Raw genomic sequence first — 56,174 nt, forward strand, 5'->3', positions numbered from 1 at the left:
AATCAATAGTGTTTCGGCGGCCATAGCGAGAGGGAAACGCCCGGTTACATTCCGAACCCGGAAGCTAAGACTCTCTGCGCCGATGGTACTGCAAGGGGGACCTTGTGGGAGAGTAGGACACCGCCGGACTTAAATTGTAAAATAGCCACACCCTTCGGGGTGTGGCTATCTTGCGTTAACCACCCACCCCACACGCCTCACCATACGTGGCCTGCAACACAGCGTTAGGCGCCGGGCTCCGCGTCGATCCACTCAGTGCCGGCAGGCTCGAGCCTGCCGGAGCCAGCCGTGATACCCGCGACAAGCGCGGTCAACTCTGGCCTGCACGCAGGCTCCCCAGCAAGTGTCATGACTGCTGATGTTCCGTACTCCGTGCCCACAACCAAGACTCCGTTGTGGCGTAGTTCTGCCTCAACGCGCCCAGCATCGGCGTGAGGGAGGGAGAGGCGGTAAAGCTCGCGCCGTTGTCGGCTCACGAGTCGGTGACTTGCTGTTACGTGTTCGATAGCCTTCGTCGCCGCGTGGGAATAGGCGCGGATGAGACCGCCAGTGCCTAATAGTGTGCCCCCGAAATACCGTGACACGACAGCGACGCAGTCAATGAGGTCTCGCCCGCCGAGGGCATCAAGGATCGGCCGGCCGCCGGTGCCTGACGGCTCACCATCATCATTGGAACGGCGCACCTGATCTGGCGCTGAGCCAGATCCGAGAACGAAAGCTGAACAGTGGTGACGGGCATTCCAGTGCGTTTTGCGGGCAACTTCAATGACCTCACGCGCAGCGTGTTCGGAATCCACCCGCACTAACCGGCAAATGAAGCGCGAACGCTTCACCTCGATCTCGGTCTCGGCCCACGAACCGACGCCGCCCCGCACTGTGAATTCGAGCATCCACCCATTGTCTCGTAGGCTGAAAGCACTATGGAGCTGTTTGCCGCAATCGTCCTCTTTCTCAGTGCGCTCTTCAATGTCATTGCTTGGCCACGGTTCTTCGCCAGAGTCAGCTCAGACCCACGAGCGCGCGACGCAGCAGGCGCCACGACAGCGTTCTATCGCGTGCATGCCGTGTTGCTGGCGGTGGCGTTAGTGCTTGCGGCCGCTGCTGTGATCGCAGGGCTACTTCTCGTTATCGTCTAGGCGCTGCGCTCCCTGAGGTAGCTGGTGAGAACCACTGCATGGTTGATGGCGGGGTCTTTCGCGCCGTAGAGAAGCGTGACGTGCCGGTGAGACTTGAGCCCTGCAAGGATCTCCGGGAGCAACTCGTTTTCGTCGAGTTCAGCATGGTAGCGGGCCGCGAACTCATCGAAAGAGGACGGATCATGGTTCCACCATTTGCGCAGTTCGGAGCTGGGCGCGAGGTCTTTGCACCAGTCATCGAGTGCGGCGTCTTCCTTGCTGACACCGCGCGGCCACAGCCGGTCAACCAGAACACGGTACGTTTTGGCGACGCGTGGGGGCTCGTAAATTCGGCTACTGATGAACGTCGTCATTTGTTGGCACGCCCCACTTTCCGCCGGATTGCAATGCAGCTGTCAGCATTGTCGCCCAGTATAGGGAGTATGAGTTTTACGCTGCCGCCGCTCCGGCATCCGCGTCGCATGATTGGCGACCGCACCTTCGACTTTTCACGCCAGGTCGCGGTGATGGCTATCGTGAATCGTACTCCGGATTCCTTTTACGATGAGGGTGCGAACTTTGCGCTTGAGGATGCTGTGGCTGCCGCACTGCGGGCCGTGAAGCAAGGAGCGGACTGGGTCGATATCGGGGGCGTTCCATTTGCCCCGGGAGAGCCACTGAGCGTTGCGGAAGAGACAGCACGCGTAGTGCCGGTAGTTGAAGCGTTGCGGGCAGACTCCGATGTGGTCATCTCAGTCGACACTTTTCACGCCGAAGTTGCGCGACGGAGCATCGAGGCCGGTGCGACCGTAATCAACGATACGACCGGCCTGAGCGACCCCGACCTTGCGGGAGTGGTGGCGCAGAGTGCTGCATCGCTCGTCATAGTGCATTCGCGTGCCCAACCACGAACCCCGTTTGCGCGCCCGCACTATGACGACGTCGCCGCAGAAGTGCGCGACTTTCTTGCTGCCAGAGTCGAGACCGCACGTTCGGCGGGCATCCCTGACGATCGGTTGTTTGTCGACCCTGGCCATGACCTCAACAAAAACACTCTTCACAGCTTGGAACTCATCCGCAACCTCGATGTCATTACCGCCCTGGGGCTCCCGACTCTTGTTGCGCTTTCTAACAAGGACTTCATCGGCGAAGTGCTTGACGTGCCCAAATCGCGTCGTCTGGAAGGCTCGCTTGCATCCGCGGTTGCCTGCGTGCTGAATGGCGCACGCGTTGTGCGGGTACATGAGGTCGCAGAAAGTGTCGCGGCGATCCGCATGGCCGAAGCAATCCTGGGGCTCCGCGAGCCTGCGCTGCTGAAGCACAATATGTCTGACGCAAACGAAAGGTAGGTTGCGATGGCCACGGCATCTGAAATCCGAACGCTCGCTGCAGGGGCAAAGCTCAGTGATGAACAACTGCTCGCCAGTTACGCAATCGCTGATCGCTCCGTGCCGTGGCTTCGCGCCAATTTCGTCTCGAGCATCGATGGGGCCGCAACTCACGAAGGAACATCGGGAGGGCTCGGTACTGATTCTGACGGTCGCGTGTTTGCTCTCCTGCGCAGGCTCGCCGATGTGATTGTCGTCGGTGCCGGAACAGTGCGGCAGGAAGGCTACCGAAACCTCGCTATTGATGATGAGGGAGTGGCCTGGCGAACAGCGAACGGATTGTCGGAACAACCGCCGTTCGCTATTGTGAGCGCCTCGTTGAGGCTCGAACCGAGTGACCTTGCCGGCTATGCCACTCGACCGTTTGTCGTCACCACCGAGAGGGCATCGCCGCAGGCCCGCGCTCGACTGGAAGATGTTGCCGAAGTAATCGTTGCGGGAGATTCGAATGTCGATACCGTTGAGCTAAAGCATGCGCTTGCGGAGCGCGGCTACCCTCAGCTGCACAGCGAAGGCGGGCCAACACTGTTCGCCACAATGATCGCGCAAGGCGTCGTCGACGAACTCTGCCTCACCATTAGCCCACGGCTGGAAGGGGGGCTCGGCTCGTCGAATCGTTGATGCTGCGGAAGCGACACCACAAGATATGGCCTTAGCCCACGCGCTGGGCGGGGACGACGGGACGCTTCTGTTGCGCTACGTGCGGGCTTCGCGGTAGCGATTGCGTATGTTGGCGGAGTGAGCTAGCGCTCGAACGCGAGCGGCTTGCTAGCACTCCACGACGTTGACCGCGAGGCCGCCCATCGACGTTTCCTTGTAGCGCGAACTCATGTCTTTGCCGGTCTCAGCCATCGTGATGATGACCTCGTCGAGAGAAACCCGGTGCGTTCCGTCGCCCCAGAGAGCCATCTTCGCCGCGTTGATCGCCTTGGCGGCAGCAATAGCGTTTCGTTCGATACAGGGAATTTGCACCAGACCACCAATGGGGTCGCATGTGAGCCCAAGGTTGTGTTCCATCGCAATTTCGGCGGCGTTCTCAACCTGCTCGGGCGTTCCTCCCAAGATTTCAGCCAAGCCGGCAGCCGCCATCGACGACGCTGAGCCGACCTCACCCTGGCACCCGACCTCAGCCCCAGAAATGGACGCCATGCGCTTGTAGAGCACGCCCACGGCTGCGCTGGCCAGCAAGAAACGCACTGTGGCGTCGTCCTTCGTGGCCTGGTCGGCGTCCCTCATGCCCGGAGCGTAGTGCGTGGCGTAAAACAACACCGCCGGGATGATGCCGGCAGCACCGTTGGTGGGAGCCGTAACGACCCGACCGCCGGAAGCATTCTCTTCGTTGACGGCGAGAGCGACCAAGTTCACCCACTCTTGCCAAAACGCAGGATCGCGGTCGACGTCTTCTTTGCGCAGCCGCGCGTGCCAATCGGGAGCGCGACGACGCACGTTGAGGTTTCCCGGGAGGTTGCCGGTGCGCTCAAGGCTGTTGTTTTTGCACTCGTCCATGACATCGCGGATGTGCAGGAGTCCTGCAGTGACCTCCGCCTCGCTTCGGCGTGCGAGCTCGTTGCGCAACATCACGCCGCTAAAGCTGAGACCCTCTGCGCGGCAGTGGGCAAGCAACTGAGCAGCAGTACGAAAGGGGAGCGGATCCGCGACCGTGGGGGCCCCGGTCGACGAGCTACCGTCTCGGTTATCTCCCTCGCGGTAGATAAATCCGCCGCCGATCGAGAAATACGTTGCTTCGAGAACGGGGGCGCCGTCTGCATCGAAGGCGGCAAACCGCATACCATTCGGATGCCCATCGAGCACCGTGAGCGGGTGCAAAGCAATCGCAGACTCAGTGAACGCAATCTCGCGGCCACCGGCAAGCTGCAGCATCCCGGAGCTTTCAATACGCTCTAGAATGATTTCCATTTCGGCCGGCAGTACCTGATCGGGAAGCTTGCCCTCTAACCCGATGAGAACGGCGCTCATGGTGCCGTGGCCGGCGCCTGTCGCAGCAAGAGACCCGTACAGCCGCACACTCAGCGATGCAACAGAATCGAGCATCCCGTGATCAGCAAGATCGGCGGCAAATGATGCGGCCGCGCGCATTGGGCCGACCGTGTGCGAACTGGAAGGGCCAATGCCGACCGTGAACAAGTCAAAACTGCTGAGGGGGACCTCCTCGAGCGAGGGGGTAGGCACTTCAGTTCGGGGCGTCAGATTGCGAATTGGCACGGTGACTCCATTTCTTCACCACACATCTTCGTGCGGGCGTCGTTGAGTCCTCTCCGCTCTGTATCGAGCCTGAGAGTTTCCGCACGCTTGTGGCGTTGCGTTGCCCCGTCGGCGAGCCGGACAGGGCCGACTACTTTTCAGAGTTGCCTATCCACTGCGGTACTGGGGCCTGAGAGATTCCCGGAGAGGGTTTGCTCCTACGGCGCCAACCATCGATCGGAAGGACTCTCCCGCAGCGGAATGACGGCTGTTCATTTGTGCCCTCAGCATACACTTTCGGCCGCGAACGGTGCCGAACAGCGGGGGCTAATCCTCAGGATCGGTGGGGTCAATTGGTTCGTGGTGGTCGGCGTTCGTGACCCCGCGGCGCCAGTAGCCCTCAGCAGTTACTTGTTGCTTCGACAAGCCAAGTTCGCGGCGCAGGTAGCGGCGCAGGGGAGCCAGAGTGCTCGCTTCGCCGGCAAGGAAGATGAAGGTCGATTCGCCGATCTCACCAAGGGCACGCAGGGCAGCATCCAATTGACCGAGGCCGTCGCGGCGGTAGAACCATTCGGCCGACATGCGCGCCTTCTGTGCAGCGCTGAAATAGCTTTCTACGCTCTCGTCGGCGACGTCGAATAGGGCGGTGATGTGCACCGAAGTGGGGAGCATATTGATCCATCGTGAGCTGGCCGGAAGTGCTGTTTCGTCGGCAACCAGGATGACATGTGTTGCTCCGCTGGGAAGCAGTTTCGACCCGCGCGGGCCCGCTACCACCAGCGAATCACCGACTGTGGCGTGGCCGGCCCACGCCGAGGCGGGGCCCTCGTCGCCGTGCACGACGAAATCAATGTCGAGTTCGTACTGACCGCCAGCGCTGCGGAAACCGAGAGGCGTGTAATCGCGAGAGATTACAGCACCGCCTTTGGGCTTAGTCATGCCAGCCTCCGTCAGAGCGGGGGCGGCGATTTCGCCGGTGGCAGGGTCGGGAAAGAACAGCTTGACGTGGTCGGTGGGGCCGCTGCTGATGAAACCTTCGAGCTCGCTACCGCTAAGCGTGATGCGAGCGATGTGTGGCGTTGGACGGCTCACTGCGCTGACCGTGACGTTGCGGATCGCGAGCGGATGTCTAGTTGAATCGCGTTCAATGGTCATAGGGGATTGGCGCGAACGCCAGCTCATTTCACTAAGAAGTTAGGGTTACCTAACAACCCTAGCTGGTGTGGGCCGAGAGGGCTAGGACGAGTGCTGAGCGTTCGGTGTCGGATTGCTCCGGATTCGACTCGGCGCTAGGCGCTTGCGGGGGAGAGGCTCGTAGTCACGGAGATTTCTCCCTCAAGCGTGCGATGCACCGGGCACTTATCCGCGATGACCAGCAGAGAGTCACGTTGTTCGTTGGAAAGCTCGCCAGAGAAAGTGAGCTCACGGCTGATGTGCTCTACCATTCCCTCAGTCGACGTGCAGTGATCGCACTCTGCAGCATCAATTCGTTCTCGCGTCAGACGCACGCTCACGCCCGTCAACGGCATCTTCTTGCGATCGGCATACATGCGAATCGTGATTGAGGTGCAACTGCCGAGACCCGCAAGAATGAAGTCGTAAGGACCAGGGCCGTGGTTCTCGCTGAGCGGCGCAGGCTCGTCGGAGACGAACTCGTGCCCAGAGGCAAACACCCGCTGTTCATAACGCGCCGGGCCACTTTCGCTGACGATCACGGAGCTTCCGTCTTGTGTCACGGAGACATTCGGATTTGCAGTTGAGGGTTCATTCTTGGGAGGCTCCGAAGCTGACGTCGACGTCGTAGCCGTAGCCGAGACCGGAGCCGACTCCTTCGGGGAGGTGCTGCTGTCGAACGCATAGCGCGCAGCCCACGCCGCGATGATACTGGCGGCAAAGGCCGCGTCATCGCGCTTGCTGAGGAGATGATCCGCGCCGTCGAGAGCTACGAAGGACTTGGGGTGCCGTGCGGCCTCGAAAATCTCGCGCGCATTATCGATCCCGACCGTTTGGTCGATGGGGGAATGAACGACGAGGAGTGCGGCATCCAAATCACGCAATCGAGCGAACTGGGGTTGGGCCCCGATGTCGTCAAGAAGCTGCTTGCGAATGCGGAATTCGCGCCCACCGAGCTGAACTGTCGCCTCGCCCGCACTTTCAATCTCGTCATTAGCGCCCGCAAACAAGTTGGTGATGTGCGAGGGATCGCTGGGGCTTCCGATAGTGACCAGCGCTTTAGCCGAGGGGACTCGGTGCGCGGCAGCCAGCACAGCAGCCCCGCCCAATGAGTGCCCGATCATTAATGTCGGTGCGCGGTAGTTGTCGCGCAAGTACTCCGTCGCGGCCACAACGTCGTCGATATTCGAGCTGAAGTTCGTGTTCGCGAAATCTCCGTCTGATCCTCCGAGCCCAGTGAAATCGAAGCGCAAGACGGCGATGCCGTAATCAACAAGAGCTTTGGAAATGCGCGATGCCGCGAACGAATCCTTCGAACACGTAAAACAGTGGGCAAAGAGAGCAAACGCAGCGGGAGTGCCTTCAGGCAGTTCGAGTCGAGCCGCAAGCATGTTGTTGTCTGATCCAGGAAACTCGATCTTCATTGTTGCTACCACCTTGTGTTCGAAGCACGTCCAGCGTTTCTCATCCAGCTACTGGATGCAACACCCACAGCGGCACGAATTGTTCCCTTAACGAGCAGAGCGGCCGAACAGAAACCTCAGTCTCTGTACGGCCGCTCAGTGAAAAAGCTCTACAGCGCTGCTCCAGCAAGCGAGCCGGTGATCGACTCCCCGCCATCGTGGTAAACGATGCAGAGGATTTCGCGGTCGCCATCAGCCCAGCTGGACTCGGTGGGGAAGTACCAAGAGAAGTTGTAGATCGAGTCGTCCCAGCTGATGCCTACGAATGACTCAAACGCGGTATAGCAATCGGCCTCTGCTTGTTCTCCGATGGCAGCATCGCCGGGGAAGTCACCATCTGGAACCATCGAAGCGGCGTAAATTTCACCCTGATGAGGCTCGGCACAATCGATAGTCTTCGTGTCTTCGACCTCGCCCTCTTCGGGAGCTGCCGCTTCGCAGTCACCCACTTCGAGGCTGAAGATATCTTGAGTGGTGCCGGGGCTGTCGTCGACGGCATCTGAAATTCCGTTGGTCACCTCACTGATGATGCTGCAACCGCTGAGCGCAACAGCTGCTGCAGCTACCGTGGCAATGGCAAGGGTCCGGCGCCAGAAGTTCTCTGTCGTCATAAGTCTGGGTCTCTTTCGTGGGAACGGAATCTCGCTTATTACCCGTCAAGTCTAGTGAACTCAGCGTATTCACAGGTAACCCAACCGGGTGAAACCCTAGTGAGCTCGCAAAAATGCGAGCACTTCATCATGAATTAGCCCGTTGGTTGCGAGCGCGCTGCCGTGCCACGGGCCCGGCTCGCCGGCAACGGAGGAGAACTGCCCTCCTGCCTCCAGCACGATCGGAATCAGAGCAGCCATATCGTACGGCTGCAAATCGAACTCGGCCACGACATCCAGTGCACCTTCGGCAAGCAACATATACGCCCACATGTCACCGATAGCTCGCGAACGCCACGTTGCACGCGTCAGAGCGACCGCGGCATCGAGTCGACCCGACTGGTCCCACCCCGCCAAGCTGTTGTAACTAATGGATGCTGCCTCGAGCGAAACAACTTTGCTCACTGCGAGCTGCTGCGGTTCTCCGCCGTGTGCCTGAGCAAAGGCACCATGACCGGTTGCCGCCCACCACCGTTTGCCGAGGGCCGGTGAACTGACGACTCCAACCTGGGGCACGCCATCGATCACTAAAGAAATGAGAGTGCCCCAAATGGGGACACCCCGCAAGAAGTTGGAGGTGCCGTCAATGGGGTCGATGATCCACTGGCGATTGGAGTCACCAGCTTCGCCATACTCTTCGCCCAGAATCGAGTCGCCGGGGCGAGCCGCAGCGATGCCAGCGCGGATACTGCGCTCGACGGCTTTGTCGGCATCCGTCACCGGTGTGCGGTCGGGCTTAGTGGTGACCTCAAGATCCAGTGCCGTGAACCGGTCGAGCGATATAAGGTCGGCGTCTGCCGCTAGTGCGAGCGCGAGAGAAAGATCATCGGCGAGAGTGTAGTCATTCACCCTTACACGCTAGTGGAACCCAGCGTCGTGATGAGCCGCTGGAAGGAATCCAGTCGCAGTTTTCCGACCTCACCGAGGGCGCCAGCCGTAACCGCTTCGGCGATTGCGCAATCAGGGGCATCTGGCAGGTGGGTGCACCCGCGCGGGCATTCTTCTGCGAGGGTCGCCAAGTCAGTAAACGATGCCAGAATTTTACTAGGGTCGATGTGTCCGAGACCGAAGGACCGAACTCCCGGGGTATCGACAACCCAGCCAGAACCTACTCGGTACGAAATCGTCGACGATGAGGTGTGACGACCTCGACCCGTAACGGCGTTGACGTGACCAACGGCACGATTCGCATCCGGAACCAGTGCGTTCACCAGCGTCGATTTGCCCACGCCTGAATGGCCTACCGCCACGGTCGTGTGCCCGTCTATAACTCACGAAGTTCGTCAAGCGGAACTTCATCGGACCGGCTGGCGATGACCCGAAACTCGAGCCCTGCAAAGTTCTCCAAGAACTCGGCCGGGTCTTGAAGATCAGTCTTGGTGATACACAGGATGGGGGTGATTCCCGCATCATAGGCGGCTACCAGATAGCGATCGACAAGTCGCGGTCGGGGCTCGGGATCAGCCGCAGCAACAACAATGAGCATCTGGTCGGCGTTCGCCACAATGATGCGTTCGACGGCATCCGTGTCGTCAGCGCTTCGACGGAGCAGGGTTGCGCGCTCTCGGATGCGAACGATGCGGGCCAAGGTGCCCTCGGTGCCGCTGGTATCACCGACGAGGTCGACCCAGTCTCCGGTGACGACCGAAACTTTGCCCTGCTGATTGCGACCCAGCTCACGGGCGCGTGCGGCGATAATCTGTCGTTCGTCAGCGGTGCCTTCGGCAACCCAGATGCCGTAACGCCCACGGTCGACGCTGAAGACTCGCCCCTCAATGGCATCGGAATGCTCAGGACGAATCTTGCTCCGCGGCTTGTTCGCTTTGGGATTCGGCCGCATGCGAATCGAGCTCTCGTCGTATTCGCTGTATTTGCGGTCGTCATCATCGTCGTCGCCCGTGAGCCAGCTCATGGTTACAGCAACCCGAGAGAACTTGTCGTCAGCGGGGCATCGCCGACGAGCGTTGCCCAGAGCTGAGGAAACTGGGGAAGAGTTTTGGCCGTGGCGTCAATGCCTTCGATCTCTACGCCCTCAACAGCGAGGCCGATGATTGCGCCCGCGGTCGACATCCGGTGATCCTCGTAGCTGTGCCAGACACCACCATGGAGTTGTCGCGGTTCGATGTGGAGCCCATCTTCAAGCTCGGTTACGGCTCCACCGAGGGCATTGATTTCGGTGCTGAGTGCGGCAAGCCGGTCGGTTTCGTGCCCACGCAAATGGCCGATGCCGGTGATCGTGCTTGGTGAGGAGGCGAGGGCAGCCAGAGCGACTATCGCCGGTGCAAGTTCGCCGCCAGCGCTGAGGTCAAGCTCGATGCCAGGGTAGCTGTTGCCGCCGATCACTCCGGCGCCGCCATCGATCGTGAGTGCGCCATCGGCGCGAGTTGCGGTTGCGCCAAAGAGAGGAAGCAATTGTTCAAGGTCGGCACCCACTTGTGTCGTGGATGCTGGCCAGCCCTCAATCGTGACCGTTCCACCCGCGACAACGGCAGCGGCCAAGAACGGGGCGGCGTTAGACAGGTCAGGCTCGAGGGAGATATCAATCGCCTGAATCGCACCGGCAGGCACAATCCACACGCCGGGTTCTGGGCTCTGTACCACGACGCCTCGCGCAGCGAGGCACGCGATGGTCATCTCGATGTGGGGCATGCTGGGAAGCTTCTCTCCGGTGTGGCGAAGCGTGAGGCCATTCTCGAAACGAGCAGCAGCCAGTAGCAAGCCCGAGACGAACTGGCTCGACGCTGAGGCGTCGATGCTGATCTCGCCTCCGGCCACCGAGCCCATGCCGTAAAGGCTGAACGGGAGCGTTCCGCGGCCGTCGTCTGAAACATCCACTCCCAGGGCGCGAAGAGAGTCAATAGTGGTTCGCATCGGGCGACGAAGGGCCGCTTCATCCCCATCGAAAGCGACGGGACCTAGTGCGAGGGCGGCCACCGGGGGCAAAAACCGCATGACGGTGCCGGCGAGGCCGCAGTCGATTGAGCTACCGCCCTCGAGCTCTCCGGGAGTTACCGCGAGGTCTGGGCCGAAGACATTGCCTGTTGGCACCTCGACAATTGACACTCCGAGAGCCCGCAAGGCCTCAATCATGAGTGCGCTATCGCGCGAGTGCAACGGCGAATGCAGCACTGAAGGGCCATCGGCTAGGGCGGCCAGCACCAACTCACGGTTGGTCAGGCTCTTGCTGCCGGGAAGGCTCAGCGATGCTGATAGCCCGTGCGAGACCGTCGGTGCCGGCCAGTTTCCTGGCACCGTTGACTCTGGCACAGAGTCATCGTCGTAAGGGCTGAACTCTGGATTGGAATACTTGGATACGAACATTAGTTACTAAGAGTATCGGCGTTTTACACACCACGGAGGAGGCGCCAGCATGACTGCATTACTGAGCACTCAGCAGGACTCTGTCATCAGCGAACTAGAATTGTCCCTGATGACTACTGACAGAGTTGAGCCGAGCGCCACCGAGACCGCCGCAGCTGACAAAAAGCGGCAATTTGAAGAGCAAGCACTGCCCTTTATGGACCAACTCTTTGGTGCCGCAATGCGCATGACGCGTAACCCCAGCGATGCTGCTGACCTCGTGCAAGAGACCTTCGTTAAAGCGTTTCAGGCATTTGGCCAGTTTCAGCAGGGCACGAACCTGAAGGCTTGGTTGTACCGCATCCAGACCAACACGTTCATCAATATTTATCGTAAAAATCAGCGCAGCCCGTACCAGGGAACGATCGATGAACTCGAAGATTGGCAGTTGGGTGGCGCTGAGTCGATAACTCAGTCCGTCTCAACCCGTTCTGCAGAAGCCGAAGCCATCGATCACCTGCCCGATAGCGCCGTAAAAGACGCGCTTCAGTCGATTCCCGAAGATTTTCGCCTCGCGGTGTACTTTGCCGACGTTGAAGGCTTCTCGTATCAAGAGATCGCCGACATTATGAAGACCCCCGTAGGGACCGTGATGAGTCGACTGCACCGTGGCCGTCGCATGTTGCGTGAACTACTGGCCGACTATGCGCGTGACCGCACCCCCGCCACGCCCGCATCATCTAGGAGCAAGAAATGACCGACTGCGGTTGCGAAAAAGCAAAGGCCGAACTCGAGGAATACCTCGACCGTGAACTCAACGAAGCAGACTTCAAGGATGTTTCTGATCACCTCGACAATTGCGAGTCTTGCACAAGCGAACACCTTGTTGCACTCGCGTTGAAGCTCAAGGTGAAGCAGGCCTGTCGCGAGACAGCTCCCGAAGATCTTCGAAACGCAATCCTGTCGAAGCTGGCTGACGCCTAACTCTTACTGGCGGGAGCCGCGTCGCGAAGACGTGGTTCCTACCAGTCAACACTGTTCATCAACGAAATAGCGGGCATCCTCCTAAGAGGATGCCCGCTAGTTCGTTAACGCAGTGTCGCGACCCTACGGTTGCGTGATTGCGTGATCGATCAATTCTGCTTGCTCGAGAGCGCTGCGCTTCGACGAACCCGTGGCCGGTGATGCCGCTGCAGCCCGTGAAGCCAGCTTGATTTCCCCTGACCTGAGGTGGCGAGCGAGCTCCAAGCTGATGAACGGCCAAGCACCCTGGTTCTCAGGCTCATCCTGAGTCCACACGACATCGGCGTTCGGGTACTGTGCGAGCACCTCGGTCATGTCGGCAACGGGCAGCGGATAGAACTGCTCCATGCGGACCACAGCAATGTGATGAATCTCGCGCTTGTCGAGCTCAGCAACGATGTCGTAGTAAGTCTTGCCCGAAGTGACAATCACGCGGGTAACGCCTGACTTGTCTTCGAGGCGAACATCGTCAATGACCGGCTCGAAACGACCACTCGTGAAGTCAGCAACGTCGCTGGTGGCGCCGCGCAGGCGAAGCATCGCCTTCGGGGTGAACACGATCAGCGGACGGCGCGGACGCGAGTAGGCCTGGCGACGCAGCAAGTGGAAATACGACGCCGGCGTCGATGGGCGTGCCACGATCATGTTGTTCTCGGCACACATCTGCAGGTAGCGCTCGATGCGGGCTGAGGAATGATCGGGCCCCTGGCCTTCGTAGCCGTGCGGCAACAGCATGACAACGCTGGAGCGCTGAGCCCACTTCTGTTCAGCGCTGGAAATGAACTCGTCAATGACGATCTGGGCGCCATTGGCGAAGTCACCGAACTGGGCCTCCCACAGCACAAGAGCGTCAGCCCGTTCTACCGAGTAGCCGTATTCGAATCCCAGAGCCGCGTACTCGCTGAGCAGAGAATCGTAGATCCAGAAACGAGACTGGTTCTCTGACAGGTTCTGTAGCGGCAGCCACTCTTGGCCGTTCTCTCGGTCGTGAAGAACAGCGTGACGCTGAACGAAGGTGCCGCGACGAGCATCCTGACCAGCCATACGAACCGGAGTGCCTTCGAGAAGAACTGAACCGATTGCGAGCAACTCGGCGAAAGCCCAGTCGATGCCTCCGTTACGGCTCATATCGGTGCGCTTCTTCAGCAGAGCCTGAAGCTTCTTGTGCACGGTGAAGTTTGCCGGTGGGTTAGCGTGCGCGTCGCCGATGAGCTGAACAATGCTCTCGTCGATACCCGTCGTGATGGGCTCTCCGATAGCGTCATCACGCTGGGAACCAGGACGCTCAAGGTCAGAAACCCCGTTGCCATCCTTAGTGAGGATCGGCATCGAACCGGTCTGGGCGGCATGAGTTTCGGCAAATGCGCGCTCGAGACGATCCTGGAAGTCCTGGTGGCTGGCCTCGTACTCTTCTTGAGTGATGTCGCCACGACCGACGAGACCCTCGGTGTACAAGGTGCGAACCGAGCGCTTGGCCTCGATCAGGTTGTACATGAGCGGCTGCGTCATCGATGGGTCGTCGCCCTCGTTGTGACCGCGGCGGCGGTAGCAAATCAGGTCGATAACGACATCGCGGTGGAATTTCTGACGGTACGCAAACGCGAGCTCAGAAACACGAACGACAGCCTCAGGGTCGTCGCCGTTGACGTGGAAGATCGGTGCCTGAACCGTCTTAGCGACATCGCTGGAGTACTGCGAGGTGCGCGCCTCACCGGGAGGGGTCGTAAAGCCAACCTGGTTGTTGATGTTCACGTGGATGGTTCCACCGGTGCGGTACGCGCGAAGCTGCGACATCTGCAAGATCTCAACAACGATTCCCTGGCCTGCCATAGCGGCATCGCCGTGAACCATCACCGGAAGAACAGCGTAGGAACCAATCGGGCGACGATCCTGCTTGGCGCGGACAATGCCCTCGAGAACGCCATCGACTGCTTCGAGGTGTGAAGGGTTGGCGGCAAGGTAGACAGGAATCTGTCGACCGTCGGCAGCGGTAAAGGTGCCTTCGGTGCCGAGGTGATACTTAACGTCACCCGAGCCCTGGACCGTGCGGGGGTCTTGAGTGCCCTCAAACTCGCGGAAGATTTGACCGTAGGTCTTTCCGGCGATATTGGTAAGAACGCTCAGACGGCCGCGGTGCGCCATGCCGATAGCAACCTCTTCGAGGTTCGCTTCTGCAGCCTTCTGGATGACGGCATCCAGAAGGGCGATAGTCGACTCGCCACCTTCAAGGCTGAAACGCTTCTGACCGACATACTTGGTCTGCAGGAACGTCTCGAAAGCCTCGGCCTCGTTGAGTTTGCCGAGGATGCGCATCTGCTCATCGTGCGTGGGCTTCGTGTAGGGCTTCTCAACGTGATCCTGAATCCAGCGACGCTGTTCAGGGTCTTGAATGTGCATGTACTCGATGCCGACGGTGCGGCAGTACGCGTCGCGAAGCATTCCGAGAATCTCGCGAAGGAGAGCCTGACGCTTGCCACCGAAGCCGCCGGTGACGAATTCGCGATCGAGATCCCAGAACGTAAGCCCGTGGCTTGAAATGTCGAGGTCGGGGTGTGACCGCTGACGGTACTCGAGCGGGTCGGTGTCTGCCATCAGGTGACCGCGAACACGGAAAGAGTTAATCAGTTCTTGAACGCGCGACGTCTTGTTGATGTTGTCAGCGAGGTCGACGCTGATGTCGTTAGCCCAATGAATGGGGTCGTAGGGGATACGGAGCGCGGCGAAAATATCTTCGTAGAAGTGATTCTCGCCGATAAGGCGCTCGTGAATCTTCTTGAGGAACTCGCCAGAACCGGCACCCTGAATGACGCGGTGGTCATAGGTGCTCGTGAGGGTAATGGTCTTGCCAATACCCAGCTCGGCCAACGTGCGAAGACTCGCCCCTTGGAACTCGGCCGGGTAGTCGAGTGCGCCAGCGCCGACAATTGTTCCCGAACCACGCATAAGACGGGGGACCGAGTGTTCGGTGCCGATTCCGCCGGGGTTGGTCAACGAAATCGTGTTGCCCATATAGTCAGCACCGGTCAACTTGTTGGCGCGTGCTCGCGCCACCACATCTTCGTATGCCGCGAGGAATTCAGCGAAGCCTAGAGTCTCGGCATTCTTGATGCCGGGAACAACGAGAGAACGCGTGCCATCAGGCTTCGGCATATCAATCGCGATACCAAGGTTGATGTGGGCAGGGGTGACAACGGAAGGCTTGCCCTCTGGCTCGTCGTAATAAACGTTCTGACTCGGGAACTCTTTAAGCGTCTGGATGATCGCCCACGCGATGAGGTGTGTGAACGACACCTTTCCACCGCGAGCACGCTTGAGGTGGTTATTGATCACGATGCGGTTGTCGATCATGAGCTTGGCTGGCATGGTGCGAACGCTTGTGGCGGTCGGAACCGACAGGCTGGAATCCATGTTCGACGCGAGGGATTTCGCTGCCCCACGCAGAGGAGCGACAGCGTTCTCGCCCTGAGGCTTCGGAGCAGCGGCCTTCTTAGTGGTATCGATGGGTGTGGTGGCGGGCGCCTCTGCCGGAATTGGCTGTGGCTTCGGCTCAACCGAGGTAGTGCGAGCAATCGGCTGGCTGCCGGTGCTGGGGTTTGGCTCATCGACGAAAGGCTTCTCGGCGGCCGCTGGCGCGGCGGCGGCTGGCGCGGCGGGCGCGGCGGGCGCAGCCGGTGGAGTGCTTTCGGCGGCCTTGGGTGCCGCCGGGGGTGCCGGTGTCTCTGGAGTCGGAGTGGGGTCTACCGCGCGTTCGTAGTTTTCAAGGAACGGCCACCACGATTCCGCCACTTGATTCTTGTCTACGAGGTACTTTTCGTACATCTCGTCGACCAACCATTCGTTGGCCCCGAACTCGCCCGAGGAGTCTCCGTCCGCTGCGATTCCGGTTACTTGGCCTGACACGTCAAACCGCCTACTTTCAGTTCTGGTGTGGGAAAAAGCGGCGCGCATTCCGCACGCCGGACATCACGTTCAATGTTAATCGCTTTGTTGTGCGTCTGCTGGCCGTCAGGCGCATGGAACGTGCTTTTTTGACACTTTTTTCACGAATGTTCCCATTCGGCGGCGATTACGCTGGGTGATATGGATTTTTACGAGACCACGCCACGGCACGACCTCACATACTCCGACGTCTTTCTGGTGCCAAGCCGCTCGTCGGTCGGCAGCAGAATGGCCGTGTCTCTGGCTCCTGGTGACGGAACCGCCGCGACCATTCCGTTGGTGGCATCCAATATGAACTCGGTAACGGGGCCACGACTCGCCGCCAGCTTGGCGCGTCGCGGAGGGCTAGGCGTTCTGCCCCAAGACCTCAGCCGAGAAGACATGGATAGGGCGATCGCGTGGGTGCGCGCGCAACCTATCGACCTTGATTCGGCTGTCATTCTCAGCCCGCGTGATTCGGTAGAGCTGGCGTTGCTGCAGGTTGCGCCGCTTTCTGGCCACGGCGTTGTGCTTCTCGACAATGGAGTTCTTGCGGGAGTCGTTGACGCTGAACGTCTGGCGGACGCCATGCCAGGGGCCGCTCTCGGAGATCTTGCCCGTCACACAAACCACGCCATTGACCGGTCAGAGTTCTCAACGGCGCGCGAACTCTTCGATCTCCTCATCAAGCGTGGAATCGATTTTGCTCCCGTGACTGACGGCGCCGTCGTTGTGGGCGTAACGAGCGTCAAGAGTGCCCTACGAACGACGCTGTACACCCCAACCCTCGACAGCGAAGGAAAGCTTGCGGTTGCCGCAGCCCTGGGCATCAACGGCGATGTTGCTGCTCGCGCCCAAGCTCTCGTTTCCGCTGGGGCGAGCACTCTGGTGCTCGATACCGCCCACGGACACCAAGATGGCATGGTTGCGGCCGTCGAAAAGGTTGCCGCCTTGAATCTCGGTGTTGCAATCGCTGCCGGAAACGTCGTGACTGCCGCCGCGGTGCGCGATCTGGTCGCCGCCGGGGCAACCATCATCAAAGTCGGGGTCGGCCCCGGCGCCATGTGCACCACTCGCATGATGACCGCCGTCGGGCGCCCCCAGTTTTCGGCAGTACTTGAGACAGCGGCAACCGCCCGTGAACTTGGAGCCCACGTGTGGGCCGATGGGGGAGTGCGCTACCCGCGCGACGTTGCTCTGGCGCTCGCAGCGGGTGCCGCATCCGTCATGGTCGGTTCGTGGTTTGCCGGCACGATCGAAGCCCCTGGCGAACTGCGACATGACGCCGCCGGTGCGCTGTACAAGACAAGTTGGGGCATGGCATCCACCAAGGCTGTGCGTGCTCGATTTGGGAATCTTGATCCCTATGAGCTCGCCCGCAAAGAGCTCTTCGCGGAGGGAATTTCGGGATCAAAGATCTACCTCGACCCTTCGCGTCCGTCTCTCGATGATTTGGTTGACATGATCACCTCGGGCGTTCGCAGTTCATTCACGTACGCGGGAGCGGCAAGCCTTAGCGAGTTTCACGATCGCGCCCTTGTCGGAATCCAATCAGCAGCAGGCTACGAAGAGGGCAAAGCATTGCCCGTAAGTTGGTAACAGGGCGGCGATTACGCAGGAAGCTGGCCTATACTTGAGCCCATAATGGACGACCCTCCCTCTAGTTGTCGCCGGGGCCGAAAACCCCGCGCGATCACCACCTGTCTCTCGCCCTTCCTCACTCTCGCTCCCGTACCGGGGGTGAATTCTCATGAATGAGTGGCTGCTCCTCGCCGCTGGTCTCGTTCTTACGGTAGGCACCGGATTATTTGTTGCCTCCGAGTTTGCGCTGGTAAATCTCGATCGCTCCGAGCTTGAAGCTCGTCAAGAGCGTGGAGAGAAGCGACTTGCTCCCGTAATCTCAGCGTTGAAGCACACCTCAACGCATCTTTCGAGTGCGCAGCTCGGCATCACGCTGACGACGCTGCTAGCCGGATACACGCTCGAACCAGCGTTTAGTACGTGGCTCTCTGTTCCTCTGGGCGCGGTATTGCCAACAGCGGCGGTGGCGATTATTGCCACAATTTTGGCGATCACCTTTGCGACCCTGCTGTCGATGATTATCGGAGAGTTGGTTCCCAAGAACTTCGCGCTTGCGCTGCCGAAGGCAACGGCCAAGTTTGTTGTGCCGTTTCAGGTTCTTTTCACGACGGTGTTCAAGCCAGCAGTTAGCCTGCTGAACAACACGGCCAATGCGATTTTGCGCAGCGTGGGCATCGAACCGAAAGAAGAACTCTCGGGGGCCCGCACCGCAGAAGAGTTGACCTCCCTCGTGCGCCGCTCGGCAAGTCAAGGCAGCCTTGATAACGACACCGCCACGCTGTTGGCGCGAACTCTGGCGTTCGCCGACCACACCGCGCAAGACGTGATGACTCCGCGCCCTCGCGTCGACAGCATTGATCGCTCCGATAGCGCGCAAGACGTCATCGACTTGGCTAAGCGCACCGGCTTTTCGCGGTTCCCCGTGATCGACGACAGCATTGATGATGTTGTCGGCCTTGTGCACGTGAAGCAGGCTGTTGCTGTGCCGCACAAGAAGCGCGCCGATGTGCCCGTTTCGGCGATCCAGACCGAAGCGCTTCAAGTGCCCGAGACGATGCGGCTGGATGCCCTGCTCGCTGAATTGCGCGGCCGTGGCTACCAAATGGCAATTGTTGTTGATGAATACGGCGGAACTGCCGGCGTTGCCACTCTCGAAGACCTGGTCGAAGAGCTTGTTGGTGAAGTGTCGGATGAACACGACCGGTCAAAGGCCGATGTCGTGCGCTCGCGCGACTGGTTTACTTTTCCCGCCATCTTGCGCCCCGATGAACTCTTGGAACGCACAGGCGTAGAGGTTCCCGAAGAGGGACCTTACGAGACTGTTGCTGGCTGGTTGATGAGTGAACTCGGTCGCGTGCCGCGCACGGGAGACACTATTACCGCCGCTGGCGGAGTATTCAGAATTGAACGACTGGAAGGCCGAAGAATCGACCGCGTAAGGTTTACGCCCGATCCCATTGTCAACGCCAACGATGCTGAGGTGGTGAGCTAATGGATGTCTGGGGAATTGTCTGGCTTTTCGTACTGCTGCTCATCAACGCCTTCTTTGTTGGTGCAGAGTTTGCCGTAATCTCGGCTCGGCGCTCGCAGATTGAGCCCCTCGCCCAATCTGGTTCGCGCTCCGCTAAAACGGCGCTCTGGGCCATGGAACATGCCACGCTCATGTTGGCGGCCTGCCAGCTCGGTATTACCGTCTGCTCACTGCTGATTCTGAATGTGTCAGAGCCGGCCATCCACCATCTATTGGAGGTTCCGCTCGCCCTTACCGGGTTGAGCGAGGAGCTTATTGGCACGATCGCGTTCATCATGGCGCTGCTCATTGTGTCGTTCTTGCACGTAGTGCTCGGCGAGATGGTGCCAAAGAACTTGTCGTTCTCGGTGCCCGACCGTGCCGTGTTGATTTTGGCGCCACCGCTCGTGTTCATCGCCACTGTCTTTCGCCCGATTATTCTCGCCCTCAACGCGATAGCAAACGGCATCCTGCGACTGTTTGGCGTAACGCCCAAGAACGAAGCGAACAGCGTGTTCACGCTCGACGAAGTTGCCACGATCGTTGCGCAGTCCACCCGCGAGGGTGTGCTCAACGACGCTGGTGGAACGCTCACCGGCGCCTTTGAGTTCACGTCGAAGAAGGTGCGGGATGTCGCAATTCCGATGTCAGGGCTTGTCACCTTGCCCGAGGATGCCGCTCCCGCCGATCTTGAGAAGGCGGTCGCTCAGCGAGGATTCTCTCGCTACATTCTGTTGAATGATGCTGGCGAGCCCACGGGATACCTGCACTTGAAGGATGTGATCGATCTCGATGAGAGTGAGTTCAGTGAGCCGGTTCCGCCGAAACGAATTCGCCAGCTGATTTCGACGTATGACGAGACTGACCTTGAGGATGCTCTAGCGACTATGCGTCGTTCTGGCGTTCACGTTGCGCGCAGTTTTGATGCTTCCGGCGAAACCACGGGGGTGCTGTTCCTTGAGGACATCATTGAAGTGCTTGTCGGTGAAGTGCAAGACGCGACTCGGCGTCGCTAGCAGCACCATCAACTATCGTTGGTGACCATGGAAACGGATGCGCTGTGGAGTGCTGCTAATGCGGCATCACACATCGCTGTGCCCGGCAACGGCGATGACAAGTACAGCCGCGGTGTGCTTGGTGTCATCACTGGTTCGGCTCAGTATCCTGGCGCGGCAGTCTTAGGCGTTGAAGCCGCGTTGCGCACGGGGGTTGGCATGGTTCGCTATGTCGGTCCGGAGCGTGCCCAAGACCTGATTTTGCAGCGCAGACCAGAAGCGGTGATGACTGCTGGCCGAGTGCAGGCTTGGCTTATTGGCTCAGGGATGGACTTTGCGAACCGCGAAGCCGCTGCCGAACATCGCTTTGTCGAAGCGCTGCGCCAAACAGTTCCCGTGGTGCTCGACGGAGGGGCGCTTGATCTGGCAACGAGGGCACCGGGTCCGGTCGTCGTCACGCCGCACTACCGCGAGCTTGGTCGACTACTGGGCGAGCCGGTCGAGAGCATTGCTGCCGACCCACGAAAGTGGGCGATTGAGGCTGCTCAACGCCTCGGCATCACGGTACTCATCAAAGGGCACACCACGTATGTGACCGACGGTACAGTCACCGTTGCCGTTGCGGCCGCACCCGCGTGGCTCGCGACGGCAGGCGCCGGAGACGCGCTTGGCGGCATCCTTGGTGCTTTTGTGGCTACGCACAGCGACAAGGTGCTTGCCGACCCCGGGCTGCTCGTCGGGCTCGCGGCGACGGCATCGTTTGTGCATGGCACGGCCGCGCAGCGGGCGAGCGTTGGCGGGCCGTTCACCATTCTTGATCTGTGCGCCAATGTGTCCGCAGTAATCGCTGAGCTTGCTGTTGCCAAGGGCATCATCGCTGATCCAGCGTGACCACAACTGCCGTGACCAGCACTTTCGAGACCACCCGCGCTATGGCCGCGCCTAGCGCGCTAACGTTGGCGCTGGTATTCATTGCCGTGCATCTCACTCTTGGCCTGCTGAACCTCTTTGCGCCAGGGTTGCCGCTCGGCGATGTGACGATTGTCTATGCTCGCTGGGCCGAGCAGGCGTACAGCTCGGGCGCTGTTGTCGGGATCGATACGTCGTGGGTCTACCCACTGCTGGCGCTTGCACCGATTCTCGCTGCCGTCACCTTCGGGCTTGAGCACATCGCCGCGACGTGGCTATCGCTCGTGATGGTGCTGAACGTCGTCGCATTGGGCTTTCTCACCCGCTGGGGTCGTTCTCGCCGCGGAGTGATTGTCGGATGGTGGTGGGCGGCGTTTTTGCTTGCGCTCGGCCCGATTGCCCTCGCCCGGATCGATTCCATCACCGTGGCGCTGGCCATAATTGGGGTGCGGTTGCTGCGAGCACACCCGCAAACCGCCGGAGTCGTCTTAGCCTGTGCGACCTGGATCAAAGTGTGGCCAGCCGCATTAATGTTTGCCGCCGTTATTGCGCTTCGCGATCGCGGGAAGATCGCCGTAGCCGGGATCGCCACGACGGCGGCGGTCGTGGTGTTTGCGGTGCTGGCGGGGGCACACGGGAATGTCTTCAGTTTCATCACTGAGCAGACCGGGCGCGGCATCCAAATTGAATCACCCGTAGCCGGGATTTGGCTCTGGCAGATCGTTGCAGGGGTTGCCGATACTGCGATCTACTATGACACCGAAATCTTGACTTTTCAGGTCGCGGGGTCAGGGGTAGCGGTCGCGGCTGCCGTACTCACGCCATTGCTGGCGGTGATGGTGCTGACTATTGCGCTGCTGGGGATTCGCGCTGTTCGAGCAGGTGTAGCCGCATCGAACGTACTACCCCTGCTGAGTTTGGCGCTCGTTACGGCCCTCATCGTTGTCAACAAAGTGGGCTCGCCGCAGTTCATTTCTTGGCTCGCTGTGCCAGTAGTGTTTGGGCTGTTGAGCCACCGCATTCACAGCGCCCCGAGCTTCCGGATGCCGGCAGCTCTCACCCTGTTCATTGCAGTGTTGACCCACGCCGTCTATCCGTACCTGTACCACCTGCTATTGGCAGCAAACCCCGGCATGATCACTCTGTTGACCATCAGAAATCTGCTGCTCATCGCTTTGTTGGGGTGGGCGATTGTGGGCTTGGTCAGGCTTTCACCGAATAGTTCATCATCAAAGGAGTCAGTATGATCGTCGCATTTTCCGTAGCACCCAGTGGTGGCCCCGATGGCACCGACTCCGTTCACAATGCTGTGGCTGCCGCAGTGAAAGTAGTGCGGGACTCGGGGCTGCCGAATCAGACCGACTCAATGTTCACAACGATCGAGGGCGACTGGGATGAAGTGTTCGCCGTGGTGAAAGCAGCGACAGAAGCCGTCGGTGCTTTCGGTTCGCGCGTTTCACTCGTGCTGAAGGCCGACATTCGCCCGGGTCACACCGGTGAAATGACCGGCAAAGTTGAGCGGCTAGAAGAAGCGATCGTCCGTGCCGATAGCTAACGGCCCTTCAACCACGAAACAGCGGCAACCCAGTCGTACGAGGGGCTGCCGCTGTTGTCGTTAACGCCGAAGTTTAAAGGTGGTGCATCGTGTCGGTCTCAATGAGGATGCCGTCTTCGAGCGCACGCTTGCGCAGCGCTACCTTGGTTCCGACATCGAAGCCCGCAACACGGTACTTTTCGCGAATGCGCTTGAGGTAACTCTTGGCTGTCTCTTCAGAAATGCTGAGTTGGTAGGCAACAGACTTAACGGGCTCGCCGCCGCCGTAGAGCGCCATTACGCGGCGTTCTTGGGCGCTCAACTTGGGGGCGCCACCGATTTCGTCGGCGTTGAGCGCAAGGTCGAGTTCCGCCGAAACGAATGATTCTCCCTTGGAGGCGGCACGGATCGCTTCAACGATCATGTCGGCGTCTTCGCTCTTGACAAGGTAGCCGAGCGCGCCAGCGGCGAGAGCTTCGCGAACGACGTTGGGCTCGGAGTAGGTGCTCATGAGCACAACTCGCACGCCCATCGACTTGAGGGTGTTGATCTTGAGCGACACCGGAATGTTGTCTTTGAGATCGAGGTCGAGCAGAACGACGTCGACCGGAAATTCGGGGTGGATGGTGAGTTCGGGCCACGTGGGCACAGCGACGACCATGTCGATGTCTGCGGCCGCTTTCCTAATCCACTCGGTGAGAGCGCCGAGCAACATTCGGTGATCGTCGACGATTGCGAGCCGGATGCGCTTTGTTGGTTCAGTCACAATGAATTCCTCTAGTCGTTCGTCTTATCTTACGAATTTATTGGTCTGCAGGGTTATCGACAAGACATTCGATGTCGAGTCTCACACTGGAGTCTTCTGTGGAGTCGGTGAAATGCCCGACCTTTGCGATGGCTTCCCACGTTGATGCATCGATCCGATTCCGCACCACGCCGATCGACGTGATCGTGATTCCGATCGCTACTTTGTCTTCGAAGCCGGGGGCCACGACGGTAGTTGATGGAGCAATAGTGATGTGAACGGTATTTTTGGCACCGCGCTTGGGGGTATCGGTCACGAAAAGCCACGCTGTGGAGAGAAGCCCGTCACGCTGCACGGGGTCGAGCAGCCCAGCGAGGCTACCTTTGTCGGTGAGTCGCACCGATTTGCCAAGCAAATCTGACTCAGTAATCGCGTGGTACAGCCACGTTTCGCGGCGCCCTTCAATGAGATGCAAGCGAAGCTCGGTGGCCAAGGATGCCGCCGTTGAAGCGATCTTGGGAGCGAGGGGAAGCTTGGTCGTGCCGTTTGCCACCGAGTCGAGCAATTTTTCTGCTGCCAAGTCGAGGCGAGCAAGTTCTTCGGATGCCATCATCCCGACCGCAAAACGTGGTGCGGTGAGGGTGCTCTGCACCAATACCCGGTCAAGCTCAACCTGAACAAGGCGACGGAAGTTGCTGATGAGGCTCAGCCCGATCACCGTCGGAAGCACCGCGAATGCGATTGCCGTGATCTGAGGCGCCACACTGTCTGTCGTAAGCGGAACATTGAGCACAGCAGCAACGCCGAGCGCTACGCCGATCACCGAGACCGCGATGATGATGTCTGAGCTGGGGCGGACCGTAAGCACGAGCAGCAACGTCATTCCGGCGGCTATTGCTGCAGTCGCGTGCCCGCCAATGTCATGTAGCGGCCAGATGGCGTAGAGGTCGAGCGCAACCACCGCGGCAAGGCCAATCAGGAACAGCGCGAACATCCAATGAGGAAGTTGGCCGCTCACGAGTTGGACGGTGGTGATGGTGGCGGCGACGATGAGAATAAGAATGATCCACGCAGCGGTGGCAAGAATCGGATTCGGATACAGATCCCATTGGATGATGAGCCACACCAGCCCATAGATGGCACGCAGACTCACCAGAACTGCAGCACCGACGCCAACAAAGCCCGTTCCGAGGCTCGTTAGTCGGGGAGTGTCATCGCCCGCAAGGCGCCTCACCGTTGCGCTCTTAGAATGGCGTGGTTTGCTTCCAACGATAACGCCGAGGGTGTTTTCTTCTGGGGGAGCGTAGGTCATCGTGGAACCTCCAAGACAACGGTGGTGCCAGAGCCCGGCGTGGAGAACAGTCGAGCCTGGCCGCCGACCTCTTTGAGGCGTGCCACGACAGACTCCTTGAACCCGAGGCTGGCAGAGTCGACATCGTCGAGAACGAAGCCAACACCAGAGTCGGTAATCATCGCGCGTACCGTCGTCTCGTCTTCGGTGATGGTGACGTGAGCGTCAGTGACTCCTGAGTGGCGACGAACATTCTCCAGGCACTCTGCGAGGGCCAAGAGGAAAGCATCGAGGACATCGCTTGGCAAGAGCACCTGCCCAGTGCCGTGCCAGCTCACTTCGAGACCCATGCGGCCGAAACGTTGTTTTACTGATTCGAGTGTCGTGCCGAGCACCGTCTCGCTGACGGGAGTGCTGAGGTTGTAGTCTCCGGATGCTTGCGGGGTGGGGGTTGCCCCGAGGCGCAGCTGGCGCAGCAATCGTGCGTCATCGCCTGCCTGTTGGCGCATGGCATCCGCCGAAACGCCTACACCGGAGTGAGCAAGCAGCGTGAGCGTCGCCAACACCGTGTCGTGCAGGAGTCGTGCACCCTGGCGACGTTGAGCCTCAGTTTCACTCGCTTGGCGTTCAGCGCGGTGAGCGCGACCGATGCTGGCTATGCGGCGAACGGCTTGGGGAACGCCCGAACTAATCCAGAAGCCGATGAGTGCCGCAAGGATCCAGCCGAGTGTAAGCAATGCAAGAGTGGGCAGAGGCTTCTGGAATGGCTCAAGCGCCAGAACGGTTGTGCCTGCCACCGCCAAAAAGCTCGCCAAAAGTATGAGGCGACGCGCCAGCGTTGTCGTCAGGACAATTGCGAGACACGCCAACGAAGCTGACGCGAGTTGAGCTGCTGCCGACAGGCCAGCTGGGCTGGGGCCGCTCGGGGTTCCGGCGATGAGAAGAATTGCGAGGATGCCGGCGGCATAGGCGGGAAAAATCCACCCGAGCGAGCGGCTATTGCCAATCTGAAACTGCATGACCGCAATAACGAGGTACAGCGGAATGCAGAGCAGAAGCGTCATCGTATCGACGGCACCCGGAAGACTCAGGCAAATGACCGAAACGGTCAGAAAACTCAGACTCGCCACTCGCGCTGTGCGCTGCAGTAGGCGATCTCGTTCTTTTGCAATGAGGTCCATTTGTGGCAATGTTTGCACATTTCACCCCTCTGTCGGGGGTGACGCACCGCCAAAGGACACGAGGACTCCCCAATTTTGCCTCAACACGCGCGGTTTGTGGCGATTCCCAGCAGGTCTAGAGGTTGAGAAGTCGGCCCAATTGCGTGCTCACAAGCTCTGACTCAATCAAAAAGCCGTCGTGCCCAAATGGTGAATGGATGACATGTGGCAGCTGGCCGTCGAGGTTTCCGGGCAGAAACTCAGCGATGATCTCTTGACCAGAGACAGGGAAGAGACGATCGCTGTCGATGCCAAGCACAAGCGCCGGCATCGTAGCCAGAGCGAGTGTCTGCTGCATTGTGCCGCGACCGCGAGCAACATCATGTGAACTCATGGCCTCGGCCAGAGTGATGTAACTATTGGCATCGAAACGGCGCGCAACTTGTTGCCGTGAAAATCGAGGTAGCTTTCGACGGCATAGCGACCACCGCGACCCCAGGGGCTCACCTCGCTCTGCCAGGTGCGCGCAAAGCGTTCGTTCAGCTCGTCGGATGAGCGGTAGTTCAGTAGCGCAAGGCGTCGAGCCAGTGCGAGCCCCCGGTGAGGCCCATCGCCGTCAGCAGCATCGTAGTAGGCGCCATCGGCAAAAGCAGGATCTGTGCGGATCGACTCCACCTGCACCGAGTTGTGCCCAATTTGGTCTGCCGTCGACACAGGAGGCGCGGCAAGAATGGCGACCTTAGCGACGCGTTCGGGAGCCCAACCGCCCATTCAAGCGCGTGCATTCCCCCCATCGAGCCACCGATGACAGCAGCCCAGCGGTCAATACCCAGAACATCGCTCAGTGCCGCCTGAGCGGCGACCTGGTCGCGAATAGTGATGAACGGGAAGCGGGAGCCGAACTCGGCTCCGTCGGGGGCGTGTGACGCCGGCCCGGTGCTGCCCTGACAGCCACCCAAGATGTTGGGGGAGACGACGAACCAACGATCGGTGTCGATTGCTTTGCCCGGGCCAACCAAATCGTTCCACCATCCGGCGGTCGAATGCCCGTCGCCGGGCGTGCCGGCAATGTGACTGTCGCCGGTGAGTGCGTGCGCTACGAGGATGGCGTTGGAAGCGTCATCGTTGAGGGTGCCGTGAGTTTCGTAGGCGATTCGTGCCGACGCGAGCTTTCCACCGAACTCTAAGGAGAGATTCGTGATCGTGGTGAACAAGCGCTGCCCGACAGGATCGCCCTCGCGCCAGGCGCCAGTAGCTGAGGGCTTGCCAAGGAGCGAACGCACGTTTGCGTCAGTGATGAATGCCGAAGGAACAGTGTCTTCAGGTGTCTGCCAGTCCATGTCCTCTAAGTATCGCGAACTATTCTGTGTGGCACGAAATTATTACGGCTGTCGTTAACGAACAAAGCGGCGACAGCGTTCAGAGAACGCCGCCGCCACCCACAGCAGTCTTAGACGCGAGCGCGAGCCTCAGCAGCTGTTGCGCGAGCGGCATCGAAGCCGATCTGCAAGTCAGCCTTGATGTCCACGATGTTCTCGAGCCCGACCGAGAGGCGCACCAGTCCTGGTGTGACTCCGGCGGTCAACTGCTGCTCGGGGGAGAGTTGCGAGTGCGTGGTTGACGCGGGGTGAATAATGAGGCTGCGCACGTCACCGATGTTGGCGACATGGCTGAAGAGTTCAACGCTGTTGACGAATGAACGCCCAGCATCCACCCCGCCCTTGAGTTCGAAGGAGAGAACTCCGCCGACACCCTTGGGTGCGTACTTGTTGGCGTTGGCGTACCAGGGGCTCGACGGCAGGCCGGCGTAATACACGGTGTCAACGTCATCGTGGCTGTCGAGCCACTCGGCGATTGCTTGAGCATTCTGAACGTGACGTTCGATGCGCAAGCTGAGCGTCTCAATTCCCTGAATGAGAGAGAAGGCACTGTCAGGAGAGATGGATGCACCGAGGTCGCGAAGCAATTGAACGCGCGCCTTGATGATGTAAGCGATCGAGTCGCCAAGAACGGTCGTGTAGCTCGCACCGTGGTACGAGGGGTCGGGCTCGGTGAGTCCGGGGAACTTCTCCACATTCTTCGACCATTCAAACTTGCCGCCATCGACGATAACGCCGCCAAGAACTGTGCCGTGGCCACCCAAGAACTTGGTCGCGGAGTGAACGATGATGTCGGCGCCGTGCTCGAACGGACGGATCAAGTAGGGCGTAGCGATCGTGTTGTCAACGATCAGCGGAACACCGTTGCTGTGGGCAACATCAGCCACCGCGGCGATGTCGAGCACGTTGATGCGCGGGTTGCCGATGGTCTCGGCAAAGAGAAGTTTGGTGTTGGGGCGAACCGCTGCAGCCCACTCGGCGGCATCATCCTGATTCTCCACGAACGTGGTTTCGATGCCGAGCTTGGCGAGCGTGTACTTGAAGAGGTTGTACGTTCCGCCGTAGATCGAGGACGACGAGACAATGTGGTCGCCAGCCTGCGCGATATTGAGAACGGCGATGGTGGTTGCCGACTGACCAGAGGAGAGCAGCAGTGCTGCGGTTCCGCCCTCGAGCGCGGCAACGCGCTGCTCGACGACATCCTGAGTGGGGTTCTGGATGCGGGTGTAGATGTTGCCGAACTCCGCCAGAGCGAAAAGGTTCTTGGCGTGATCGGCATTGTTGAACACGTAAGCCGTGGTCTTGTAGATCGGTGTGGCCCGCGCGTTAGTGGTGGGGTCAGGCTGCGCACCAGAGTGGATCTGTTTGGTTTCGAAGTTCCAGTCGCTCACGGCGGCCTCCTTGGTCGGTTGGTGGATCGGGCTATCCGCCACACTCCGAGCCTAAGCAGGCCTCACCGACCGGTCAATCAGTCGTGAAATATGTCGTAACTCAACGCTTTTTTGAGACTTTGGCGTCGTCGTCGGGTAATGGGGCAAAGAGCCACCGAGGTTTCGGCTCAATGATGTGGTGAAAAACTTTCTTCACAATGGGAGTGGAGAGCACCAGCGCAATGCCCATTGAGGCAAGCACGAGGCTGAGGAGCCACATCGCCGACGCCCGTTCATCCTGAAGGAGTCCGCTTTCGCGCAGGGGATAAAGAACGAAGCTATGAAGCAGGTAGACGTACATGGTGGCTTGACCGGCATCCGTAATCCACGTGTGGCGGCGCGGAACGAGAGCAAAAAATGCGGCACTCAGGATGACCGCAAGAACGATGAGCCCGAGGCGGATGCCCCCAGCGAACCACTGGTCCTCGCCCAGACCCTGATAAGAGTCGTCGTAGAAGAACCAGAAGCGCAGATCGATGGTTCGCCACAGCTCGATATTGCCGAGAACGATGGCAAGCCAACCGGCAAACACCGTGACGGCGAGCCCGCGAATTAACCACACGGAGCGTTCGGCAACCCGCCACCGTTCGATCAGCCCCCACTCGCGCAGCTTCCACCCCAACACAAAGAAGGGAAGGATGCCGATGGCCCGAGAAAGCGAGAACGTGCTGTCGACGTTGTCGAAATAGCCGACCCCGATCGAGCCGATGATGGCCCACACCAGCGGATAACGGAGCAACGCAAGGTAGGGCAAGACAAGGCGGAAGATGCCGAGGGCAAGTAAAAACCACAACGTCCAACTAGGTTTCGAGGGGTTGAGGTCGGTCTCGCCCTCGGCGAAGAACTTCACGAGCGCCCAAATGGCTTCCATGATGAAGTACGGCAAGAGAATGTCGGTGAGAACGCGGCGCATCTGTTTGGCCGATGGCGGCCCCGGCTTAGAGAAGTAGCCGCTGATAATCGCGAATGCGGGCATGTGGAAGGCGTAGATAAAGAGGTACAGCGCGAGGGCGTTGTTGGAGTCGTAGGTGAGCCGCTGAATTCCGTGGCCAATTACCACCAGAGTGACCGCAAGAAAGCGGGCGTTATCCCAGTGCGGCATGCGCACTTTGGGGGCGCGGTCAGTCCGCGGGGCGCTGAGGGGAACTCCGGTCATTTGTTGAAGTGTAATACCGCTACTTTGGAAGGATGGTGAATCGGCGAGTAGTAGTGACAGGAGCAAGTTCAGGTATCGGCGAAGCGACCGCGCGGCGCTTCGCGAAGCACGGCTGGCAGGTGGTGGCTGTTGCGCGTCGTGCTGACCGTCTTGCCGCGCTCGCCGCGGATACCGGCATCGAAACTTTCGTGGCCGATGTGACTTCGCAGGCCGATGTCGAGGCGCTCGCCGCCTACCTGCGTGAGCTTGGCCCGATCCATGCTCTGGTCAACAATGCAGGTGGTGCCCTTGGCGTCGCCAGTGTTGAAGACAGCGATGCGGATGACTGGATCCGGATGTTCGACGTGAATGTTGTGGGCACCAAGCGCGTAACCAGTGCGCTTTTGCCGCTGCTGCGCGAAGCGATCGTTGAGGGCGAGACGGCCAGCATCCTCATGGTCACTTCGATTGCGGCAACCGTGCCGTATGAAGGTGGCAGCGGCTACAACGCCGCCAAGTTTGCTCAGCATGCGCTCACCGCTGTGCTTCGTCTTGAGCTTGCGGGGGAGCCGATCCGCGTGATCGAGGTTGCCCCAGGCATGGTGAAGACCGAGGAGTTTGCGCTCGTTCGCTTCGGGGGTGATGCGGCCAAGGCTGACACTGTGTACGACAACGTTCCCGACCCGCTCGTCGCTGACGACATAGCGGAAACGATCGTGCACGCCATCGAGCTGCCGCCTTTTGTGAACCTTGACCTCATCACGATCAAGCCCGTTGCCCAGGCTGCACCGCACAAGATGATTCGCGGCGAGCTCAAGCCGCGTTAGCGCGTTACGTCGGCTTCGGCGACGGGATCGGCGTCGGTTTCGGCGTTCGGGTTACCCTCGGCAGTTGCGTCGGCGGCGTCGGTGGGCTCGATATCTTCGATGTCATCCACAACATCCGCAAAGGCTAGTTTCGGCACTAAGAACAACAGCACTGCCGCGACGAGGGCGCCCGCACCACAGATCGTGAAGACCGTCAGGTAGCCGAACAGGCTCGAGGCTGTTTCGGAGACAGCGGATGCGGCTCCGGCTAGCAGCACGATGGCGAATATCGCGGAGGCGAAAGATCCGCCGATCGTTTTGGTCGTGTTGGTGAGCGCCGTAGCGATTCCAGTCTGGCCTCGCGGGGCGGCCGCAGCCGCAGCAGCAGGGAGCGCGCCAACGAGCGCACCCGAGCCGAGGCCCGCGATACTCATATTGAGGAAGACGCTGAGCACTGTGGCGTGGAACGGCAAGAACATCAGGTAGCCAATGGCGACCAAGAACGTGGCCACGATGAGCGCCACGCGCGGGCTCTTCCACTTCGACAGGATCGGGAACAGCAGCGCTCCCACGATCATCGAGACGAGGTAAGCGCCGATGATGTAGGAAATCTCATCGGATTCCATGCCGAGGCCGTAGCCATTGATGGGGTCGGTGCCGGCGAAGGTCGCGAGCGGTGCTTGCGCGCCAAGAAGGCTGATGCCGACGAGGCCCGCCGTGAGTTGGATGGGCCACATGCTCGGGTCGCGCAGCATCCGAAGATCGATGGCGGGGTCTTTCTGACGCAGCTCGTAACGTCCCCACGGAATGAAGGTCGCGATACCGGCGAGCATGACGAGGTAGACCCACCAGGCGCCGGGCCCGTTGATGCGCAAGAACGTGAGGCCGGAGGTAATGAGCAACAGGCCGATGGTGAGGAGCACGAAGCCCCAGAAGTCAAGGGTGCGGCCGGGCAGCGGTTTCGATTCGGGTACGCCGAAGAGGATGACGAAGAAGACGATGGTGACCGCAATGGCGGGGATCATGAGCGTCTGTTGCACATTCTCGCCGAAGGCCTTGAAGATGCGGCCGCCACCGAGGGCGCCCATGATGGCACCGGCTTCGAGAGCGACGACGAGGAAGCCCGCAGCCCGCCGGGTCTGCGATGCGCCCATGCCGGTGACGCGGCCGCGGTCAAAAATCAGCGCGACTTCGAGGGGGAGCCACACCACATAGAAACCTTGCAGAGCCCACGCGATCAGAAAGCTTGTGAAGTCTCCGGTGAAGGCGAGCCACCAGGTGGCGCCGGCGGTGAGAACCGTTGAGATGAGCAGGATGCGCTTATGGCCGTGCATGTCGCCGAGCTTCGCCAGAATCGGCACCACAATGGCGCTCAGCAACAGCTGCGCGGCTTCGAACCAATTGAAGTCAGCATCGCGGATGCCCAAGTGCTCAACGAGGTCGGGGATGAGGGGGATGTAGTACCCCTGAATGATTCCGCTCACCAGCTCGACAAAGAACAAGTAGCCGATGAGGCCGACTGTGATGGCACCGGATTTTCCGCGAAGGAATGACATGAACGGATGCTATCGGTAGACCGGGCGCGCATTAGCGTAGTGACATGGACTTGAGCAGTGTCGACCCCGGGTGGGCTCGTGAATTGCACCCGTTCGAGGGGCAGTTGGCGGCGGTTGGTGCGTTTCTTGATGCCGAGAGCGCAGCCGGGCGACCGTGGCTTCCGGAACCGGATGCCGTACTGCGGGCATTTACGACACCGTTCGATGAGGTGCGCGTGCTCGTCGTCGGCCAAGACCCGTATCCGACGCCGGGGCACGCCGTGGGGCTCGCTTTCTCGGCCGACCGGATGGTGCGACCGCTACCGCGGAGCCTCAGCAACATTTACAAGGAACTGCACGACGACCTCGGCATCCCGCCCGCAGCACACGCTGACCTGAGTGCGTGGCAGAGCCAAGGCGTGCTGTTGCTCAACAGAGTGCTGACGGTGCAGGCGGGCCAGACAGGCTCCCACCGCCGTCACGGTTGGGAAGAAATCACGGCTGCAGCGATTCGGGCGCTCGCGGCGAGGCCGCAACCCCTTGTTGCCGTGCTGTGGGGCAAGGATGCGGCATCCGTTGCGCCGTTGCTGGGCGTTACGCCCGCGATCGTGAGTGCGCACCCGAGCCCGCTGTCTGCGCGCCGCGGGTTCTTCGGTTCGAAGCCGTTTAGTCGGGTGAATGCGGCGCTTGAAGCGCAAGGGGCTGCACCTATTGACTGGCGCGTTGACCGCTAACTCGACCTCTAAAATAGGAGTCGCGTTACCCACGACACGTGCAAGCGTCACCACTTGCAGTCTTCGCTGATCGCATTTTTGTCACGACACCTCAGGAGCAGCCATGGCACACCACTTTAGAGATGCCATCGCAGTGGATGATGCGGCGCTCGCCGAAATCTACGGCCACTACGTGAGCACGACCGTCGTGACCTTCGACATTGTTGAGGTCACTCCCGGGATCATGACCGCCAAGCGGGTCACCGTGGAAGAGTCGGGGCTGCCCTTCATCGTTGCGGTCGACGACGATGAGCGTGTGCTCGGCTATGCCGCCATGTTCCCGTGGCGCCCCAAAGCCGCCTATAAGCAGACTGTCGAAGGCTCGATCTATCTCTCGCCGGCTGCAACCGGGCAGGGTGTGGGCGGCGCTTTGCTGAACGAACTCATCGAGCGCGGGCGCCAGGCCGGCATCCGCGAGATCATTGCCGTGATTTCGGATGACGGAGCCGACGCTTCCATTCATCTTCACAAGAAACTGGGCTTCGAATCCATCGGGCACCTCACGCGCGTCGGCTTCAAGTTCGACCGCTGGGTCGGCACCTTCCTGATGCAGAAGTCGATCGACGCATAGCGCGCTGCCGCGCACGCTCCGCGAACGAACCCCGCACGACCAAACGGTTCGCGAACGAACACCGCGCGAACATCGTGCGAGCGAATAGCTCGCAAATGAACTCGCTGCGAACGAACGGATGCCCGGCCTCCAGCGAGGGGAGAGCCGGGCATCCGCCGTTCTGATGGGTGGTGAGGGCCAGCGCGTTGGCTGCCGCGTACGGGTTAGGCCGCGTTGCGCGGAGTTGCGCGCCGCAGCAACGTGAACCCAGCCACACCACTGATCGCGGTGAGCACGAGGCTCCAGGCCGCGACTCCAGCGACTCCGAGAGTGACGAAGGTCGTGCCGATTGCTCCCCACGAATCCGTGAAGGTTGCTAGCGCAATCAATCCGACGAGCAGTGCCGCGATGACAATGAAGAACATCGTCACGCCGGTTGCCTTCCACCGTACCCAGACGGCGGCAATTGCTGAACCGAAGAACAGGAAGAACAGGAAGAGTACGAACTGCACAAAAACGCGTTCCGCGATGCCCGCCCCGAAGTAGACGGGCGCGAAAATCGTGACGCCCATTCCCCAGCCGCCTGTCATCGTTTCCGCGACCGAAATTATCGTGAGTCCTGCGGTATAGATCACGGCTAGCGCCACGAAAGCGAGCGCGCTTCCGAGGTAGTAGTCGCGGCGCGTAACGCCGTAGCCGAGAGCAAACGGGAATGTGATGCTGATCGCTTGGATCGCCACGACCATCATGTAGATGTAGATGAAAAAGCTTGAGCCGGAGAACTGCGTTCCTTCGAGGGCTGATTCTCGGGCGGACTCATCAATGGCGGAATAGATCAGCCACCAGACGGTCAGCATCCCCACAAAGATCACGCCGAGAATGATCCACGGCAGCCCAAGGGTCGTCCAGGGGTTGGCGAAATGCAGTTTGGCTACGTTGGTAATGCGCTTCAGGGGGCTTGCCGGTTGGGCGAGAGCCGTTGTGGTGGTCATGCGCTGGCCTCGAATTCCTTGGTCTCGGTGCGGGTGAGTTGGATGATGAGCTGCTGCAACGACACCGGTGACAGTTCCAGCCCGGCAGCGTGTGCGTCGCGGCGCTCGCTCTCGCTGAGCCCGGCAACGGTTACCGAGCTGAGCCCGCCGATGCCGTCGCGGTGCAACACTTCGCGGTTGCCGGTGAACGCCTCGACGGCGGTCTTCATGCCGACAACGTTCGTGGCGCGGTTGCGGAGAGTTTCGGCATCCTCGTTGATGAGGAGTTTGCCGTCGTCGATCACGAGAACGTGTTCGAGCAGGTTGCTGACCTCGTCGATGAGGTGAGTGGAGAGGATCACGGTGCGCGGGTGGTTGGCGTAGTCCTCGAGAAGGCGGTCGTAGAAGATTTGACGAGCCACGGCATCCAACCCCAGGTAGGGCTCATCGAAGAAGGTGAGCGGTGCGCGTGAGGCGAGGCCGACGATGACGCCGATCGAGGAGAGCTGGCCGCGTGAGAGCTTCTTAATGCGGCGGTCGAGGGGGAGGCGGAAGTCGGCGATCAGGCGATCGGCGAATTCTTGGTCCCAGTTGGCGAAGAACCACGGGGCCGTCTTGAAGACGTCTTTGGGCCGGAAGTCTTCGGGGTAGCGCTGGCTCTCTTTGATGAAGCAGGTGTTCTGCAGAACCTTGGCGTTCTCGACTGGGGCTTGCCCGAACAGGGAGATGGTGCCACTCGAGGCGAATTCTTGGCCGGTGAGCAATTGCATGAGCGTGGTCTTGCCGGCGCCGTTGCGGCCGAGGAGCCCGTAGATCTTGTTCTCGGCGACCGTGAAGCTCACGTCGTTGACGGCATTTACTTTGCCGAAGTGCTTGCTGAGGTTAGTTACCTCGATGGTGGAGGTCATGAGTTGTTCGCCTCCTTGGCGATCATCTGGGTGAGTTGGGCGGAGTCGATGCCGAGCTTTTCTGCTTCGGCCAAGAGGGGGCGAACGTACTCGCTGCTGAAGCTGTCGCGGCGGGCACCTTTGAGTTGTTCTTGAGCGCCGGCGGCGACAAACATTCCGATTCCTCGTTTCTTGTAGAGAATGCCGGCATCAACGAGCACGTTCACGCCTTTGAGGGCGGTCGCGGGGTTGATGCGATAGAAGGCTGCGAACTCGTTGATCGAGGGAGCCTGGCCTTCTTCAGGCAGGGCGCCGGAGATGATGTCGTTCTCAATGTTCTCGGCGACCTGCGCGAAGATGGGGCGAGAGTCATCCATGTGAGCCTCCTTTCTGAGTGCGGGTGCTGGTCTAGCAGTGCCGCGGTGTTGCGGTGCTGCGGTGAAGCAGTAACAGCGCGGCGGCTAGTTGGTTAGTTGGTGATGTAACTAACCAACCAGCATGGCGGGTCGTTGTCAACCCCCTTAGGCTGAATCCGTGTCAGAACTTCATCGCCTCACCGCCCTTGAGCAGCTCCATCTCGTGCGAGCGGGCGAGCTCAAGCCCAGCGAACTCGTGGACTGCTATCTCGATCGCATCGAACGCCTCAACCCCGAGTTGGGCGCCTTTACGGTCGTGACTGCGGATGCTGCGCGCCAGCGTGCTGCCGAGCTCGAGGCCTCTGGCTCCCGCGCCGCCGCCCTCTGGGGTCTACCCTCGGGCGAAAAAGACTTGTGGGCCCGCGCCGGAGTGCGCACCGCCTTCGGATCGCGCGCCTTCGCCGACTACGTGCCCGAGGAGTCGGATGAGATCGCCGACGTTCTCGACGCCGCCGGCGCGATCAGTCTCGGCAAAACCGCGACCCCCGAATTCGGCCTCCCCGCCTACACTGAACCGCTCTCGGATGCCCCCGCCGTGAACCCCTGGGACACCTCGCTGGGCTCCGGCGGCAGCAGCGGGGGAGCAGCCGTCGCGGTCTCGGCGGGGCTCTTGCCGTTCGCTCCAGGCTCGGACGGTGGCGGCTCGATTCGCATCCCCGCCGCCGCGACCGGTCTCGTCGGACTCAAGCCTTCGCGTGGTCGAGTGCCCGCGGGCAGCGGCTTCGGAAGTCTCGGCCAGCTTCCGGTGACCGGACCGCTGGCTCGTACCGTGGCGGATGCTGCCCTCCTCCTCGATGGCATCGCCGGCCCCTCGCCCTTCTCGGTTGGCCCGCCCCTGTGGGACGGCGGCGCCTTCCTGAACGCCGCGATCCGCGGCGAAGGCACCTTCAACATCGGCGTCATGACAACCTCGCCGTGGGATGATACCTACGAGATCAGCGTCTCGCCCGAAGCTCAGGATGCTCTTACCCTCGCTCGCACCGCACTCGACCAGCTCGGCCACGGCAGCGAAGACTTCGCGCTCGACCCCTCACCCGAATACGCCGAAGCCTTCACGGTGCTGTGGCAAGCGGGAGCCGCCGGGATCCCGCTCGACGGCGAACAACTTGAGCTCGTGGAACCCCTCACGAAATGGCTCATCGAAAGCGGACGTCGGATGAGCGCGCGCGACGTGGGCGTCGCCATCGCGACCCTGTCTCGGTTCGAGCGCAGCGTCATCCGCCAGTTCTCGACCTACGACGTCGTGCTGACCCCCGCAATGGCGATGACGCCGCGCCCGCTCGGCTGGTTTTATGCCGAGGATGCCTTCGAGAACTTTGCGAAGCAGGTTCAGTACACACCCTGGACGAGCTTCGTCAACGTCTCCGGCCTGCCCGCGATCAGCCTCCCCGTGCACGAAACCGTAGAAGGGCTGCCGATGGGCGTGCAGCTCATCGGCCGCCCCGGTCGCGAGGATGTGCTGCTCGCGATTGGCGCGCAGCTCGAGCGGCGCTTCCAGTGGGGCTCGCGGCATCCGGTGGCGTTTGGCGCTTAGTCGCTCACGCTCGCGCTCGCGTTTTCGGGCTTACTTCGCGGGCCCATCGCTTGAGTCAGTGTTCTTGCGGCGACTGGTTGTCCACACCACCGCTGCGGCTAGAAAGCTGGCTGGCACGCCGAGCCACCACGCAGTGCCCAGATCCTTTTCGACCACGACGTAGTCAGGCTCGTCGGATGGCGCCTCGACGTAGAACGAGCACTCAAGCGCGAGCGGCAGAAGTGTCACCCGCGATTTGGTCTGCACGACATATTCCGAGTCGCTCAAACTCGCGGGAACATAATCAGCGCAGGATAGTAGCTATTTCTTTCCGCCAGGCTCGCATAGGCGAAGATCGAGCCGAGCCACAGGATTCCCAATACTGCCAAAGAAATCGCAACTGGGCGCAGGACCTGTGGCCGTTGATTCGGCACAGCATCATGTGCGCGGATTTGCGAAGAGTGCACTTCAGCTGCGCGACCACGATCGTGGCAGGTATGCCCAGACAATCTGCGCAGCGATCAAAACCACGATCAGAAGTGCGCTGGCGGCCATGAGCCAGATCGACCAATACCAGACTGTCGATATCCATTCAGTCGCGGTATGGCTCCAGTCGAGTCCTTGCGCGCGCGCAACCGAAGTGAATCCGAGGATGCCGAGATAGAGCGCAAGGTTGATTCCCAAGCTCCAAAATGCGCCGATTGTTGCTCGCTTCATGGAACCAGCGTACGTTCCGAACCTCTTCTGAACAAGATGAATTCTCACAATCACGTGTGGTGGCGCGAGGGAAACTGAAGCCGGAGCATGCGGCTTTCACCGACCCAGGACGTCCAGATAGACCGTTGAAAGTCGCGGCTTGGAGTCCGCCGTGAGGGCTTCGTAATGTAGGTAAGGCATGCCTATACTGGGATCAATGTTTCCCGAACTCTTCACCCCGCAGATCGCCTGGAATCCCCAGTCGGCTGACCGCGTGCTGCTCGCGGGAGACGAGACCTCGATCGACGCCATCTCGATGATCCTCGCGACATTGCCGGCCCGTTCACGCGGCCAAGTATTTATCGAAGTTGACTCGGCTGACGACATCCAGCCGCTATCGGCGCCCGGCCGTTTCAGCGTGTGCTGGCTTCTGCGCGAACGCGGCCAAAGCGTTGCCCGTTCGGTCGACGCGTGGCTCAGCGAAATGCTGCCCGTCAGTGCCTTCGGCGAAAGCACCGTCTACGCGTGGGTTGCCCATCAGGGTCCCGCGCGCCTGCTCAGCTCCAACTAGCGCGCGCCCCGCATCCGTCCGCTAGTTTTTCGTGCTGACTTTCGGCGCACGCGATGACTTCGCGCGCACATAGCCGCCCAGCTCAAGCCCTGCCTCCACCTCAAACCGATTCGTCAGCGGATTCTGCCCCGCCAGCAAATACAGCGGGATAAACCACAACCCGTACTTTCGCCACTGCTCGCGGTGCACAGCCTCATGCGCGAGCACGTCATCGCTCGCGTTGCCGCCGGTCAAAAACACGGCGCCAATCGTCGTGCCGCCGCGCCCGAACGCCCACTTCGGTAGTGGCGTCGCCACCAGCACTCCACCCTGCGACTTCAGCGAGCGCTTGCTCAGCGCCGCGCCCCACAGCACTCCGGATGCCGTGGCAAACCAGTAGCCGGGTCGCGTGACCACGGGGTGCAGCAGCACTCGCTGAGCCCGCGGACTGTGTTCGGCGCGCGCCAGAGCGTGCCCGAGCCGCGTGCCCAGCGTTAGCGCTCGGCTCACGGACGCCCGATGGTTTCAAGCAGTCGCAGCCACACCTCACTAATCGTGGGGTACGAGGGAACCGCGTGCCACAGGCGCGCGATGGGAACCTCACCCACGATGGCGATGGTGGCCGAGTGCAGCAACTCCGCAACATCCTGCCCCACAAACGTGGCGCCGATAATGACCTGACGCTCCTGGTCAATGACGAGACGTGCGTGGCCTTCGTAGCCGTCGGCCTGCAGACTCGCGCCGGCAACCCAACCAATGTTGTAGTCAACGATCTGGGCGTCAATGCCTTGCTTCTCGGCATCGTGAGACATGACGCCGACCGAAGCGACTTCGGGATCACTGAACGTGACTTGCGGAACAGCGCCGTGGTCGGCGGTCGCAACGTGCGCACCCCAGGGGGCGTCATCCACGGTCTCGCCCTTGGCACGGGCGGCAATCACGTCACCGGCCGCTCGCGCTTGGTACTTGCCCTGATGGGTGAGCAGCGCGCGGTGGTTGACGTCACCCACGGCGTAGAGCCAGTCGGTGTCGGGCACGAGCATGGTGTCATCCACCCGGATCCAGTCGCCCGGCTCGAGGCCAACGGTCTCAAGCCCGATGTCGTTCGTGCGCGCGGCGCGACCAGTAGCAATGAGAACTTCGGATGCCGTGAAGGTGGCATCGTCGGTAGTGATCACGACGCCGTCAGCGGTGCGCTCCACGCGCGTGGGGGAAGCCGCGACGATGGTGGCGCCGCGCTCCTTGAGCGCCTTCTCCACCATCTCGCCGGCGAAGTCTTCTTGACCGTTGAGTAGTCCGCTGCGGGCAAACAGGGTGACTTCGGCACCGAGGTCGAGGTAGGCAGTGGCCATCTCGACGCCCACAACGCCGCCACCAATGATCGCGAATGATTCGGGAACAACTTTCACCGCGGTCGCTTCACGCGGAGTCCACGGCTTCGCGTCGATCAACCCAGGAATGTTGGGAAGCTTCGGATCGGAGCCGGTCGCGACGACGACGGCATGATTCGCCGTGAGGGTCGTGACGGTTCCGTCGTCAGTAGTGACGGTAACCTTCTTTTCTCCGTCGAGGCGAGCGTGACCGCGCTCGAGGCCGATTCCCGCTTTCTTGACCCACTTCACTTGACCGGCGTCATCCCAGTTGCTCGTGAAGCTGTTGCGGCGCGCGAGCAAAGCCTCGACGTTGATGCCACCCGTCACGGCTTCGGCAGCACCCGGCAGTTTCTCTACAGCCCGCAGAGCGAGACCGCTGCGGATGAGGGCCTTCGACGGCATGCAGGCCCAGTACGAGCACTCACCGCCCACAAGTTCGCTCTCGATCAGTACGACGCTAAGCCCGCCCTGAACGGCGCGATCTGCAATGTTTTCACCAACCGCTCCGGCTCCGATGACGATGACATCCCAGTTGTTCTCGGTCATTTCGAACTCCTTCGCGGTGGTGGTGCGCGTGTTGCCGGTATTGGTTGTTCCGGCGGTCCTACTTGCCGATGAACTCAGCGGTGGTGCGCGTCATAAACGCTTCCATGCCAATTCTGGCATCTTTACTCTGAGCGACCGCTACGAGGGCGGGCTGAAGGCCCGCCTCGGCCGCTGCATCGCCCTTGCGAATCGCCAGGTTCGCATTAGCCAGCGCGGCTTGCACCGCGAGCGGAGCCTGGGTAGCAACGCGGTGAGCCAGCTCAAGGCCACGCGCATACTGTTCGCCGTGCGGCACAACTTCTTGCACCATCCCGATTCGGTAGGCTTCGGCGGCATCGAAGCTGTCGCCGGTGAGAATCCAGCGCATTGCGTTCGACCAGCCAACCTGGCGGGGAAAGCGAATGGTGGCGCCGCCGAAGGGCAGGATGCCACGCGATACTTCAACCTGACCGAAGACGGTCGAGTCGGCGGCCACCGCAATGTCGCTCGCCAGCAGCAGCTCAATGCCGAGCGTGAGGCACGTGCCCTGCACCGCAATCACGACCGGCTTCGTGAGCTTTTCGCCCGAAACCTGCCACGGATTGATGCCGCCCTCGGGCACCATGTCGAGCCCGTCTGCGCCAATGCGGGGGCCGATGTCAGCGAGGTCGAGGCCGCCCGTAAAGTGGTCTCCGTGGGCAAAAACGAAGCCCGCCCGCAGTTCGGGGTCGCGCTCGAGTTCACCATAGGCCAGCGCCAGCTGCTGCAACATGTCCATGTCGGCGGCATTGCGCTTGTCTGTGCGATTGAGGCCAATAAGCAAGACGTGACCGTCTCGCTCCACAGTGATCTTGGGCGTGCTTGAGTTGGAGTCAGTCATGGTCCCAGACTACGACGCGCGTGCCGAGGTATTGCTAGATGCTGGCGATAAGCTCATAGCTACCCCTAGTTTTCGGAGGATGCCGTGTTGCGTTCCGCAATTCTTGTGCTCGCTGATGGTGCGACGGCGGTCCTCGCTAGCTGCGCGAGCGAGCCGCCCGTGCAAGCTTCCGCGGCTTCGATCGCGGCGACAGCAGCAGCCGCGCTCGAACAATCGATCGGCGAGCTTCCCGAGCTCGATTGTGGCGACGAGATGGTCGAGCTGAGGAAGGGAACCACGCTTGACTGTGTTCTCACTGATCCCCAGCTGGGCGCGGACTTCGATAGCGAAGTGACCATCAGCGAAGTCGACGGCGCCACCTATTCCGTCCCGGTCGACGTTGCTGAAGAACCACGCGACTAGCGTTCTAACGGGCGGAGGTAATTGCGCCAACCAGTCGTAAAATCGTTGGCAGGTCATCGACCGCATGCGCCAACGACGCCGGAGCGAACTCCGTAATCCCCGCGCCGGCGAGGGGATACTGGGCCACAATCGCGCGGATCGTTTCCGTGAGAAGTGTCGGCGAGATTCCGAAAGGCACCGGCGAGCTCAGTCCCGCAAAATCGGCCGGATCGAGCACGTCGAGATCGATATGCAGATACACCGACTCTGCGCCCGTGGCGGCAATGGCATCGAGCAGCGCTTGAGGCGAGAACTCGACTGCTCCGATCAAGCGGATGCCAGCATCCTGAATGTAATCATCTTCTTCGGAATCCGCCGATCGAACTCCTGCGAGAATTACGCGATCTGCGCTCAGCGGATGCGCGGGCACGAGCGCCGCCGGCCCCTCTCCCAAAAGAGTGCGCAACACCATCCCCGTGAAAGCGCCGGAGGGGCTCGTGGCGGGAGTGTGCAGATCGGGGTGGGCGTCGATCCACACCACCGCGGGCGCGCTGGCACTGACGTGGTCAATGGCGGCGAGCTCGACACCACAGTCGCCACCAATCGTCACGTGGGTTGCGGGGTCAGCCGCATAAGCCTGGAGCGCTCGATCCCGCACAAGAAGCAAAGAGCTGAGACGCTGCACGCCCGAACCTTGGTGATCGCCCGCTTCAAGAGGTACGTCTACGGTGCGAGTCGACGCGGCGGGAAGATCGCCCCGAATCGACTCGGCACCATCCACAAGTTGCATAGCTCGCGACGAACCCGAGCCTTGCCACTGCGGAACGACGACATAGTTAATGGTCATTCTTTGGATTTCGCGGGCGACTATTCGCCAGCAGTGACGGCCTTCGTGCCGCCAGCTTTGAGAGCAGCCAAACGCGCCTCAACTTCACCCTGCTTGCCGAGGTCCTCGAGGCCCTCGAACTGAGCATCGAGGCTGGATGCTGCTAACTCTTGTTGACCGAGAACCTTGGCTTCTTCGCGGCGAATCTTGTCTTCGAAGCGACCGAGGTCACTCGTGGGGTCGAGGAGATCAATCGACTTGAGAGCGTCGTGAACCTGAGACTGAGCTTCGACTGTCTTAGAGCGAGCGACGAGTTCGTCGCGCTTCGCGGTGAGCTCACCGAGCTTGGCGCGCATCCCGTCGAGGCCTCGCTTGAGCTGGTCAACAACCTGAGTCTGCGACGCGATCGTTGGCGCAGCAGCGCGGGCTTCGTTCTCGGAAGAAACCTGCCGGCTAATGGCAATCTTTGCGAGGTTGTCGAACTTGTCGGCATCGGTGGAGTTTCCTCCCGCACGCAGCTCGTCGGCCTTGTTGCTGGCCGCAAGTGCCTTACGGCCCCAGTCGGCGGCAGCGTTGCGGTCTTCGGTGTGATCCTGCTCCATGAGCCGAAGGTTGCCAATCGTTTGCGCAACAGCGCTCTCCGCATCCGCAATGGAATTGGTGTAATCACGAACAAGCTGGTCGAGCATGAGCTGCGGGTCTTCAGCTTGATCGAGGATTGAATTAATGTTCGCCTTCACCATTTGTGAGATGCGACCGAGAATCGACTGCTTTGCCATGCGACGTGCCTTTCGTGAGTTTTCGAAGAAACCGTACTTAGAATCTACCGCCGCGACTGCGACCGCCACCACTGCGACGAGAAGTTCCGCCAGAACGACTGCTGCGGCCAGAGCGGGAACTGCCCGATCGAGATCCGCTCGAGCCCGAGCCGCCCCACGAACTTCCACCCCACGGCGAACTTCTGCTTGAGCGAGACGAACGTGATCCCAAACTGCCACCGATGAGGCCGCCGATCAGACCACCGAGCAGATCGCCACCGGTGCTACCAGAACCGCCGCTGAAGCCTCCGAGGCCGCCCAGGCCGCCCATGCCGGCACCAGCGCTGCCACCGGAGGAGAACTGCGAAACATCACGCTGTGCGAGCTCATACGCAGTCGCTGCCAACTGATCAGCCTGACGCGCATGAGTAAGAGCAGTAACCGGATCGGAAGACTGCAACGCCAAGGCTTGCTTCACCTGGCGGTCAGCCTCGCTAATTCTCGTTCGCGCCTCGGAACCAACACCACCCCGACGAGTCGTAATGAATTGCGCCGTCGTGGTGATGCGTGACTGCGCTGCGGCAAGCGCGGCCGTCAACTGGGTAGCGGCCTGAGCGACAACACGCTGCTGATCGCGCACCCCGACGAACACCGTCTCCAGAGCGGCATTCGCGTCGCCGACAGCGCTCAAACTCGCAATCGGATCGCTTGAGTTTGACTGAGCAAAGGCGAGAGCAGCTTCGGCAGCCGCTATCGCCGACGGCAAAGCCGCCGCGGTCTCGTCGTGGGACAGCGCATGCGCGGCCGCAATATCGCCGGTGGTATCCGTGATGGCGGCGGCAAGCATAATCTCGGCAGACGCAAGCTCGGCCGTGAGCGAGTCGACGGCATCCATCAGCTGAATCGACTGGCCGAGTTGGGCCTGCGCGGTGCGCACGGCAACCGCGGCTTCACCCAATTTCTGGGCGTCGATGGCCGTGCTCGCGGCCGTCGACGACTCAATGACCGCCGCGAGCAAAGCGCGAGCCCGCTCAACATTATCGGCAACCGAATTGAGCGCCGCTGGCGAGTAACTCGAATTCAACGCGGCGAAAGCGCGCTCGACGTCGGGGATGCGATTGCTTGCCGTGGCGATAAGAGTGGCCGTTTCGGCAAGCGCGGCTGGCGCATTCGTCTCGAGTTGGCGCAACTGGTCAAACGCGTCAGCCTGAGCATCCAACAACTCATCGGCTTGCTCGCACAACTCAATAATCTGAATCGTCATCGCGCGTTTCTGCTCAGCAGTTTCTGGTTCGCTATCGTCGAGCTTCTGCCGAAGGCCGAACGCCTGAGCCACCGCCTCGGTTGCCTGGGCGAGCGACGCCTCGAAATCAGTGGTCGCCGCGCTGCCAAACTGCGCAATCGCGAAACCCAACTCCTGCTCGCTGGTCTTGAGAGCGTCATCCAAATCGACCAAGGCGCTACCCGCGCGACGATTAAGTTCTTCTTGCGAAACGCCCTCGACAGGCGTATCGCCGTCGACTGCCCGATTGCGGCGTCGCAAGCGATAAAAGGCAAAGGCGCCAACGCCTACGACCGCAACACCGCCAACAATAGGCAGAACAGAGATGCCATTCCCCGGAGAATCAGCGGGGGAGGGCGACGCGACGCCAGCCAGTGAATTAGCTCCGGCGATTGCCGCTTGACCCCAATTGTCGTCGCGGAGTTGCGCCTCGATGGCGCTTTCTGCCGCATCCAGCTGGGCATCAGTCACTGGCGCATCTGGCGCCACCGACAGCGCATACTGGCGCTGCGAAACAGCAACCGCGAGTAGAAGATCGTCATCACCTAACCCGTTAGCGTTTGCCGTAGCATCCGCCCAATCGATCGGGGTATTGGGATTCGTGAACTCGTCGACATAGACCACAAAAAGTTGGATGCCGGCCCGCTCATACAAAGAATCGAGCGCCGCCACGACCTCGGCATCGTTGCCGTCGAGAGCCCCGGCAGAGTCGAGAACGTAAGCGCCATCAAGGCTCACAGGGTCGTCGGCAAGCGCCGGTGCCGCGGTGAGCACCGAAAGCCCTAAGGCAAGCGCAAGGACTGCAACAAGTCGAGCCTTCACAGGTGCTCCTTCGAGTCGAAAGTGACAGGAGGAGTCTAACTAAAAGAGATGTCGTTACTGCAGAACGATGGTTGCCGGTGAACTGCGCACCTCGGCGGCCTCGCCAACCTCAGGGTCAGTCGGCACAAACGCAATCGACGTGCTGACGGCATAGACCCCGGGCTCCAAGGAGCCTCCCGTATCAATCGTGGTGCAGTCGTAGACCGGAACCGAGACCGCAAATTCGATGCTCTGCCCCGGCTGAAGATTGACCGGGATAACCGACAAGATCTGCACATCCGGGCTATGCGATAGCGAAACATCGTCACGGGTCAAATCGACATCGGGCACCGATGCCGTCGTTCCGGTCACCGCAACATCCGACGTATTCGTCAGCCGAACCGTACCGAATGCCGTGCCGGATGCCCGCACCGGGCTCGAAATGTCAATCGCCAGCGCCAGCCCAAATGGTGTTGTTTCGGTGCTCGAAACGAGAGCACCGCACCGCCCAGCAACTCTCGCGTCGTCGGGCGCGAGGAACGATTCCGCAGATTCGTCGCTGGCTCCAGCATCCATGTTCGAGTTTGAGTCCGAGTCGACGGCCGAAACCCCGGCCGAGGTCGACACAGCAGTACGCGGAAAGGTCGAAACCCCCGCGAAAACTAGGGACGCTGCAGCAAGAACGCCAACAGCCGCCACAGCGAACTGGCGTGGTCGACGCCGAGCCCTGCTGCGGGAAATGACCGCATCAGTATCGATCACGATCGTCGGCATCTCGCCGGCAGCCAAATGGGATCGGATATCAGATTCATCAACCATGGTCGCTCCCGAGGTCGTGTGATTCAGCGCGATCGAGGCCCACAGCCATCCGGGCCAGTGCGTCGCTCAAATAACGCTTCACGGCACCCGGACTGATCTCTAACGTTTCGGCAATGTCATCCACTTTAAGGTCTTCGTAATAGCGCAACACAATGCAGGCACGTTCACGCGGCCGCAGCCTCATCAACTGAGACTGAAGGTCAAGGCGAGTCTCCGTGTCGGCATCCGGCGACGGCTGGGTGTCAGGCACAACGGTCAGGTGGGCAATTTTGCGCCACCGAGTAATGCGCCGCCCGCGGTCGAGGTAGGTGTTAAGAATCGCCCGACGCACGTACGCTTCGGCGCTGGCAATCGAAAAACCGTTGCGCAGCCGACCGAAGGTTTTAACGAGAGCATCGTGCACGAGGTCCGAGGCATCGTCGCGATTGCCGGAGATCAGGAACGCATAGCGCGTCAAAGCCTCGCCTCGCTCGGAAACCAGTTGCGTGGCAATGTCTTCCCAGCGGGCAGGGGTGTTTTCGGTCTCAGTCACTGAGCCCCTCCTCGCCGTCATCTCTATTGTGGCCGAGGAATGGCCAACAGTTAGCGCAATTGTGGTCACACTACTAAAGACGAACGGCGAGGCGGTTTCGTTGGTTAGCCCTGGAGGCGAACTTTCAACTGCTCAAGTTGGCGAGTAACGGCTGCAGGAACCCGACCGTCGAAGGTTGCGAAGAACTCTTCAGTGGATGCTGCTTCGGCAAGCCAAGAGTCAGTGTCGATAGCGAAAAGCTGTTCCATCGTGTCAGCGCTCAGATCGAGACCGTCGATGTTGAGGTCGCCATCGCGGGGAAGCAACCCGAGGGCGCTTTCGCTAGCGGCGACCTTGCCGTCGACGCGCTCCAAGATCCATTCGAGCACACGGGAGTTCTCGCCAAAGCCAGGCCAGAGGAATGAGCCGTCTGCTGCCTTCCGGAACCAGTTGACTTGGAAAATACGCGGAACAGTACCCGACGTTCGCAGGTCTTGGCCGACTGAGAGCCAGTGCGCCCAGTGATCAGCCATGTTGTAGCCGCAGAAAGGCATCATGGCGAACGGGTCACGCCGTAGTTCGCCAATAGTGCCTTCGGCAGCCGCCGTCCGCTCAGATGAGATAGTGGCGCCCAGGTAGACGCCATGCTCCCAATCTCGTGCCTCCACCACTAGCGGCACGTTGGTCGCGCGGCGACCGCCGAAGATAATTGCGTCGATGACGACGCCCTGTGGCGATTCCCACTCATCTGCGATGGTGGGACATTGTGCTGCTGCCACAGTAAAACGTGAGTTCGGGTGAGCCGACGGGGTGCCAGATTCTGGCGTCCAGTCGTTACCCTGCCAGTCGATAAGGTGCTCTGGCGCCTCGTCGCTCATGCCTTCCCACCAGACATCACCGTCGTCTGTTAGCCCGACGTTGGTGAAAACAGTGTTGCCCCAGATGGTGTCCATTGCGGTTTCATTGGTGGCGTAGCCGGTGCCCGGTGCCACTCCAAAGAAGCCCGCTTCGGGGTTGATGGCACGCAGTCGGCCATCAGCTCCCTTGCCGAGCCACGCAATGTCATCGCCGATGGTTTCGGCTTTCCAGCCGGGGATCGTCGGCTTGAGCATCGCCAAGTTGGTTTTGCCGCAGGCGCTAGGGAATGCCGCAGCGATGTGGAACACACGACCGCGCGGGTTGGTGAGCTTGAGCAGAAGCATGTGCTCAGCGAGCCATCCTTCATCGCGGGCAATCACCGAGGCGATACGAAGCGCGAACGACTTCTTGGCGAGAATCGCGTTTCCGCCGTAGGCAGAACCGAACGACCAAATCTCGCGAGTCTCCGGAAAATGGCTGATGTATTTGGTCTGGTTGCAGGGCCACGACACATCAGTGTCGCCGGCGGCGAGCGGTGCGCCAACAGAGTGGATGGCACGCACCCATTCAGTGGAGTTATCGATGGCCTTCAGAACGGCCGATCCCATTCGCGTCATGATGCCCATACTCATGACGACGTAGGGGGAGTCCGTAACCTGCACGCCGATCTTGGCGAGGGGAGAGCCGAGTGGGCCCATCGAGAATGGAACCACGAACATCCGGCGACCGCGCATGCTGCCGACGAAAAGCTCGTTAAGGGTTGACCGCATTTCTGCAGGTGCCGCCCAGTTGTTGGAGGGGCCGGCATCGCTCTCATTTACCGAGCAGATGAACGTGCGAGATTCGACGCGGGCGACATCACTGGGGTCGCTGCGTGCGAGAAAGCTGTGCGGACGGTACTCGTCGTTGAGTCGAGTGAGCGTTCCGGCTTCGACCATCAGGTCGGCGAGCTGGTCGGCTTCTTCAGGGCTGCCGTCACACCAGACAATTTCGTCTGGCTGCGTGAGGGCGGCGATCTCTTCCACCCAAGCAATAACGCTCTGATTCGTTCCGTCGGGTGCGGCGAAGTGTGTCTTAGTCATCTCTGCGATGCTCATTTCTACCTTCCGCTGAAGTGTGTAGTGCTGAAAAAACTGTTCTTGTTCGATCATGAACCCCTTTTCTGCGGATTGCTGACGATCTGGCTGAAAAGAAACCGAATTCTTTAGTTATAGTGAACGTGTGAATGATCTTGTGACTTTGGGCCAACGAATCCGACATTTCCGCACCACGGCGGGATTCACTCTCGATCAACTTGGTGATCGGGTGGGGGTTGCCGGTAGCCAGCTCTCGCTGATGGAGAACGGGCGACGCGAGCCACGACTGACGCTTCTTTCGGCAATTGCGTCGGCGACCGACATCCAATTGGCTGATCTTCTTGATGAGGCGCCGCCGACAAAGCGAGCAGCCCTAGAAATAGAGCTGGATCGGGTGCAACGCAGCACCATCTATGCATCGCTCGGTCTGCCCAAGATTCGGCCGTCGAAGGGTATCCCGGACGAGACGCTCGAAGCGATCGTCGGGTTGCACCACGAACTCGCTACCCGTTCGCGCCAAGCGATTGCGACCCCCGAGGAAGCACGCCGCGCAAACACAGAGTTGCGCCAGCGCATGCGTGCGCTCGACAACTACTTGCCCGATCTTGAGGCAGAAGCAGAAAAGTTAACACTTGCCGGCAACCACACGACCGGTGCACTCACCCACCGCGCGGTGAGCCTGATGGCGGAATCCTTGGGGTTCGAGCTCGTGCACGTGCACGATCTGCCCCATTCGGCGCGATCAGTCACCGACCTCAAGCACGGCCGCATCTACCTGCCACCAGCATCGATCCCCGGTGGGCATGGACTTCGGTCGATGGCGCTTCAGGCGATGGCGCATCGGGTGCTCGGACACACCGAACCCACCAGCTACGCCGAATTTCTGCACCAGCGCCTCGAAATCAATTATTTCGCGGCGGCAGTGCTCATGCCGCTGAAGCAGTCGGTTGACTTCTTGAGCGAGGCGAAAGCCCAGCGCAACATCGCGGTAGAGGACTTTCGAGATGCTTTCGGGGTCACGCATGAAGCCGCAGCGCTGCGATTCACTAACCTTGCGACCTCGCACCTCGACCTAGAAACGCACTTCTTGCGTGTTGGCGATGATGGTGCCGTCTACAAGGCCTACGAAAATGATGGATTGCGCTTGCCGCTGGACGTCACCGGCTCAGCCGAAGGTCAGTTCGTGTGCCGCAATTGGAGCGCTCGAACCGCATTTACCCGCACGAACCGCACCACCGAGTTTTACCAATACACCGACACCCCGAATGGAAGCTTCTTCGAGTCCACCCAAACGGGAACGACGGATGCCGAAGAGTTCTCCATCACCATCGGCGTACCGTTCGCGCACTCCAAATGGTTTCGCGGGCGTGCGACCGACAACCGTCGAGCATCCACCTGCCCGGATGAAACCTGCTGCCGCAAACCAGAAGAAGACTTGCGCGATCGGTGGTCGGGCAATGCATGGTCGAGCGCCAAACTGCATGCGCACATCCTGTCGCCCCTGCCGTCAGGGACGTTCCCTGGAGTTGACGACCGCGAGCTTTACGAGTTCTTAGAGTCGCACTCGAGCGACGCGCACAAAGGGCGCTAGCACGCGCAGCTCACTGCGTCGACGGGCGCGGTGAGAGGGTCTTTCGCTCGCAGTACCAGGCCGTTCTCGTCGACGACGGGAAGGCCTTCGCGTGCCCAGTATTCGAAGCCGCCGATCATCTCGCGCACTTCGTAGCCAAGTTTCGCAAACTCAAGGGCAGCCTTCGTGCCGCCGTTGCAGCCGGGGCCCCAGCAGTAAACGACCACAGGCATGTCGAGCGGGATTTTATTCGCGGCGCGGGTGCTGATGTCTGCGGTTGGCATGTGAATGGCACCAACCGCACGACCCTGGTTCCACGCGGCATCGCCACGCGAGTCGATGAGAACGAAACGAGTGTTGGCTTCGATTGCACTGCCCACATCCGAGGGATCAGTTTCGAAATTGAGCTTGCTCGAAAAGTGGGTGACTCGGTCAGCGGCCGTAACGGGAGGCGTCATGGCAAAAGGGTATCGGGGCAGCGTCGGTCGCGTGGGGTAACTTCGGTTCGGCACAGCACCAACTAATTGAGGAGCAACGGATTGCATGGCCAAAAAAATTGCAACAGCGGCACCAGTCATTGATGCCCGTCAGCTCGAGAACCTTGCCGACGGCGATACCGCGGCGCTGCGAGCCCACGAAAGCTATGACGGGCAACGCTTTTTGGCATCCGATCTGAGCGAAGAAGACCTCTCCGGGATCTCGTTTTCCGAATGTGAATTCTCTGAGCTGGAGGCCAATTCCACTGACTTTCGGGCGGCAACCTTCGTTGAGACTCGATTCGACAAGCTCAACGCCCCCATTTTTACTGCTCCACGTTCCCAGTTCCGCGATGTCAGTATTGAAGGCTCCCGACTGGGGTCAGCGGAATTCTATGAGTCGACGTGGAAGTCAGTTCGCTTTACCCACTGCCGCATTGGCTACCTCAATCTGCGGGGAGCGCACCTGCAAGATGTTCTCTTCGACGACTGCCTGATCGACGAACTCGATCTCGGCGCGGCAACCGCTAACCGCGTCTCTTTCACCAGTACGCAGGTGAACACCCTTGACCTCACGCGGGCGAAGCTGACAAATTTTGATCTACGTTCGCTAGAGCTGCGTCACGTCACTGGCGTTGAGCACTCAAGGGTGCGACGATCAACTCCTACCAATTGGCAGAATTTGCGCCCCTTCTCGCCGCTCATCTGGGGATAGTGATCGAAGAATAAGGGCGCCCGTCCACAGGCTTAATCGTGAGGGACGCTCCTGATGATCGGCGCTAAAGAAGTGCTTGGCGGTGCCAGCACCCTGGCAGTGTTTAGCAACCCCCGCTGGTACTCGAGCAGCACACGCCAGTCTCCGGCAGCATCAGATTGACGCGTTCAGCGCTCGCTTTATCGCCGGCGATTGCCGCGACCACGGAGCGCACTTGCTCGTAGCCAGTCGCCAACAAGAAAGTTGGTGCGCGACCGTAGCTCTTCATGCCGACCACAAAGACGTTCTTCTCGGGATGTGAGAGCACACTCGCGCCGTGCGGTTCGACAGTGCCACAGCTGTGCACGTTGGGGTCGATGAGCGGTGCAAGTGCTACAGGAGCTTCAAGCACAGGGTCGAAGCTGAGGTGCAGTTCGCGAAGGATGCCCAGGTCAGGGCGGAAACCGGTGGCGGCGGCGAGAGCATCCACGGTCACAGATTGTTCGCCATCAGGGTTGTTGCTGATGACGCGCAATCGACCATCGGGTTGTGGTGCAAGCTCGGTGACGGTGAAATCGGTCAGCAGAGTAATAGCACCGGATTCGACGGCAGCCTTGAGGCGCGTACCGAGCGCACCGCGGCCCGGAAGCTCATCGGCAGCGCCGCCGCCGTAGAGACGACGAGCGGAGCGGCCACGAATGGCCCAGGTGATTTCGGTACCCGTTTCGCCGTCCCGCAACTCGGCAAGAGCTAGCAGCGTGTTGGCGGCCGAGTGGCCCATGCCGATCACAAGGGTGTGCTTGCTAGCGAAACGAGCACGATCGGTTCCGAGAACATCGGGGAGCGGGCCGGCTAGCCAGCCGGCGCTGTTGTCTTCGCCGGTAGCGGGAAGCCCAGAGGCGCCGATGGGGTTGCTGTGTCCCCAGGTTCCTGAAGCATCGATGATGGCTGAGGCGAGGATGTCGTACACGCCATTCGGTGAGTCAACGCGAACCAGCAGTGGGTGGCGCTCGCGGCCAATGGTCTTGCTGGAGTCGATGCCTTGGCGCGACATCCCGATCACTCGACTGCTGTAGCGGATGAGCGGCGCGAGTTCGGCTGTTGCGGCGAGGGGGAGTAAGTAGTCCCGCACGAGTTCTGCGCCGGTCGGGAGGGCATTGGCGGCGGGGGAGACCCAGTCTGTTTTTTCGAGAAGTGTGCGGCCTATGGGGTCGATGTTGTACGACCAAGCGGAGAAGAGGGAGACGTGACCCCACTGGCTGATGGCCGCACCGGCGCGTTCTCCGGCTTCGAGCACTACTGCGTCGATGCCGCGCTGGGCGAGGTTGGCGGCAGCGGCGAGCCCGATGGGGCCGGCTCCAATGACCACGACGGGTAGCGGGCTGGAGGGGGAAGGTGCGACGGTCATTGCTCTCCTTGTTGTTGTTCGCCAGCGGCACTACTAGCGCTCGCTAACGATAACAGCATCCACTGTTGATAACAAAGAAACTGTGTAAGATCATAGTTATGAACGAACGCGTCGATCTTCTGACAATTCAGAAGCCCACTTGGTCAGCCACAGCCGAACGGGCCCAAAGTTTGGCACCACTACTACGCGCGCTCGGCGACCCCAATCGGCTGCAGTTGGTGCTGATTCTGACTGAGCGCGCTCACACAGTGCGAGAGCTGACGGATGCCACGGGGCTCAGCCAAACCTTAGTCAGCCACCACTTGGCGCCCCTGCGCGAAAACGGTCTCGTGACCGTAACGCCCCGCGGCCGCTCCAACGTCTACGAGCTCTGCTGCGAAGCATTCGCTGAGCCAGTCAAGATGCTCGCGTCGGTTGCGACGAGCACGGATGCCGGCGCCGAGGCCTGTTGCGTGGTCTCCTAACTGAGTAGATCCGGCAGGTTATTCATTTTCATTGAGATGTAGCGTCAGGCCCTTTAGCCTCACTGTATGACAAAATCTCAGGCTGCCTCGTCGTCACGCTTGATTTGGGCTCTTGCAGCTATCTACAGCGTCGCCGTTCTCGCGGTTGGACTGTGGGCGAGCTTCGCTACCGGGGAGTGGATCGCACTGCTTGCCGCATCCGGCCTCGTCATTGTGCCCGTAGTCACGCTGGGGTTTCGGCGTAGGCAACCTCACTAATAGCGAACGGTGAGGCATGGGGCGCGGCGTTTTTTGGGGGTAACGCCTACTCCGCGACGTATTGCGCAAACGTTTCGACAACCCGCCGAGCGACCTCGTCATAGGGCGTGTCCCACACCGCTTGGTTGAAGATTTCGACTTCGATATCGCCGACGTAGCCTGCATTCGCTACCGCCGTGGTGAGCGGGCCAAAGTCGATGTGTCCGTCGCCCATCATTCCTCGAGAGAGGAGAACGTCTGAAGCGAGCGGGGTGACCCAATCGCACACCTGATAGGAAGCGATTCTGGCACCAGCGCGAGCGATCTGGTCGAACAGCGTTGGATCCCACCACACGTGAAAAGAGTCGACAACCACGCCGACGGATTCGATGTCAAACTGCTCGGCGATGTCGAGCGCTTGGCCCAGTGTGGAGATAACAGCACGATCACTCACGTACATCGGGTGCAGCGGCTCAATGGCCAGTGTTACTCCCGCGGACTTTGCGTAAGGCGCAAGCTCTCCGATCGCGTCGCGTACGCGTTCGCGAGCGCCGACTAAGTCGCGTGAGCCTTCGGGGAGTCCGCCCGCGACAAGAACAAGGGCAGGCGCACCTAGGGCTGCGGCCTCGTCGAGGGCGACTTTGTTGTCTTCCATCGACGCACGTCGGATGGGGCCTTCTTCAGTGGTGAAGAATCCGCCCCGGCAGTGACTCGATACTCGCAATCCTGAGCCCTCGATCATCTTCACGGCCTCAGGAAGCCCGACATTCTGCACGGGCTCACGCCACGTGCCGATGCTGGTGATGCTGGCCCGCGAGGTGACCGCGAGTGCTTCTGTCAAATCGGCATATTTGATTGTCGCTTGATTCAGCGAGAGCCGAGAGGGAGCGGACGTGCCGCCATTCATCGGTTGTTCTTGTGGACTGGATGCCGCGGCCGGTGTCGTCATACTGATACTCCAGACACATCGAGGAGACCGCTAAAACGGTGAGCGGCAAGTTCAGGGTCGAGCAGAAGTTGTGCAGTGTTTGCAAGGTCGAAGAGTTCTGAGAAGTGCACAATGCTGCGCGCCGATTGCATCCCACCAACCATGACAAATCCGGGTTGATAGCCGTTCAACCACGACAGAAAGGCTATTCCGGTCTTGTAGTTGAACGTGGGGGTGGCGAAGATGTGGCGTGATAGCGCCAGCGTGGGTTCCATCTCCCGGGCGTATCCTTCTGAGTCACCTCTGTCGAGTGCTGCTAGCGCAGCGCTTGCTGCTGGAGCGATCGCCGCGAATGCTCCGAGTAGTGCGTCGCTGTGATGGGTGCCGTCACCGCGGATCAATTCGGGATAGTTAAAGTCATCTCCCGTATACATGCGAACGCCGAGTGGCAATCGCGCTCGCAACCCGATTTCGTGCTCAGCGGAGAGCAGAGAAACTTTCACGCCGTCGATCTTGTCGGCGTGAGTAGAAACGAGTTCTACGAACGTGTCGGTAGCGGTCTCGATATCGGTTGATCCCCAATAACCAGCGAGCTGCGGGTCGAACACTTCGCCAAGCCAGTGCAAAATCACCGGCGAGGTGACCTGCGACAGGATGGTGTCGTACAGCGTGAGATAGTCCTCCGCCGTGGCGCCGAGAGCGGCGAGATGACGCGATGCCATCACGATGACCTGCGAGCCCGTTGATTCCACGAAGGCGACCTGCTCGAGGTAGCCGTTTGTGACGTCGGTCAGAGTTGTGGCCGAGGTGAGGTGGTCAGTTCCGGCACCGCTGGCGATGCGTGCGCCAAATTCGGCGGCCTGCGCTGCACTTCTGGAGATCAACTCTTGCGCGGCGTTCCAGTCGAGTCCCATGTTCCGCTGGGCGGTATCCATGGCTTCGGCAACGCCGAGGCCGTACTCAAACAGGCCTCGACGAAAGGCGAGCGTTGAATCCCAATCGATGACGGCAGGCGCCCCTGGCACGTTTTCAGCGCGCGGATCGGCAATCACGTGGGCTGCGGCAAAGGCGATTCGCGACGAGTATGCCTGCGGGTGCTGGCTCCACTTGCGCGCCGCAGCGAGCTCTATTTCTTTTGATCCGGTCGCGGTTGGCAGGATCATTCGTTCTCTGGCTCTCATGCCCGTGCGGCCTCACCGGTCGCGGCGGCCGAGGCAATCTCGACGCGGCGCCCTTCAGCTGATGACGTGAGCCCAGCCTCGACTAGCTGAAGGCCCCGCACTCCAGCCATGAAGTCGTAAGCGTGGGGGCGCCCAGCATCGACGTCCTTGATGAACTCTTCCCACTGAGAGCGGAAGCCGTTGTCGAAAATTTGGTTCTCGGGAACGCTGGTCCATTGTGAGCGGAAGTCCTGGTCGGTTCTCAGATCAGGGTTCCAAACGGGTTTCGGGGTTACTTCTCGCGGCTGAATTCGGCATTCGAAAAGCCCCGCGACGGCTGATCCGTGCGTGCCGTCAACCTGAAACTCAACAAGTTCGCCACGGTCGACTCGTACAGCCCAACTGGAATTGATCTGCGCGATGATGTCACCCTCAAGTTCGAAGATTCCGTACGCGGCATCGTCGGCGGTCGCGACGTAGTGATTGCCTTGTTCATCCCAGCGGTCGGGAATGTGGGTGACTGATTTGCTCGTAACGGCATTGACCTTG

55 protein-coding genes, 1 rRNA gene, 2 pseudogenes and 1 riboswitch (1 of these 59 running past the window's edge) are annotated in these 56,174 nt (G+C 60.5%); of the genes and pseudogenes, 22 read left to right on the top strand and 36 right to left on the bottom strand.

Annotation, left to right across the window (positions count from 1 at the left end; genetic code table 11):
* The first annotated feature begins 12 nt into the window (after positions 1-12).
* Positions 13-129, top strand: a 5S ribosomal RNA gene (rrf, locus tag ON14_RS10270).
* A 95-nt stretch (positions 130-224) separates the two neighbouring features.
* On the opposite strand, the gene ON14_RS10275 is transcribed toward rrf, so the two are convergent.
* On the bottom strand, positions 225-890 hold the full coding sequence (locus ON14_RS10275; RefSeq protein WP_010204989.1) for an IMPACT family protein: 666 nt from the start codon (positions 888-890) through the stop codon (positions 225-227).
* Between the two features lie 30 nt (positions 891-920).
* On the opposite strand from ON14_RS10275, the gene ON14_RS10280 reads away from it, so the two are divergent.
* Positions 921-1,136: an SCO4848 family membrane protein gene (locus tag ON14_RS10280; protein ID WP_010204990.1), complete on the top strand. Its 216-nt coding sequence runs from the start codon at positions 921-923 to the stop codon at positions 1,134-1,136.
* On the opposite strand, the gene ON14_RS10285 is transcribed toward ON14_RS10280, so the two are convergent.
* Positions 1,133-1,489: a DUF488 domain-containing protein gene (locus tag ON14_RS10285; protein ID WP_010204992.1), complete on the bottom strand. Its 357-nt coding sequence runs from the start codon at positions 1,487-1,489 to the stop codon at positions 1,133-1,135. The genes ON14_RS10280 and ON14_RS10285 overlap by 4 nt on opposite strands.
* A 69-nt stretch (positions 1,490-1,558) precedes the next feature.
* On the opposite strand from ON14_RS10285, the gene folP reads away from it, so the two are divergent.
* A complete protein-coding gene (folP, locus tag ON14_RS10290) occupies positions 1,559-2,464 on the top strand; it encodes a dihydropteroate synthase (RefSeq protein ID WP_010204993.1) in 906 nt (301 codons plus the stop codon).
* Between the two features lie 6 nt (positions 2,465-2,470).
* Entirely contained in the window at positions 2,471-3,124 is a 654-nt protein-coding gene (locus ON14_RS10295; RefSeq protein ID WP_010204994.1) for a dihydrofolate reductase family protein, read from the top strand.
* A 147-nt stretch (positions 3,125-3,271) separates the two neighbouring features.
* On the opposite strand, the gene ON14_RS10300 is transcribed toward ON14_RS10295, so the two are convergent.
* The 7 genes and pseudogenes from ON14_RS10300 to aroA all read right to left on the bottom strand — a co-directional run bounded on the left by ON14_RS10300 (position 3,272) and on the right by aroA (position 11,312).
* Entirely contained in the window at positions 3,272-4,726 is a 1,455-nt protein-coding gene (locus ON14_RS10300) for an L-serine ammonia-lyase (protein WP_010204995.1), read from the bottom strand.
* Positions 4,727-4,873: 147 nt separating this feature from the next.
* Positions 4,874-4,969, bottom strand: a riboswitch (glycine riboswitch).
* Between the two features lie 63 nt (positions 4,970-5,032).
* Entirely contained in the window at positions 5,033-5,860 is an 828-nt protein-coding gene (locus ON14_RS10305) for a siderophore-interacting protein (RefSeq protein WP_010204996.1), read from the bottom strand.
* A 134-nt stretch (positions 5,861-5,994) separates the two neighbouring features.
* A complete protein-coding gene (locus tag ON14_RS10310) occupies positions 5,995-7,302 on the bottom strand; it encodes a bifunctional alpha/beta hydrolase/OsmC family protein (protein ID WP_010205001.1) in 1,308 nt (435 codons plus the stop codon).
* 149 nt (positions 7,303-7,451) lie between these two features.
* Positions 7,452-7,952, bottom strand: a complete 501-nt coding sequence (locus ON14_RS10315) for a septum formation family protein (protein WP_010205003.1) — start codon at positions 7,950-7,952, stop codon at positions 7,452-7,454.
* A gap of 96 nt (positions 7,953-8,048) precedes the next feature.
* Positions 8,049-8,840: an inositol monophosphatase family protein gene (locus ON14_RS10320; RefSeq protein WP_010205004.1), complete on the bottom strand. Its 792-nt coding sequence runs from the start codon at positions 8,838-8,840 to the stop codon at positions 8,049-8,051.
* Positions 8,841-8,842: 2 nt separating this feature from the next.
* Positions 8,843-9,903, bottom strand: a pseudogene (gene rsgA, locus ON14_RS10325) (ribosome small subunit-dependent GTPase A).
* Between the two features lie 2 nt (positions 9,904-9,905).
* Positions 9,906-11,312 carry a 3-phosphoshikimate 1-carboxyvinyltransferase gene (gene aroA, locus ON14_RS10330; RefSeq protein ID WP_010205006.1) on the bottom strand — a complete coding sequence of 469 codons (1,407 nt, stop codon included), beginning with the start codon at positions 11,310-11,312 and terminating at the stop codon, positions 9,906-9,908.
* A 109-nt stretch (positions 11,313-11,421) separates the two neighbouring features.
* Here aroA and ON14_RS10335 point away from each other — a divergent pair, with 109 nt between their 5' ends.
* Positions 11,422-12,048, top strand: coding sequence for a sigma-70 family RNA polymerase sigma factor (locus ON14_RS10335; RefSeq protein ID WP_237719726.1), 627 nt, complete (start codon positions 11,422-11,424; stop codon positions 12,046-12,048).
* Positions 12,045-12,275, top strand: coding sequence for an anti-sigma factor family protein (locus tag ON14_RS10340; RefSeq protein WP_010205011.1), 231 nt, complete (start codon positions 12,045-12,047; stop codon positions 12,273-12,275). Before ON14_RS10335 ends, ON14_RS10340 begins: the two co-directional genes overlap by 4 nt.
* A gap of 123 nt (positions 12,276-12,398) precedes the next feature.
* On the opposite strand, the gene ON14_RS10345 is transcribed toward ON14_RS10340, so the two are convergent.
* Positions 12,399-16,214, bottom strand: a complete 3,816-nt coding sequence (locus ON14_RS10345; protein WP_010205013.1) for a multifunctional oxoglutarate decarboxylase/oxoglutarate dehydrogenase thiamine pyrophosphate-binding subunit/dihydrolipoyllysine-residue succinyltransferase subunit — start codon at positions 16,212-16,214, stop codon at positions 12,399-12,401.
* Positions 16,215-16,394: 180 nt separating this feature from the next.
* On the opposite strand from ON14_RS10345, the gene ON14_RS10350 reads away from it, so the two are divergent.
* The 6 genes from ON14_RS10350 (at position 16,395) to ON14_RS10375 (ending at position 22,782) form a co-directional block, all read left to right on the top strand.
* Positions 16,395-17,831 (top strand): GuaB1 family IMP dehydrogenase-related protein, encoded by a 1,437-nt coding sequence (locus ON14_RS10350; protein WP_010205015.1) that lies wholly within the window; start codon positions 16,395-16,397, stop codon positions 17,829-17,831.
* Between the two features lie 151 nt (positions 17,832-17,982).
* Positions 17,983-19,305, top strand: a complete 1,323-nt coding sequence (locus tag ON14_RS10355; protein WP_010205016.1) for a hemolysin family protein — start codon at positions 17,983-17,985, stop codon at positions 19,303-19,305.
* Positions 19,305-20,339, top strand: a complete 1,035-nt coding sequence (locus ON14_RS10360) for a hemolysin family protein (RefSeq protein WP_010205017.1) — start codon at positions 19,305-19,307, stop codon at positions 20,337-20,339. Before ON14_RS10355 ends, ON14_RS10360 begins: the two co-directional genes overlap by 1 nt.
* A gap of 27 nt (positions 20,340-20,366) precedes the next feature.
* The gene (locus ON14_RS10365) at positions 20,367-21,209 is read left to right on the top strand and encodes an ADP-dependent NAD(P)H-hydrate dehydratase (RefSeq protein ID WP_010205019.1); all 843 of its coding nucleotides are present in this window, start codon (positions 20,367-20,369) and stop codon (positions 21,207-21,209) included.
* Positions 21,206-22,474 carry a glycosyltransferase 87 family protein gene (locus ON14_RS10370; protein WP_010205020.1) on the top strand — a complete coding sequence of 423 codons (1,269 nt, stop codon included), beginning with the start codon at positions 21,206-21,208 and terminating at the stop codon, positions 22,472-22,474. The genes ON14_RS10365 and ON14_RS10370 overlap by 4 nt, the downstream gene beginning before the upstream one ends.
* The gene (locus ON14_RS10375) at positions 22,471-22,782 is read left to right on the top strand and encodes a thiamine-binding protein (protein ID WP_010205021.1); all 312 of its coding nucleotides are present in this window, start codon (positions 22,471-22,473) and stop codon (positions 22,780-22,782) included. The genes ON14_RS10370 and ON14_RS10375 overlap by 4 nt, the downstream gene beginning before the upstream one ends.
* Before the next feature lie 73 nt (positions 22,783-22,855).
* Here the strand turns inward: ON14_RS10375 and ON14_RS10380 are convergent, their stop codons facing one another.
* The 6 genes and pseudogenes from ON14_RS10380 to ON14_RS10405 form a co-directional block, all read right to left on the bottom strand.
* Positions 22,856-23,527, bottom strand: a complete 672-nt coding sequence (locus ON14_RS10380; protein ID WP_010205023.1) for a response regulator transcription factor — start codon at positions 23,525-23,527, stop codon at positions 22,856-22,858.
* Positions 23,528-23,564: 37 nt separating this feature from the next.
* Positions 23,565-24,818 carry a hypothetical protein gene (locus ON14_RS10385; RefSeq protein WP_010205025.1) on the bottom strand — a complete coding sequence of 418 codons (1,254 nt, stop codon included), beginning with the start codon at positions 24,816-24,818 and terminating at the stop codon, positions 23,565-23,567.
* Complete coding sequence (locus ON14_RS10390) at positions 24,815-25,978, bottom strand: sensor histidine kinase (RefSeq protein ID WP_010205026.1); 1,164 nt, start codon at positions 25,976-25,978, stop codon at positions 24,815-24,817. The genes ON14_RS10385 and ON14_RS10390 overlap by 4 nt, the downstream gene beginning before the upstream one ends.
* Positions 25,979-26,093: 115 nt before the next feature.
* A pseudogene (metX, locus tag ON14_RS10395) lies at positions 26,094-27,297 on the bottom strand (homoserine O-acetyltransferase MetX).
* Between the two features lie 110 nt (positions 27,298-27,407).
* A complete protein-coding gene (locus ON14_RS10400; RefSeq protein WP_237719727.1) occupies positions 27,408-28,769 on the bottom strand; it encodes a bifunctional o-acetylhomoserine/o-acetylserine sulfhydrylase in 1,362 nt (453 codons plus the stop codon).
* A 58-nt stretch (positions 28,770-28,827) separates the two neighbouring features.
* On the bottom strand, positions 28,828-29,922 hold the full coding sequence (locus ON14_RS10405; protein ID WP_010205028.1) for an acyltransferase family protein: 1,095 nt from the start codon (positions 29,920-29,922) through the stop codon (positions 28,828-28,830).
* Between the two features lie 32 nt (positions 29,923-29,954).
* Between ON14_RS10405 and ON14_RS10410 the strand changes: the two genes are divergently transcribed.
* Complete coding sequence (locus tag ON14_RS10410; RefSeq protein WP_039742597.1) at positions 29,955-30,728, top strand: SDR family oxidoreductase; 774 nt, start codon at positions 29,955-29,957, stop codon at positions 30,726-30,728.
* Here ON14_RS10410 and ON14_RS10415 read toward each other — a convergent pair.
* Positions 30,725-32,263, bottom strand: coding sequence for an MFS transporter (locus tag ON14_RS10415; RefSeq protein WP_010205030.1), 1,539 nt, complete (start codon positions 32,261-32,263; stop codon positions 30,725-30,727). The two genes, ON14_RS10410 and ON14_RS10415, sit on opposite strands and share 4 nt — an antisense overlap.
* Before the next feature lie 44 nt (positions 32,264-32,307).
* Between ON14_RS10415 and ON14_RS10420 the strand changes: the two genes are divergently transcribed.
* Positions 32,308-32,976 carry a uracil-DNA glycosylase gene (locus ON14_RS10420; protein ID WP_010205031.1) on the top strand — a complete coding sequence of 223 codons (669 nt, stop codon included), beginning with the start codon at positions 32,308-32,310 and terminating at the stop codon, positions 32,974-32,976.
* A gap of 103 nt (positions 32,977-33,079) precedes the next feature.
* Positions 33,080-33,586 carry a GNAT family N-acetyltransferase gene (locus ON14_RS10425; RefSeq protein WP_010205032.1) on the top strand — a complete coding sequence of 169 codons (507 nt, stop codon included), beginning with the start codon at positions 33,080-33,082 and terminating at the stop codon, positions 33,584-33,586.
* A 203-nt stretch (positions 33,587-33,789) separates the two neighbouring features.
* Here the strand turns inward: ON14_RS10425 and ON14_RS10430 are convergent, their stop codons facing one another.
* The 3 genes from ON14_RS10430 to ON14_RS10440 are packed head-to-tail and all read right to left on the bottom strand — an operon-like array spanning position 33,790 to position 35,800.
* The gene (locus ON14_RS10430) at positions 33,790-34,557 is read right to left on the bottom strand and encodes a hypothetical protein (RefSeq protein ID WP_010205033.1); all 768 of its coding nucleotides are present in this window, start codon (positions 34,555-34,557) and stop codon (positions 33,790-33,792) included.
* Positions 34,554-35,444 (bottom strand): ABC transporter ATP-binding protein, encoded by an 891-nt coding sequence (locus ON14_RS10435; RefSeq protein WP_010205036.1) that lies wholly within the window; start codon positions 35,442-35,444, stop codon positions 34,554-34,556. Before ON14_RS10435 ends, ON14_RS10430 begins: the two co-directional genes overlap by 4 nt.
* Positions 35,441-35,800 (bottom strand): GntR family transcriptional regulator, encoded by a 360-nt coding sequence (locus tag ON14_RS10440; RefSeq protein WP_010205039.1) that lies wholly within the window; start codon positions 35,798-35,800, stop codon positions 35,441-35,443. Before ON14_RS10440 ends, ON14_RS10435 begins: the two co-directional genes overlap by 4 nt.
* Positions 35,801-35,957: 157 nt before the next feature.
* On the opposite strand from ON14_RS10440, the gene ON14_RS10445 reads away from it, so the two are divergent.
* Positions 35,958-37,373, top strand: a complete 1,416-nt coding sequence (locus ON14_RS10445) for an amidase (RefSeq protein WP_010205040.1) — start codon at positions 35,958-35,960, stop codon at positions 37,371-37,373.
* Positions 37,374-37,403: 30 nt separating this feature from the next.
* On the opposite strand, the gene ON14_RS10450 is transcribed toward ON14_RS10445, so the two are convergent.
* The gene (locus ON14_RS10450; protein WP_010205041.1) at positions 37,404-37,619 is read right to left on the bottom strand and encodes a hypothetical protein; all 216 of its coding nucleotides are present in this window, start codon (positions 37,617-37,619) and stop codon (positions 37,404-37,406) included.
* A gap of 201 nt (positions 37,620-37,820) precedes the next feature.
* Complete coding sequence (locus ON14_RS10455; protein WP_010205042.1) at positions 37,821-38,069, bottom strand: hypothetical protein; 249 nt, start codon at positions 38,067-38,069, stop codon at positions 37,821-37,823.
* A gap of 196 nt (positions 38,070-38,265) precedes the next feature.
* On the opposite strand from ON14_RS10455, the gene ON14_RS10460 reads away from it, so the two are divergent.
* Positions 38,266-38,619, top strand: a complete 354-nt coding sequence (locus tag ON14_RS10460; RefSeq protein ID WP_010205043.1) for a siderophore-interacting protein — start codon at positions 38,266-38,268, stop codon at positions 38,617-38,619.
* A gap of 21 nt (positions 38,620-38,640) precedes the next feature.
* Here ON14_RS10460 and ON14_RS10465 read toward each other — a convergent pair whose 3' ends face one another.
* The 3 genes from ON14_RS10465 to ON14_RS10475 are packed head-to-tail and all read right to left on the bottom strand — an operon-like array spanning position 38,641 to position 41,376.
* Positions 38,641-39,108: a hypothetical protein gene (locus ON14_RS10465; protein ID WP_010205045.1), complete on the bottom strand. Its 468-nt coding sequence runs from the start codon at positions 39,106-39,108 to the stop codon at positions 38,641-38,643.
* Positions 39,105-40,517, bottom strand: a complete 1,413-nt coding sequence (locus ON14_RS10470) for a dihydrolipoyl dehydrogenase family protein (RefSeq protein WP_010205046.1) — start codon at positions 40,515-40,517, stop codon at positions 39,105-39,107. Before ON14_RS10470 ends, ON14_RS10465 begins: the two co-directional genes overlap by 4 nt.
* A 58-nt stretch (positions 40,518-40,575) precedes the next feature.
* Positions 40,576-41,376, bottom strand: coding sequence for a crotonase/enoyl-CoA hydratase family protein (locus ON14_RS10475; protein WP_010205047.1), 801 nt, complete (start codon positions 41,374-41,376; stop codon positions 40,576-40,578).
* Positions 41,377-41,460: 84 nt separating this feature from the next.
* Here ON14_RS10475 and ON14_RS10480 point away from each other — a divergent pair, with 84 nt between their 5' ends.
* Positions 41,461-41,778: a hypothetical protein gene (locus ON14_RS10480; protein ID WP_010205048.1), complete on the top strand. Its 318-nt coding sequence runs from the start codon at positions 41,461-41,463 to the stop codon at positions 41,776-41,778.
* Between the two features lie 4 nt (positions 41,779-41,782).
* Here the strand turns inward: ON14_RS10480 and ON14_RS10485 are convergent, their stop codons facing one another.
* From ON14_RS10485 to ON14_RS10510, 6 genes are all read right to left on the bottom strand, one after another.
* Positions 41,783-42,604, bottom strand: coding sequence for an arginase family protein (locus ON14_RS10485; RefSeq protein ID WP_010205050.1), 822 nt, complete (start codon positions 42,602-42,604; stop codon positions 41,783-41,785).
* A gap of 20 nt (positions 42,605-42,624) precedes the next feature.
* On the bottom strand, positions 42,625-43,362 hold the full coding sequence (locus ON14_RS10490) for a PspA/IM30 family protein (protein WP_026037667.1): 738 nt from the start codon (positions 43,360-43,362) through the stop codon (positions 42,625-42,627).
* Between the two features lie 37 nt (positions 43,363-43,399).
* Positions 43,400-45,445 carry a TPM domain-containing protein gene (locus ON14_RS10495; protein ID WP_010205052.1) on the bottom strand — a complete coding sequence of 682 codons (2,046 nt, stop codon included), beginning with the start codon at positions 45,443-45,445 and terminating at the stop codon, positions 43,400-43,402.
* Positions 45,446-45,499: 54 nt separating this feature from the next.
* The gene (locus ON14_RS10500) at positions 45,500-46,243 is read right to left on the bottom strand and encodes a hypothetical protein (protein ID WP_010205053.1); all 744 of its coding nucleotides are present in this window, start codon (positions 46,241-46,243) and stop codon (positions 45,500-45,502) included.
* Positions 46,236-46,775, bottom strand: a complete 540-nt coding sequence (locus ON14_RS10505) for a sigma-70 family RNA polymerase sigma factor (RefSeq protein WP_010205054.1) — start codon at positions 46,773-46,775, stop codon at positions 46,236-46,238. Before ON14_RS10505 ends, ON14_RS10500 begins: the two co-directional genes overlap by 8 nt.
* Before the next feature lie 104 nt (positions 46,776-46,879).
* On the bottom strand, positions 46,880-48,694 hold the full coding sequence (locus ON14_RS10510) for a phosphoenolpyruvate carboxykinase (GTP) (RefSeq protein ID WP_237719728.1): 1,815 nt from the start codon (positions 48,692-48,694) through the stop codon (positions 46,880-46,882).
* A 139-nt stretch (positions 48,695-48,833) separates the two neighbouring features.
* Between ON14_RS10510 and ON14_RS10515 the strand changes: the two genes are divergently transcribed.
* The gene (locus ON14_RS10515) at positions 48,834-50,279 is read left to right on the top strand and encodes a helix-turn-helix transcriptional regulator (protein ID WP_010205056.1); all 1,446 of its coding nucleotides are present in this window, start codon (positions 48,834-48,836) and stop codon (positions 50,277-50,279) included.
* On the opposite strand, the gene ON14_RS10520 is transcribed toward ON14_RS10515, so the two are convergent.
* Positions 50,276-50,716: a rhodanese-like domain-containing protein gene (locus tag ON14_RS10520; RefSeq protein ID WP_026037669.1), complete on the bottom strand. Its 441-nt coding sequence runs from the start codon at positions 50,714-50,716 to the stop codon at positions 50,276-50,278. The two genes, ON14_RS10515 and ON14_RS10520, sit on opposite strands and share 4 nt — an antisense overlap.
* 85 nt (positions 50,717-50,801) lie before the next feature.
* On the opposite strand from ON14_RS10520, the gene ON14_RS10525 reads away from it, so the two are divergent.
* Complete coding sequence (locus ON14_RS10525; protein ID WP_010205058.1) at positions 50,802-51,449, top strand: pentapeptide repeat-containing protein; 648 nt, start codon at positions 50,802-50,804, stop codon at positions 51,447-51,449.
* 103 nt (positions 51,450-51,552) lie between these two features.
* Here ON14_RS10525 and ON14_RS10530 read toward each other — a convergent pair whose 3' ends face one another.
* On the bottom strand, positions 51,553-52,836 hold the full coding sequence (locus ON14_RS10530) for an FAD-dependent oxidoreductase (protein ID WP_010205059.1): 1,284 nt from the start codon (positions 52,834-52,836) through the stop codon (positions 51,553-51,555).
* 98 nt (positions 52,837-52,934) lie between these two features.
* Between ON14_RS10530 and ON14_RS10535 the strand changes: the two genes are divergently transcribed.
* Complete coding sequence (locus ON14_RS10535; protein ID WP_010205060.1) at positions 52,935-53,300, top strand: ArsR/SmtB family transcription factor; 366 nt, start codon at positions 52,935-52,937, stop codon at positions 53,298-53,300.
* Between the two features lie 66 nt (positions 53,301-53,366).
* Complete coding sequence (locus ON14_RS10540; RefSeq protein WP_010205061.1) at positions 53,367-53,558, top strand: hypothetical protein; 192 nt, start codon at positions 53,367-53,369, stop codon at positions 53,556-53,558.
* A gap of 46 nt (positions 53,559-53,604) precedes the next feature.
* On the opposite strand, the gene ON14_RS10545 is transcribed toward ON14_RS10540, so the two are convergent.
* The 3 genes in view from ON14_RS10545 to ON14_RS10555 are tightly spaced (at most 14 nt apart) and all read right to left on the bottom strand, a layout consistent with a single transcriptional unit that may run on beyond the window.
* Positions 53,605-54,486 (bottom strand): sugar phosphate isomerase/epimerase family protein, encoded by an 882-nt coding sequence (locus ON14_RS10545; protein WP_010205062.1) that lies wholly within the window; start codon positions 54,484-54,486, stop codon positions 53,605-53,607.
* Positions 54,483-55,628 carry a dihydrodipicolinate synthase family protein gene (locus tag ON14_RS10550; protein ID WP_010205063.1) on the bottom strand — a complete coding sequence of 382 codons (1,146 nt, stop codon included), beginning with the start codon at positions 55,626-55,628 and terminating at the stop codon, positions 54,483-54,485. Before ON14_RS10550 ends, ON14_RS10545 begins: the two co-directional genes overlap by 4 nt.
* A 14-nt stretch (positions 55,629-55,642) precedes the next feature.
* Positions 55,643-56,174, bottom strand: the 3' portion of a protein-coding gene (locus ON14_RS10555; protein WP_010205064.1) for a Gfo/Idh/MocA family protein. The gene runs 647 nt beyond the window's last position; the window shows 532 of its 1,179 coding nt (coding positions 648-1,179); the start codon falls outside the window, past its right edge; its stop codon occupies positions 55,643-55,645.

Source organism: Salinibacterium sp. PAMC 21357, from assembly GCF_000247645.1.
Lineage (GTDB): Bacteria > Actinomycetota > Actinomycetes > Actinomycetales > Microbacteriaceae > Rhodoglobus.

Bases quoted from the DNA above. Each gene is read 5' to 3' on its own strand.
- ON14_RS10430 (WP_010205033.1), bottom strand. From the start codon at position 34,557: ATGACCACCACAACGGCTCTCGCCCAACCGGCAAGCCCCCTGAAGCGC.
- ON14_RS10350 (WP_010205015.1), top strand. From the start codon at position 16,395: ATGGATTTTTACGAGACCACGCCACGGCACGACCTCACATACTCCGAC.
- ON14_RS10490 (WP_026037667.1), bottom strand. From the start codon at position 43,362: ATGGCAAAGCAGTCGATTCTCGGTCGCATCTCACAAATGGTGAAGGCG.
- ON14_RS10315 (WP_010205003.1), bottom strand. From the start codon at position 7,952: ATGACGACAGAGAACTTCTGGCGCCGGACCCTTGCCATTGCCACGGTA.
- ON14_RS10550 (WP_010205063.1), bottom strand. From the start codon at position 55,628: ATGATCCTGCCAACCGCGACCGGATCAAAAGAAATAGAGCTCGCTGCG.
- ON14_RS10435 (WP_010205036.1), bottom strand. From the start codon at position 35,444: ATGACCTCCACCATCGAGGTAACTAACCTCAGCAAGCACTTCGGCAAA.
- ON14_RS10360 (WP_010205017.1), top strand. From the start codon at position 19,305: ATGGATGTCTGGGGAATTGTCTGGCTTTTCGTACTGCTGCTCATCAAC.
- ON14_RS10460 (WP_010205043.1), top strand. From the start codon at position 38,266: ATGTTTCCCGAACTCTTCACCCCGCAGATCGCCTGGAATCCCCAGTCG.
- ON14_RS10535 (WP_010205060.1), top strand. From the start codon at position 52,935: ATGAACGAACGCGTCGATCTTCTGACAATTCAGAAGCCCACTTGGTCA.
- ON14_RS10440 (WP_010205039.1), bottom strand. From the start codon at position 35,800: ATGGATGACTCTCGCCCCATCTTCGCGCAGGTCGCCGAGAACATTGAG.
- ON14_RS10365 (WP_010205019.1), top strand. From the start codon at position 20,367: ATGGAAACGGATGCGCTGTGGAGTGCTGCTAATGCGGCATCACACATC.
- ON14_RS10545 (WP_010205062.1), bottom strand. From the start codon at position 54,486: ATGACGACACCGGCCGCGGCATCCAGTCCACAAGAACAACCGATGAAT.
- ON14_RS10340 (WP_010205011.1), top strand. From the start codon at position 12,045: ATGACCGACTGCGGTTGCGAAAAAGCAAAGGCCGAACTCGAGGAATAC.
- ON14_RS10500 (WP_010205053.1), bottom strand. From the start codon at position 46,243: ATGGTTGATGAATCTGATATCCGATCCCATTTGGCTGCCGGCGAGATG.
- ON14_RS10540 (WP_010205061.1), top strand. From the start codon at position 53,367: ATGACAAAATCTCAGGCTGCCTCGTCGTCACGCTTGATTTGGGCTCTT.
- ON14_RS10525 (WP_010205058.1), top strand. From the start codon at position 50,802: ATGGCCAAAAAAATTGCAACAGCGGCACCAGTCATTGATGCCCGTCAG.
- ON14_RS10385 (WP_010205025.1), bottom strand. From the start codon at position 24,818: ATGACCTACGCTCCCCCAGAAGAAAACACCCTCGGCGTTATCGTTGGA.
- ON14_RS10425 (WP_010205032.1), top strand. From the start codon at position 33,080: ATGGCACACCACTTTAGAGATGCCATCGCAGTGGATGATGCGGCGCTC.
- ON14_RS10475 (WP_010205047.1), bottom strand. From the start codon at position 41,376: ATGACTGACTCCAACTCAAGCACGCCCAAGATCACTGTGGAGCGAGAC.
- ON14_RS10335 (WP_237719726.1), top strand. From the start codon at position 11,422: ATGACTACTGACAGAGTTGAGCCGAGCGCCACCGAGACCGCCGCAGCT.
- folP (WP_010204993.1), top strand. From the start codon at position 1,559: ATGAGTTTTACGCTGCCGCCGCTCCGGCATCCGCGTCGCATGATTGGC.
- ON14_RS10305 (WP_010204996.1), bottom strand. From the start codon at position 5,860: ATGACCATTGAACGCGATTCAACTAGACATCCGCTCGCGATCCGCAAC.
- ON14_RS10375 (WP_010205021.1), top strand. From the start codon at position 22,471: ATGATCGTCGCATTTTCCGTAGCACCCAGTGGTGGCCCCGATGGCACC.
- ON14_RS10310 (WP_010205001.1), bottom strand. From the start codon at position 7,302: ATGAAGATCGAGTTTCCTGGATCAGACAACAACATGCTTGCGGCTCGA.
- ON14_RS10285 (WP_010204992.1), bottom strand. From the start codon at position 1,489: ATGACGACGTTCATCAGTAGCCGAATTTACGAGCCCCCACGCGTCGCC.
- ON14_RS10355 (WP_010205016.1), top strand. From the start codon at position 17,983: ATGAATGAGTGGCTGCTCCTCGCCGCTGGTCTCGTTCTTACGGTAGGC.
- ON14_RS10420 (WP_010205031.1), top strand. From the start codon at position 32,308: ATGGACTTGAGCAGTGTCGACCCCGGGTGGGCTCGTGAATTGCACCCG.
- ON14_RS10280 (WP_010204990.1), top strand. From the start codon at position 921: ATGGAGCTGTTTGCCGCAATCGTCCTCTTTCTCAGTGCGCTCTTCAAT.
- ON14_RS10390 (WP_010205026.1), bottom strand. From the start codon at position 25,978: ATGGACCTCATTGCAAAAGAACGAGATCGCCTACTGCAGCGCACAGCG.
- ON14_RS10415 (WP_010205030.1), bottom strand. From the start codon at position 32,263: ATGTCATTCCTTCGCGGAAAATCCGGTGCCATCACAGTCGGCCTCATC.
- ON14_RS10295 (WP_010204994.1), top strand. From the start codon at position 2,471: ATGGCCACGGCATCTGAAATCCGAACGCTCGCTGCAGGGGCAAAGCTC.
- ON14_RS10410 (WP_039742597.1), top strand. From the start codon at position 29,955: ATGGTGAATCGGCGAGTAGTAGTGACAGGAGCAAGTTCAGGTATCGGC.
- ON14_RS10485 (WP_010205050.1), bottom strand. From the start codon at position 42,604: ATGACCATTAACTATGTCGTCGTTCCGCAGTGGCAAGGCTCGGGTTCG.
- ON14_RS10275 (WP_010204989.1), bottom strand. From the start codon at position 890: ATGCTCGAATTCACAGTGCGGGGCGGCGTCGGTTCGTGGGCCGAGACC.
- ON14_RS10520 (WP_026037669.1), bottom strand. From the start codon at position 50,716: ATGACGCCTCCCGTTACGGCCGCTGACCGAGTCACCCACTTTTCGAGC.
- aroA (WP_010205006.1), bottom strand. From the start codon at position 11,312: ATGTTCGTATCCAAGTATTCCAATCCAGAGTTCAGCCCTTACGACGAT.
- ON14_RS10510 (WP_237719728.1), bottom strand. From the start codon at position 48,694: ATGACTAAGACACACTTCGCCGCACCCGACGGAACGAATCAGAGCGTT.
- ON14_RS10530 (WP_010205059.1), bottom strand. From the start codon at position 52,836: ATGACCGTCGCACCTTCCCCCTCCAGCCCGCTACCCGTCGTGGTCATT.
- ON14_RS10455 (WP_010205042.1), bottom strand. From the start codon at position 38,069: ATGAAGCGAGCAACAATCGGCGCATTTTGGAGCTTGGGAATCAACCTT.
- ON14_RS10470 (WP_010205046.1), bottom strand. From the start codon at position 40,517: ATGACCGAGAACAACTGGGATGTCATCGTCATCGGAGCCGGAGCGGTT.
- ON14_RS10405 (WP_010205028.1), bottom strand. From the start codon at position 29,922: ATGACCGGAGTTCCCCTCAGCGCCCCGCGGACTGACCGCGCCCCCAAA.